The organism is Sphingobacterium sp. WOUb80, from assembly GCF_050058145.1.
GTDB lineage: Bacteria > Bacteroidota > Bacteroidia > Sphingobacteriales > Sphingobacteriaceae > Sphingobacterium.
This window is the reverse complement of sequence record NZ_CP165617.1, coordinates 5,709,474-5,767,144: the sequence shown is the minus strand read 5'-3', so window position 1 is coordinate 5,767,144 and position 57,671 is coordinate 5,709,474. Positions and strand designations below refer to the sequence as shown.

General features: G+C 39.9%; 57 protein-coding genes (1 of these 57 only partly in view). 32 read left to right on the top strand and 25 right to left on the bottom strand.

Features of this window, described 5'->3' with window-relative positions; all coding sequences use genetic code 11:
* Positions 1-333: 333 nt before the first annotated feature.
* Positions 334-1,506, bottom strand: coding sequence for an acyl-CoA dehydrogenase family protein (locus tag AB1Z56_RS23895; protein ID WP_313266088.1), 1,173 nt, complete (start codon positions 1,504-1,506; stop codon positions 334-336).
* Between the two features lie 125 nt (positions 1,507-1,631).
* Between AB1Z56_RS23895 and amaB the strand changes: the two genes are divergently transcribed.
* Complete coding sequence (gene amaB, locus AB1Z56_RS23890; RefSeq protein ID WP_313266091.1) at positions 1,632-3,161, top strand: L-piperidine-6-carboxylate dehydrogenase; 1,530 nt, start codon at positions 1,632-1,634, stop codon at positions 3,159-3,161.
* Positions 3,162-3,180: 19 nt separating this feature from the next.
* On the top strand, positions 3,181-4,467 hold the full coding sequence (lat, locus tag AB1Z56_RS23885; RefSeq protein WP_309364152.1) for an L-lysine 6-transaminase: 1,287 nt from the start codon (positions 3,181-3,183) through the stop codon (positions 4,465-4,467).
* Positions 4,468-4,609: 142 nt separating this feature from the next.
* Here the strand turns inward: lat and AB1Z56_RS23880 are convergent, their stop codons facing one another.
* The 3 genes from AB1Z56_RS23880 to AB1Z56_RS23870 form a co-directional block, all read right to left on the bottom strand.
* Positions 4,610-5,407 (bottom strand): suppressor of fused domain protein, encoded by a 798-nt coding sequence (locus tag AB1Z56_RS23880; protein WP_309364153.1) that lies wholly within the window; start codon positions 5,405-5,407, stop codon positions 4,610-4,612.
* Between the two features lie 48 nt (positions 5,408-5,455).
* Entirely contained in the window at positions 5,456-5,854 is a 399-nt protein-coding gene (locus tag AB1Z56_RS23875; RefSeq protein WP_313266096.1) for an energy transducer TonB, read from the bottom strand.
* A 123-nt stretch (positions 5,855-5,977) separates the two neighbouring features.
* Positions 5,978-6,961, bottom strand: a complete 984-nt coding sequence (locus AB1Z56_RS23870) for a hypothetical protein (RefSeq protein WP_309364156.1) — start codon at positions 6,959-6,961, stop codon at positions 5,978-5,980.
* A gap of 225 nt (positions 6,962-7,186) precedes the next feature.
* Between AB1Z56_RS23870 and AB1Z56_RS23865 the strand changes: the two genes are divergently transcribed.
* From AB1Z56_RS23865 to AB1Z56_RS23850, 4 genes are read left to right on the top strand one after another with little or no spacing between them, the layout of a single operon-like run.
* Positions 7,187-7,693, top strand: coding sequence for a GbsR/MarR family transcriptional regulator (locus tag AB1Z56_RS23865; RefSeq protein ID WP_309364158.1), 507 nt, complete (start codon positions 7,187-7,189; stop codon positions 7,691-7,693).
* 4 nt (positions 7,694-7,697) lie between these two features.
* On the top strand, positions 7,698-8,060 hold the full coding sequence (locus AB1Z56_RS23860; RefSeq protein WP_309364159.1) for a hypothetical protein: 363 nt from the start codon (positions 7,698-7,700) through the stop codon (positions 8,058-8,060).
* A gap of 4 nt (positions 8,061-8,064) precedes the next feature.
* Positions 8,065-8,445, top strand: coding sequence for a hypothetical protein (locus AB1Z56_RS23855; RefSeq protein WP_309364161.1), 381 nt, complete (start codon positions 8,065-8,067; stop codon positions 8,443-8,445).
* 23 nt (positions 8,446-8,468) lie between these two features.
* Positions 8,469-9,359: a TIGR01777 family oxidoreductase gene (locus AB1Z56_RS23850; RefSeq protein WP_426790353.1), complete on the top strand. Its 891-nt coding sequence runs from the start codon at positions 8,469-8,471 to the stop codon at positions 9,357-9,359.
* Positions 9,360-9,392: 33 nt separating this feature from the next.
* Here the strand turns inward: AB1Z56_RS23850 and AB1Z56_RS23845 are convergent, their stop codons facing one another.
* Entirely contained in the window at positions 9,393-11,504 is a 2,112-nt protein-coding gene (locus AB1Z56_RS23845) for a type IA DNA topoisomerase (protein ID WP_309364165.1), read from the bottom strand.
* Positions 11,505-11,561: 57 nt separating this feature from the next.
* Positions 11,562-12,920, bottom strand: a complete 1,359-nt coding sequence (locus AB1Z56_RS23840; protein WP_309364167.1) for a deoxyguanosinetriphosphate triphosphohydrolase — start codon at positions 12,918-12,920, stop codon at positions 11,562-11,564.
* A gap of 249 nt (positions 12,921-13,169) precedes the next feature.
* Here AB1Z56_RS23840 and AB1Z56_RS23835 point away from each other — a divergent pair, with 249 nt between their 5' ends.
* Complete coding sequence (locus AB1Z56_RS23835; RefSeq protein ID WP_426790352.1) at positions 13,170-14,228, top strand: aldose epimerase family protein; 1,059 nt, start codon at positions 13,170-13,172, stop codon at positions 14,226-14,228.
* Between the two features lie 87 nt (positions 14,229-14,315).
* Here the strand turns inward: AB1Z56_RS23835 and argH are convergent, their stop codons facing one another.
* Complete coding sequence (gene argH / locus AB1Z56_RS23830) at positions 14,316-15,647, bottom strand: argininosuccinate lyase (RefSeq protein WP_309364170.1); 1,332 nt, start codon at positions 15,645-15,647, stop codon at positions 14,316-14,318.
* A gap of 758 nt (positions 15,648-16,405) precedes the next feature.
* Between argH and rbfA the strand changes: the two genes are divergently transcribed.
* Genes rbfA through AB1Z56_RS23810 form a run of 4 tightly spaced genes read left to right on the top strand, consistent with a single transcriptional unit; the run spans position 16,406 to position 19,187 of the window.
* Positions 16,406-16,777: a 30S ribosome-binding factor RbfA gene (rbfA, locus tag AB1Z56_RS23825; protein WP_293907608.1), complete on the top strand. Its 372-nt coding sequence runs from the start codon at positions 16,406-16,408 to the stop codon at positions 16,775-16,777.
* A 29-nt stretch (positions 16,778-16,806) separates the two neighbouring features.
* A complete protein-coding gene (aat, locus tag AB1Z56_RS23820; RefSeq protein WP_426790351.1) occupies positions 16,807-17,463 on the top strand; it encodes a leucyl/phenylalanyl-tRNA--protein transferase in 657 nt (218 codons plus the stop codon).
* Positions 17,447-18,547 carry an aminotransferase class V-fold PLP-dependent enzyme gene (locus AB1Z56_RS23815; protein ID WP_426790350.1) on the top strand — a complete coding sequence of 367 codons (1,101 nt, stop codon included), beginning with the start codon at positions 17,447-17,449 and terminating at the stop codon, positions 18,545-18,547. The genes aat and AB1Z56_RS23815 overlap by 17 nt, the downstream gene beginning before the upstream one ends.
* Positions 18,537-19,187: a hypothetical protein gene (locus tag AB1Z56_RS23810; protein ID WP_046674933.1), complete on the top strand. Its 651-nt coding sequence runs from the start codon at positions 18,537-18,539 to the stop codon at positions 19,185-19,187. The genes AB1Z56_RS23815 and AB1Z56_RS23810 overlap by 11 nt, the downstream gene beginning before the upstream one ends.
* A 53-nt stretch (positions 19,188-19,240) precedes the next feature.
* Here the strand turns inward: AB1Z56_RS23810 and AB1Z56_RS23805 are convergent, their stop codons facing one another.
* Positions 19,241-19,639, bottom strand: a complete 399-nt coding sequence (locus tag AB1Z56_RS23805) for a hypothetical protein (RefSeq protein ID WP_309364176.1) — start codon at positions 19,637-19,639, stop codon at positions 19,241-19,243.
* 219 nt (positions 19,640-19,858) lie between these two features.
* Here AB1Z56_RS23805 and AB1Z56_RS23800 point away from each other — a divergent pair, with 219 nt between their 5' ends.
* From AB1Z56_RS23800 to hemL, 6 genes are all read left to right on the top strand, one after another.
* On the top strand, positions 19,859-20,698 hold the full coding sequence (locus AB1Z56_RS23800; protein WP_426790349.1) for a hypothetical protein: 840 nt from the start codon (positions 19,859-19,861) through the stop codon (positions 20,696-20,698).
* A gap of 219 nt (positions 20,699-20,917) precedes the next feature.
* Positions 20,918-22,159 (top strand): glutamyl-tRNA reductase, encoded by a 1,242-nt coding sequence (hemA, locus tag AB1Z56_RS23795; protein WP_309364179.1) that lies wholly within the window; start codon positions 20,918-20,920, stop codon positions 22,157-22,159.
* A gap of 216 nt (positions 22,160-22,375) precedes the next feature.
* The gene (gene hemC, locus AB1Z56_RS23790; RefSeq protein WP_426790348.1) at positions 22,376-23,962 is read left to right on the top strand and encodes a hydroxymethylbilane synthase; all 1,587 of its coding nucleotides are present in this window, start codon (positions 22,376-22,378) and stop codon (positions 23,960-23,962) included.
* A 20-nt stretch (positions 23,963-23,982) separates the two neighbouring features.
* Positions 23,983-24,951 carry a porphobilinogen synthase gene (gene hemB, locus AB1Z56_RS23785; RefSeq protein WP_293905696.1) on the top strand — a complete coding sequence of 323 codons (969 nt, stop codon included), beginning with the start codon at positions 23,983-23,985 and terminating at the stop codon, positions 24,949-24,951.
* A gap of 135 nt (positions 24,952-25,086) precedes the next feature.
* On the top strand, positions 25,087-25,479 hold the full coding sequence (locus AB1Z56_RS23780) for a hypothetical protein (protein ID WP_309364184.1): 393 nt from the start codon (positions 25,087-25,089) through the stop codon (positions 25,477-25,479).
* Between the two features lie 87 nt (positions 25,480-25,566).
* Entirely contained in the window at positions 25,567-26,877 is a 1,311-nt protein-coding gene (hemL, locus tag AB1Z56_RS23775) for a glutamate-1-semialdehyde 2,1-aminomutase (RefSeq protein WP_309364186.1), read from the top strand.
* A 100-nt stretch (positions 26,878-26,977) separates the two neighbouring features.
* Here hemL and AB1Z56_RS23770 read toward each other — a convergent pair whose 3' ends face one another.
* Genes AB1Z56_RS23770 through AB1Z56_RS23755 form a run of 4 tightly spaced genes read right to left on the bottom strand, consistent with a single transcriptional unit; the run spans position 26,978 to position 29,267 of the window.
* Positions 26,978-27,523: a DUF4252 domain-containing protein gene (locus tag AB1Z56_RS23770; protein ID WP_309364188.1), complete on the bottom strand. Its 546-nt coding sequence runs from the start codon at positions 27,521-27,523 to the stop codon at positions 26,978-26,980.
* A 6-nt stretch (positions 27,524-27,529) separates the two neighbouring features.
* Positions 27,530-28,009, bottom strand: coding sequence for a DUF4252 domain-containing protein (locus tag AB1Z56_RS23765; RefSeq protein WP_309364190.1), 480 nt, complete (start codon positions 28,007-28,009; stop codon positions 27,530-27,532).
* 48 nt (positions 28,010-28,057) lie between these two features.
* Complete coding sequence (locus AB1Z56_RS23760; protein ID WP_426790347.1) at positions 28,058-28,747, bottom strand: hypothetical protein; 690 nt, start codon at positions 28,745-28,747, stop codon at positions 28,058-28,060.
* 4 nt (positions 28,748-28,751) lie between these two features.
* Positions 28,752-29,267, bottom strand: a complete 516-nt coding sequence (locus tag AB1Z56_RS23755; protein WP_309364194.1) for an RNA polymerase sigma factor — start codon at positions 29,265-29,267, stop codon at positions 28,752-28,754.
* A 230-nt stretch (positions 29,268-29,497) separates the two neighbouring features.
* Between AB1Z56_RS23755 and AB1Z56_RS23750 the strand changes: the two genes are divergently transcribed.
* On the top strand, positions 29,498-30,334 hold the full coding sequence (locus AB1Z56_RS23750) for a hypothetical protein (protein WP_309364196.1): 837 nt from the start codon (positions 29,498-29,500) through the stop codon (positions 30,332-30,334).
* Between the two features lie 104 nt (positions 30,335-30,438).
* Here AB1Z56_RS23750 and AB1Z56_RS23745 read toward each other — a convergent pair whose 3' ends face one another.
* Complete coding sequence (locus tag AB1Z56_RS23745) at positions 30,439-31,731, bottom strand: DUF3472 domain-containing protein (protein WP_426790346.1); 1,293 nt, start codon at positions 31,729-31,731, stop codon at positions 30,439-30,441.
* A gap of 372 nt (positions 31,732-32,103) precedes the next feature.
* Between AB1Z56_RS23745 and AB1Z56_RS23740 the strand changes: the two genes are divergently transcribed.
* From AB1Z56_RS23740 to AB1Z56_RS23725, 4 genes are all read left to right on the top strand, one after another.
* Complete coding sequence (locus AB1Z56_RS23740) at positions 32,104-33,282, top strand: sensor histidine kinase (protein ID WP_426790345.1); 1,179 nt, start codon at positions 32,104-32,106, stop codon at positions 33,280-33,282.
* Positions 33,283-33,344: 62 nt separating this feature from the next.
* On the top strand, positions 33,345-34,031 hold the full coding sequence (locus AB1Z56_RS23735) for a LytR/AlgR family response regulator transcription factor (RefSeq protein WP_309364201.1): 687 nt from the start codon (positions 33,345-33,347) through the stop codon (positions 34,029-34,031).
* Between the two features lie 78 nt (positions 34,032-34,109).
* A complete protein-coding gene (locus AB1Z56_RS23730; protein WP_309364203.1) occupies positions 34,110-34,832 on the top strand; it encodes an intradiol ring-cleavage dioxygenase in 723 nt (240 codons plus the stop codon).
* Entirely contained in the window at positions 34,819-35,529 is a 711-nt protein-coding gene (locus AB1Z56_RS23725; protein ID WP_426790344.1) for a hypothetical protein, read from the top strand. The genes AB1Z56_RS23730 and AB1Z56_RS23725 overlap by 14 nt, the downstream gene beginning before the upstream one ends.
* A gap of 30 nt (positions 35,530-35,559) precedes the next feature.
* Here AB1Z56_RS23725 and AB1Z56_RS23720 read toward each other — a convergent pair whose 3' ends face one another.
* The 5 genes from AB1Z56_RS23720 to AB1Z56_RS23700 form a co-directional block, all read right to left on the bottom strand.
* A complete protein-coding gene (locus tag AB1Z56_RS23720; RefSeq protein WP_426790343.1) occupies positions 35,560-36,294 on the bottom strand; it encodes an AAA family ATPase in 735 nt (244 codons plus the stop codon).
* Positions 36,295-36,319: 25 nt separating this feature from the next.
* On the bottom strand, positions 36,320-36,817 hold the full coding sequence (locus AB1Z56_RS23715) for a DUF1648 domain-containing protein (protein WP_426790342.1): 498 nt from the start codon (positions 36,815-36,817) through the stop codon (positions 36,320-36,322).
* A gap of 275 nt (positions 36,818-37,092) precedes the next feature.
* A complete protein-coding gene (gene argC / locus AB1Z56_RS23710) occupies positions 37,093-38,106 on the bottom strand; it encodes an N-acetyl-gamma-glutamyl-phosphate reductase (protein WP_426790341.1) in 1,014 nt (337 codons plus the stop codon).
* A gap of 105 nt (positions 38,107-38,211) precedes the next feature.
* Complete coding sequence (gene argG, locus AB1Z56_RS23705) at positions 38,212-39,396, bottom strand: argininosuccinate synthase (RefSeq protein ID WP_309364212.1); 1,185 nt, start codon at positions 39,394-39,396, stop codon at positions 38,212-38,214.
* A 161-nt stretch (positions 39,397-39,557) separates the two neighbouring features.
* A complete protein-coding gene (locus AB1Z56_RS23700) occupies positions 39,558-40,274 on the bottom strand; it encodes a GNAT family N-acetyltransferase (RefSeq protein WP_046674921.1) in 717 nt (238 codons plus the stop codon).
* A gap of 575 nt (positions 40,275-40,849) precedes the next feature.
* On the opposite strand from AB1Z56_RS23700, the gene AB1Z56_RS23695 reads away from it, so the two are divergent.
* Positions 40,850-41,113: a hypothetical protein gene (locus AB1Z56_RS23695; protein WP_046674987.1), complete on the top strand. Its 264-nt coding sequence runs from the start codon at positions 40,850-40,852 to the stop codon at positions 41,111-41,113.
* A gap of 22 nt (positions 41,114-41,135) precedes the next feature.
* On the opposite strand, the gene AB1Z56_RS23690 is transcribed toward AB1Z56_RS23695, so the two are convergent.
* Positions 41,136-43,244: a S9 family peptidase gene (locus AB1Z56_RS23690; RefSeq protein ID WP_426790340.1), complete on the bottom strand. Its 2,109-nt coding sequence runs from the start codon at positions 43,242-43,244 to the stop codon at positions 41,136-41,138.
* A gap of 275 nt (positions 43,245-43,519) precedes the next feature.
* Between AB1Z56_RS23690 and AB1Z56_RS23685 the strand changes: the two genes are divergently transcribed.
* From AB1Z56_RS23685 to AB1Z56_RS23660, 6 genes are all read left to right on the top strand, one after another.
* Positions 43,520-45,145: a S8 family serine peptidase gene (locus AB1Z56_RS23685; RefSeq protein ID WP_309364217.1), complete on the top strand. Its 1,626-nt coding sequence runs from the start codon at positions 43,520-43,522 to the stop codon at positions 45,143-45,145.
* 79 nt (positions 45,146-45,224) lie between these two features.
* The gene (locus tag AB1Z56_RS23680) at positions 45,225-45,416 is read left to right on the top strand and encodes a hypothetical protein (protein ID WP_293905661.1); all 192 of its coding nucleotides are present in this window, start codon (positions 45,225-45,227) and stop codon (positions 45,414-45,416) included.
* Positions 45,417-45,647: 231 nt separating this feature from the next.
* The gene (nth, locus tag AB1Z56_RS23675; protein WP_309364219.1) at positions 45,648-46,313 is read left to right on the top strand and encodes an endonuclease III; all 666 of its coding nucleotides are present in this window, start codon (positions 45,648-45,650) and stop codon (positions 46,311-46,313) included.
* A gap of 81 nt (positions 46,314-46,394) precedes the next feature.
* Positions 46,395-47,420, top strand: coding sequence for a recombinase RecA (recA, locus tag AB1Z56_RS23670; protein ID WP_309364220.1), 1,026 nt, complete (start codon positions 46,395-46,397; stop codon positions 47,418-47,420).
* 203 nt (positions 47,421-47,623) lie between these two features.
* A complete protein-coding gene (locus AB1Z56_RS23665) occupies positions 47,624-48,391 on the top strand; it encodes an endonuclease/exonuclease/phosphatase family protein (RefSeq protein ID WP_426790339.1) in 768 nt (255 codons plus the stop codon).
* Positions 48,392-48,409: 18 nt separating this feature from the next.
* A complete protein-coding gene (locus AB1Z56_RS23660) occupies positions 48,410-49,591 on the top strand; it encodes a metallophosphoesterase family protein (protein ID WP_426790338.1) in 1,182 nt (393 codons plus the stop codon).
* A 59-nt stretch (positions 49,592-49,650) separates the two neighbouring features.
* On the opposite strand, the gene pruA is transcribed toward AB1Z56_RS23660, so the two are convergent.
* From pruA to AB1Z56_RS23630, 6 genes are all read right to left on the bottom strand, one after another.
* Positions 49,651-51,288, bottom strand: a complete 1,638-nt coding sequence (gene pruA / locus AB1Z56_RS23655; RefSeq protein WP_309364226.1) for an L-glutamate gamma-semialdehyde dehydrogenase — start codon at positions 51,286-51,288, stop codon at positions 49,651-49,653.
* Between the two features lie 168 nt (positions 51,289-51,456).
* Positions 51,457-52,110, bottom strand: coding sequence for a peptide-methionine (S)-S-oxide reductase MsrA (gene msrA, locus AB1Z56_RS23650; protein WP_426790337.1), 654 nt, complete (start codon positions 52,108-52,110; stop codon positions 51,457-51,459).
* A gap of 247 nt (positions 52,111-52,357) precedes the next feature.
* Positions 52,358-52,966: a superoxide dismutase gene (locus AB1Z56_RS23645; protein ID WP_293905644.1), complete on the bottom strand. Its 609-nt coding sequence runs from the start codon at positions 52,964-52,966 to the stop codon at positions 52,358-52,360.
* Positions 52,967-53,067: 101 nt separating this feature from the next.
* Positions 53,068-53,535 carry a nucleoside deaminase gene (locus AB1Z56_RS23640; RefSeq protein ID WP_309364230.1) on the bottom strand — a complete coding sequence of 156 codons (468 nt, stop codon included), beginning with the start codon at positions 53,533-53,535 and terminating at the stop codon, positions 53,068-53,070.
* A 9-nt stretch (positions 53,536-53,544) separates the two neighbouring features.
* Positions 53,545-53,886, bottom strand: coding sequence for a tRNA-binding protein (locus tag AB1Z56_RS23635; RefSeq protein WP_309364232.1), 342 nt, complete (start codon positions 53,884-53,886; stop codon positions 53,545-53,547).
* Complete coding sequence (locus AB1Z56_RS23630) at positions 53,883-54,092, bottom strand: hypothetical protein (RefSeq protein WP_309364234.1); 210 nt, start codon at positions 54,090-54,092, stop codon at positions 53,883-53,885. The genes AB1Z56_RS23635 and AB1Z56_RS23630 overlap by 4 nt, the downstream gene beginning before the upstream one ends.
* Positions 54,093-54,179: 87 nt before the next feature.
* On the opposite strand from AB1Z56_RS23630, the gene AB1Z56_RS23625 reads away from it, so the two are divergent.
* The 3 genes from AB1Z56_RS23625 to AB1Z56_RS23615 form a co-directional block, all read left to right on the top strand.
* Complete coding sequence (locus AB1Z56_RS23625; protein ID WP_333865965.1) at positions 54,180-54,776, top strand: porin family protein; 597 nt, start codon at positions 54,180-54,182, stop codon at positions 54,774-54,776.
* 171 nt (positions 54,777-54,947) lie between these two features.
* Positions 54,948-55,718, top strand: a complete 771-nt coding sequence (locus AB1Z56_RS23620; protein WP_309364238.1) for a succinate dehydrogenase cytochrome b subunit — start codon at positions 54,948-54,950, stop codon at positions 55,716-55,718.
* 57 nt (positions 55,719-55,775) lie between these two features.
* Positions 55,776-57,671: the 5' portion of a fumarate reductase/succinate dehydrogenase flavoprotein subunit gene (locus AB1Z56_RS23615; RefSeq protein WP_309364239.1), read on the top strand. 39 nt of this gene lie beyond the right edge of the window; only the first 1,896 of its 1,935 coding nucleotides appear in the window; it begins with the start codon at positions 55,776-55,778; the stop codon falls past the right edge of the window.

The following is a 57,671-nucleotide window of genomic DNA, read 5'->3' as shown; positions in this document are numbered from 1 at the left end:
AGCGCAAGACTGCCAGTCGAAAAATCAACAATTGAAGGAATACAAAAAAACAAGGGGTATCGTATTCTTTCCGTGTTGAGTCCGTTTTGACTCCGAGTCTAGCATGGAATCAGGATACTTTCAAGATAGACACATCCTGCTCGCAGGACGAAGCTAAATCCTAGTTAGGCCCTAGCTAACCCCATTCAAAACCGAATCAAGGCCGGATACAAGCTCAACCGCAGCCAGACCTCTCTCCTAGAAATACCAGAAAACAGCCGAAAAATACCAAAAATGCGGGCTCGCACAGGATAAATATGCCGAAAAGTCGCTTTTTCACAACGAAAGTTTACATTATGAAAAAGCATTCAGCCCGGTAATATCCTGCCCTGTGATCAACAAATGAATATCGTGAGTTCCTTCATAGGTAATCACAGATTCGAGATTCATCATATGCCGCATAATAGGAAAATCTCCCACTATCCCCATCCCACCAAGAATCTGTCTTGATTCACGGGCAATCTGTAAGGCCATATTCACATTATTCCGTTTTGCCATTGAGATTTGCTGAGGCGTAGCTTTCCCTTCATTCTTAAGCATTCCTAAACGCCAAGACAACAGTTGCGCCTTGGTTATTTCTGTTAAAAATTCTGCGAGCTTCTTTTGTTGCAACTGGAAACCAGCAATCGGTTTATCAAATTGATGTCGCTCCAATGCATATTGCACGGCAGTTTCATAACAGTCTATCGCTGCGCCAATCACCCCCCATGAAATTCCATACCTTGCTGAATTCAAACAGGAAAGCGGTCCACGCATAGAATTTACATCGGGGAGTATATTTTCCGCTGGAATATATACATCATGAAAAACCAATTCGCCTGTTTTAGACGCCCGCAGGGACCATTTATGCAAGGTCTCTGGCGTTTCAAAACCTGCCATTCCGCGTTCTACAATCACCCCCCTCACTTTTCCAGCCTCATCTCGTGCCCAAACGACAGCAATATCGCAGATCGGTGAATTTGTGATCCACATTTTGGCTCCATTTAATAAAAAACCGTCCCCCTTAGCTGTCAATTTCGTTTCCATTCCACCTGGATCAGATCCGTGGTTGGGCTCGGTCAAACCAAAAGATCCGATCAGCTCCCCGGATGCCAGTCGGGGCAGATATTTAAGACGCTGCTCTTCGCTGCCATAAGTATAAATAGGAAACATCACTAAAGAGGATTGCACAGATGCAGCCGAACGAATCGCCGAATCGCCCGCCTCCAATTCCTGCATAATTAAACCATAGGAAATCTGATCTAAGCCTGCTCCACCATACTCAGCGGGAATATAGGGGCCCAATGCTCCAATGGCACCCAACTTAGGCATCAAGCCTTCCATAGCCCGATGTTCCTGCGCCGCATCTTCAATAAAAGGCTTTATCTCTGTTTTCACAAAATCGCGCACAGCCTGCCGTATCAGTTTATGTTCTTCGGACAGTAAATCGTCCATTTGATAATAATCGATATTAATCTGTTTTATCATGATATAGTCTACATTAGCTTATCTAAGATAACGATTATTTTTAACTGAACAATATTCACAACAAACTTGATAATAAAAAATTTATTTCATACATTTAAACTATTCCACGAATAAAATAAACCATTATGATAAATGCAGCGCTTAAAACACTTGGAATATCTTCCCAGAATTTAGGATCATCAACAGGACAGCAATGGTTTTCCGAAGGCAAAGAATTTGAATCCTTTTCACCTGTAGATGGAAAACTTATCGCAAAAATAAAAGGCAGCACTAGTAAAGACTATGAGACCGTTGTTAGACAGGCAGAAAATACGTTCTTACAATGGCGTTTAATCCCTGCCCCAAAAAGAGGAGATATCATTCGCCAATTAGGGGACAAACTACGGGAACTCAAACCCGTTCTCGGAAAATTGGTATCGTACGAAATGGGCAAATCTTACCAAGAAGGCATGGGTGAAGTGCAGGAGATGATTGATATCTGTGACTTCGCTGTAGGTTTATCCCGTCAACTATATGGCAATACCATCCATTCGGAACGCCCCGGTCACCGTATGTACGACCAATATCATCCCCTGGGTGTGGTGGGTATTATTACAGCCTTCAACTTTCCCGTTGCTGTATGGGCCTGGAACATTGCGCTAGCGTTGGTCTGTGGAAATACGGTTGTCTGGAAACCGAGTGAAAAGACACCGCTGTGCGCCATTGCATGTCAAAAACTACTTGCCGAAATTCTACAAAGCAATGGACTGCCCGAAGGGATATCCAGCCTGATTATCGGCGACAAAGAAGCTGGCGAATGGCTTGCTGCGGATAACCGCATCGCATTGATTTCTGCAACAGGATCTACCCGCATGGGAAAAGAAGTCGCTGTTACGGTAGCACAGCGTCTAGGTAAAACACTACTGGAACTCGGCGGAAACAATGCCATCATCGTTACTCCAGACGCAGACTTAAAAATGACCATTATCGGCGCTGTATTCGGTGCGGTAGGTACTGCCGGACAGCGCTGCACCAGCACCCGAAGACTTATTATCCATGAGAGCATCTATGACAAAGTCAAAAAACAGCTGACTAAAGCTTATGGACAATTAAAAATTGGTGACCCTTTGGACACGAAAAATCATGTAGGACCATTGATCGACAAAGCCGCCGTAAAATCATACTTAAACGCACTGGACAAAATTAAAACACAAGGGGGAAAAATGCTGATCAAGGGCAAAGTCCTGGAAGGCAAAGGTTATGAAAGCGGCTGTTATGTACAGCCTGTTATTGCCGAAGTCGAAAATCATTATGAAATCGTCCAGCACGAGACTTTCGCACCGATCCTATATTTAATCAAATATAAGGGGGATATTGGCGAAGCCATAACGTTGCAGAATAGCGTCTCTCAAGGATTATCTTCTGCGGTCATGACAAACAACCTCCGGGAAGCAGAGCTATTTCTGAGTGCTGCCGGATCCGACTGTGGCATCGCCAATGTCAATATTGGTACCTCTGGAGCAGAAATCGGTGGTGCATTCGGAGGTGAAAAAGAAACCGGCGGCGGTAGGGAATCTGGATCAGATGCGTGGAAAGCTTACATGCGACGCCAGACGAACACCATCAATTATACGACTGACTTACCTTTGGCACAAGGCATTAAATTTGATTTATAAACCATTTACACACAAAATTATGAGCAACGTACATGAAAGATTGAGCAAACATATATTAGCCGATGGATTTCCTTTGGTAATGGATATGGAAAAATCCCATGGTTCTTATGTAGTGGATGAAAATGGAAATGAATACCTCGATATGTTCAGCATGTTTGCCTCCATGGCAGTGGGTTATAATCACCCGCATCTGGTCAAACAACGCGAATTTTTAGGTAAAATGGCCGTCAATAAGCCTGCTATATCAGATATTTACCCCAAAGAATTTGCTGATTTTGTCGACACCTTTGACCGGGTGGCCATACCGAAAGAACTTCCTTATGCATTCTTTATATCAGGCGGAACCCTTGCAGTAGAAAATGCGCTAAAGGCGGCCTTCGACTGGAAAACAAGGCTTAATTTTGCACAGGGTATACAAAAGGAGGCCAGTCAGGTTATCCATTTTAAACAGGCCTTTCATGGCAGGTCCGGTTATACACTATCGTTAACAAATACACAGGATCCAAGAAAATACCTCTATTTTCCAAAATTCAACTGGCCACGCATCAGCAATCCGAAGCTGCGCTATCCCCTAACGGACGAGATTATCGATCAGACCATCGCACTGGAAGAGAAGGCTATTTCAGAAATACGCCAAGCCATTCAGGAAAACCCCAATGATATTGCTTGCCTAATTATTGAACCAATTCAGGGTGAAGGGGGCGACAATCACTTTCGAAAGGAATTTTTTGTACAACTTCGTCAAATATGTGATGAAAATCAGATATTATTAATTTTTGACGAAGTGCAGACCGGTCTGGGAATAACAGGAAAAATGTGGGCCTACCAACATTATGACGTTATTCCCGATGTGCTTGCCTTTGGCAAAAAAGCACAGGTATGCGGCATATTGGCCAATAAGGAAAAATTCGATCAGGTAGAACATCACGTCTTCAAAGAATCTAGTCGCATCAATTCAACTTTTGGTGGCGATTTTATGGATATGCTACGTTTTAAATTGATCTTAGAAGTCATAGAGCAAGAAAATCTTGTTCAAAATGCGGCTGAAAAAGGACGCTATCTGCAAGATAAGCTCCAAGAGATGATGAAAGACAAACCACAACTCTCCAACTTAAGAGGCGAAGGATTATTCGTTGCATTAGATTTTGAATCCGAACTCGCACGCAATGAATTTATCAAGAAAGCCTACGCAAATAAACTGATTATGCTAGGCTGTGGCGAAAAAAGTATTCGTTTCAGGCCTCATCTCAATGTAAGTCATGAAGATATCGACAAAACAATTGCAGTAATAAAGAAGAGTATCTAAAGAAAACTTTCATGATTCCTTTGGCTCAACAACAGGCATGAAAGTTCTTGATGGCCTTTGAAAACAGACACTTTCAGAAAAAAAGCGAGTCAATACGAACGACTTCAATAGACGATGCACATTGACTCGCCTTTATTATAAACTACCGATCCCTGCAGACATTTGGACGATCAATATCGACCAGTTCTGAAATCCCGTATTCATCAAAAAGATCCAAGAGTGCGTCCGTACCCTCTTCCAGTTTATAATCCATTTCCTCTTTATAAACTGGAATCATCGCATAAAAATTGATGATATTGCCATCTTTTGTCTTTAATTCCAAAAACTCTTCATCAAAGCTTAGCATAGGCGGAAGCAGCAACATACAACCAAATCCGGTATTTGCAATATCTTCGGCTTCCATCCCATTCGGAATTGTATGTCCATAACCCAGCCAGGTTTTGTACTCATGTGGGAACCGCGCTAACCGCTTTAAGAAGTAAACCGGCCAATAATTATTATCGTCCTGAAACTCTTCCTCTCCTATTTTCCAATCTGCTGGCAACACGACCATTAACTCAGCACGCTCATAGACTTCTTTATTTTCCACCTCGTCCGGAACATGCATAGGCAGATCGCTCATCCCCGAAGTAACCAAGATATGATAGGGATAGTTAGCGCTCGGTTTGATCCAATGGACATCGATATGCACAAGTTCTGAAATAATCTCATGGAACACCATATCAGGTGTTGCAATGTGCTTCGTCAGGTGCTCTTCTATTTCATCAAGATAAACACATTGCACCTCGGGGAATAGGTTTTTTGGATCCTTTTCCTCGGGTTGATCTTCATAGCGATATACTGTAGATCCGCCGGCAGTAATCTCTGTATCTTTTTTTTCAGGCGAAGATTCTTCAGCTCCGCTACTCATAATCTTTTTGACTTTATCCCAAAATGACATATTATCTTTTAAATGGTGAAAATTTTAGATCTATTTTGCTATTCAAATTTATTCAATCACTGCAACTACTGGTTGCCTGAATCTTGTTTTAACTGGTTTTCCTTTGACTTGTGCAGGCATCCACTGTGGCGACTTTCGCATGGCCGACAATACTGCCTTCGCAAACTCGGGACTCACTTTGTCAGGATTCTCTATTTCAATGTTACAGATTGATCCATCTTCGCAAACAATAAATTTCAGCATCGCTGTCTGCCGTGATCCGTAGCGGGCGTAAGCTAGGCTATCCATTGCACCTACTGTCCGCGACAAATCCAGATTATTTTGCAAGAATCTGGACCAGGCAACCACACCGCCTTTAAAATAAGGAAAATCGTCGACATTTTGAACTAAACTATCTGCGGGAATATCGCGCTTAGCAATGACCTGTGCTCTTAGAGAAGAGCACATTACCATTAAAAGTAAAATTGAAAAAATAGTCTTTAAACCTGTTAACTGCATAACCTACCCTATCCATAATCGTACCATTTAACGATAGAATAAGATACTTTATTACTTTACGGTTTTTCTATACTAATTTAAGGGCATATCAACCTTCGAAACGAAGTTACCAGCTGCGTCTAAAAGAAAACTGACCGGATGCTCTGGGTCTTTGATAATTTCAAATAAGGTCAAGCCCCAAGGTTTCCAAAAGTTTTCCAGCACTTGTCCATAGGTCTTATTCTGCCAATGATCAAATATTGGTTTCATCGACATATCAGCTAAAGGCATAGGTTCGACATAAACCTTTTGTGGGGTATTTAAATAAGTATAATCGGGCAAACGATTAAATAAATATGCTGAATAAAAATAACGTGCACATAATTCTTCAAACTGAATAGGGTGCAAGGTTTTTCCCTCAATTGCTTTCAACACATCTTCGTGGTAAATATTATTGGTGGCATTATCCTGAAGACAGGCAACTACCGCGAAATCCTTCATCCGGATAGAGAAGATCAATGTATTGATTTCATCGCGATACATAAATGTATCCGGCGCATTCTCTACAGGTACAACGACCAACGAAAAGGGAAAGGTATTCTCAAATTCCATCGGCACAACCAGCGATTGCAACATCGCGTGAAGGTTTGTAAAACGCTGCGCAAGTGCCTGCGAAAAGTTCATGTCTTCACCAGAAGCTTTTTGCTGACGAATTCCTGCAAGAATCTCATTAAAAACCACCCCATAGATGATTTTTGTCATCCATTGGAACAAGAGCAAAGGGTCCAATTGTTTCACAGCGTCATACCCCTGTTCAAATGATTGTTCAACAGCTCGCTCCATCTGTTCAATCGCCTCAGCAGCTACCATAGAACAAGGTAGTTTTAACGATTTGTAGGTGACCAGATTCTCATCCAGCATTTTAAAAGGTTTATCTTCCAATTGAAAAGATTTCATCATCCACACAGGAAAAACCTGAATGGACTCTTCTTCCGACTGAAGCTTATTTCCCGTTAAAAAACAAATATCTGAATCAAACTGAAATTGTTTGAAAGGATTATACAAAGTTGTCGCCATAATGCAGGCAAAGTTAAAACAAATCGAAAAGTCCACAAGAAAAGCGAACTCTTATTACGATAAGGTGACTTGCTTTCCCAAACTTATTTTATTTTCAGAAATTTTTGAAAATTCAAAAACTATTAATACTTTTGATATGTTATTGGATAGAAGATGATCTAAACAGGTCAGAAAGCTTGAATAGCATAAGAAGAAAAAATAAACAAAGGTCAAATAGAAAGCACAATGGAGTTACAAGAAGCAAAACAACAGTTCATAGACACATGGGGAGCCTTAGGTTCCGAATGGGGCATCAACAAGTCCGTTGCTCAGGTTCATGCACTGCTCCTCTCTGCGAGCAATCCGATGTCTACAGACGAGATTATGGAAAAGCTGGTTATTTCCAGAGGGAACGCCAATATGAGCATCCGCCAGTTGATCGATTATGGCATCGTTTATAAAAAGCATATCGCTGGCGACAGAAAGGAATATTTTGTCGCTGAAAAGGAGGTCTTAAAATGGGCCATGAAAATCGCGGTCATGCGCAAACAAAAAGAACTTGATCCAGTAATGGATATTCTGAAGGAAATAAGCCGAAATACTGAAAAAGATAAGACAGCAGAAGGCAAAGAGTTTCACAAAACCGTAAAGGATATCCAGAATCTGACGGATCAGCTTGAAACAATAGCCAATAAGATTTTCAATACAAGTGGAGGAGATTTACTCATTAAATTGATCAAACTAATGATGTAGTATCATGAACTTTAATATCCTGGCATATACCATCTACGGCCTGTTGACCTGTTATATCATCCTTTGGGTCGGTCGACAGTTTCATCGAAATGGCCGGACTTTTATCGTATCTCTTTTTGGACAGGACACCAGCCTGGCTGATACGACAAATAATCTATTGCTTATGGGATATTATCTGTTCAACATCGGCTATGCCATTATACAATTTAGCTATTGGAACCAAATTCAATCCGTTGATGAACTGATCAGCAGTATTGCGCTAAAAACAGGCCGGTTGCTTTTTGTACTTGTTGGCTTACATTACTTGAATATGCTCGGTATTTACCTCTTCGCAAAAAGGAAAAACTCATTAACCATTAAACATTAATATCATGGGAAATTTAACAGTTATCGGGTACTTTATTTATCTACCCATTGCAATCGGATTAACCTATTATGTTGCGTATGTGCTATTCAAAAATAGCATCGTTTACATGAATGATATCTTTGCCGGAAGACCAGAGGTCGCCAAAGCGACAAATAATCTCTTTCGTATCGGATTTTATCTGATGAATCTTGGATTTGCACTCTACATTCTCGAAATCAGTCTTTACAAGCCTAGCATCCAGGAACTCATCGAACGCCTGAGTTATAAAATCGGTGGATTCAGTATCTATTTAGGTCTGATGCTTTTTCTCAATATGTTTCTCTTTTTTAGAGGTAAACGCATTGCAAAACAAAGAAGAACGCTAAGTTCAACTGTCAATCCTTAAATAAATAACAAAATAAACTCGCCATGAATAAAATAGTCATTGCAGGGGGAACAGGTTTTGTTGGTCAATATCTTTTCCAAAAATTCCGGGCATTGGGACACCAGGTTATTATCATAGGCCGACAACGGGCTGATGTCCTTTGGTCAGATCGTCGCGGTATTGCCGAAGCACTGGAAAACGCGGACTTACTCATTAATCTAGCTGGCAAGTCTGTCAATTGCCGCTATAACGAAAAAAACAAGGCCGAAATATTCTCTTCGAGAACAGCAACGACAAAAATACTCGGCGAACTCATATCAGCAGCTAACAATCCACCAAAGCTGTGGCTGAATTCAAGCACAGCGACTATTTACCGTCACGCTGAGGACCGTCCGATGACTGAAAGTTCGGGTGATATCGGAACAGGATTTTCCGTTGATGTTGCCACGTTATGGGAAAAAACCTTTTTCGATTTTAAATTACCGCAGACTCGACAGGTAGCACTCCGTATGGCCATTGTACTGGGACCGGATCGTGGCGTTATACATCCTTTTAAGAACCTGGTCCGTTTTGGACTCGGTGGCATACAGGGTAATGGCAAGCAATATTTTAGCTGGATCCATATTGAAGATCTTTTCCAGATCATCCTGTTCTTACAAAGCCATGGCGATATGAGTGGTGTTATCAATTGCGCAGCCCCCCATCCGATTATGAATAAGACTTTTATGGCGACTTTTCGACAAGTAATGCACCGTAAAATTGGTCTACCTTCTCCCAAATGGCTGCTGGAAATAGGTGCTGCTTTGATCGGTACGGAGACAGAACTCCTTTTGAAAAGTCGTTGGGTATTGCCGGAAAGGCTGGAAAATAATGGATATACATTTAAATATCCGACGATTTCTGCTGCTTTGCAGGATATTCTACAGCGTGGTTAAAGTTTTATAAGTTCAAAACGTGGGGTACACAACTTATCCCACGTTAACTTTAAAATTCTCGAATACAAGCGCTGCAGTAACAATAGCGCCTTCGTTATTTTTCACGCCTTTAAACTCGGAAGTCTTTCCTTTTTCCAGCAGGTTCTTCATTTCCTTTTCATCCAGAAAGATCCCATTTAAGGTTCGCCAGATTTTAAAATCGCATCCACGGGCATAGTGATCACATTGTGCTACCTTATCATACAGCAGAATCAATCCTTTCTCACATTTCGGACATTTTATCTTTCCTTTCTGCTGGGGTTTCACTTCTTCCTGTGCCAAAGAAATCCGCAATGTCAGCAGCTCTTTGGTGATTTTGGCTGTATAGTCCTTAATATGTTTCATAAAAACATCGTAAGAAACCTTATTAGCACGCATTTCTTCCAGCTTTTGTTCCCATTTACCGGTTAGTGTTACCTTTGCAATGGAACGATCTTTTACGAGATGGTATACCGCCAGCCCTTTTTCGGTCGGAATAAGCTTTTTCTTATCACGCTTAATATAATCGCGTTGGAAAAGCGTTTCAATAGTTGCAGCGCGTGTAGCCGGAGTACCAAGTCCACAGTCTTTCATGGCCTGACGCATCTCATCATCTTCGATTTCCTTTCCAGAAGTTTCCATTGCCTTTAGCAATGATGCTTCGGTATGTATGGGTCTAGCTTTGGTAAAACGTTCAGCAAGCTCCAAGGTCAGGATCTGCAAGATTTCTTCGGCCAGCAGCTTCGGTAATTGCGCATTTTCGTTATCCTGATCATCATTGTTCTTATCTTCATCCGGGGCTTCGATCTGTTCAGCAGAAAGACGCCAGCCATATTGCTTGATCACCGTACCTTTGGCGATCAATTCAACCCCCTGTGCATCGATTGTCACGGTAGTAATATCTTTTATACAGACTTCCGAGAAACTTTCGACCATACGTTTGGCGATCATATTGTAGATATTCTGCTGTTCTTTCAGCATCGGTCCCGGCTTTTCATCCGTCACCAGCAAGGCGTGGTGATCGGTGACTTTTTTATCATCCACAGAGCGTTTATTCAACTTTGCACCGATCAGATTTTTGGCTATTGACGCGATAGATTCTTCTGCGGTATCAGATAGATGCTGAAAAAGCTCTTCAATTTTCTCGAAGACATCCTCACCAATGTAACGCGAACCGGTACGTGGATAGGTGATGACTTTTTTCTCATAAAGTGTTTGCGCAATACTTAATGTCTGATCTGCCGAATAACCGTATTTTTTGTTTGCATCCTGTTGAAGGGATGTTAAATCAAATAGTAGCGGTGGCTGTTCCTTTGTCTCTTTGGCTTCCACTTTTGCAACACGTGCATTAGAACCGACAGTCAGTCTAGCAATGGTTTGTTCAGCAACGTCTTTCTTATCAATTTTATTTGAAGTTGCCTTAAAACTGATATTATCTTTTTCAAATCCCGCCTGAATTTTATAAAATGCCTGCGGTTTAAAGTCTTTATTTTCCAGATACCGCGAACAGATCATCGCCAGAGTGGGTGTCTGCACACGTCCCAAAGAAAGCAGTCCTTTATTCCCCGCCGCCAACGTGATCGCCTGTGTTGCATTGATGCCGATCAGCCAGTCCGACTCTGAGCGCGAACGGGCAGACATATAAAGACTATCGTACTCCGTGCCTGCTTTTAAATTGGCAAATCCTTCCTTAATAGCTTTATCTGTTTGGCTGGAGATCCACAGACGTTTAAATGGCACTTTAGAACCTAAAAAATAGTATATATTGCGAAAGATCAATTCACCTTCCCGTCCAGCATCCGTAGCCACGATGATTTCTTCGGCTTGTTCTAAAAGTGATTTGATGGTATTGAGCTGTTTCACAGCCCCTGTATCGTCCATTTGCTTGCCATCCCGCTTCACCTTCTTCGACTCCAACTTAAATGTTGGCGGAATGATCGGCAAATTTGAAATTGTCCACGAATTGTATCCGTAAGCCTGTGGTGTACAGAGTTGCACCAAATGACCAAAAGCATACGTAAAAGCATAGCCATTACCGGCGATATAACCGTCTTTGACTTCTTTCGCCCCCATCACTCGAGCCAGATCACGTGCCACAGAGGGCTTTTCAGCTATTACAACTTTCATTTTTAACGTATTGAGATATGCGTATTGAGATTTTAGAACAAAGAGTAAAGAACAAAGTTATTCAATACTTGGTATTGTTATCCCCTGGATCTTACGATAAAGTTCAATGGCATAGACATCGGTCATTCCCGAAACAAAGTCTAAAACACAGCGAATTTTCGAATACGAATCTTGTTTGTCTGTATAAAATTGCGCTGGAATTAAAGCGACCAATTTTTTATCGTAATTATTTTTGTTCTTCTTCAGATAGGCTGGCACGAACTCTTTTAACAATGCATCCATCACGCGGTAGCCGGCAATCTCAATCTGCACAACCGTTGGGGCATTATAAATTTTGGCGATGGAAATTTTTGAAATTTTGTTCATCTGCTTGACAATATCCTCATCCAATGCGTCCATCAAAGCCGATGCAAATGTTCCTGCCAAAAATTTCTCCTGTTCACGGACAAAGACATCTACACAACCTTTTATGAGCGTATTGATTGCTTTTGCCCGCAACAAAGCCACCCGGCTTGGGGTATCCAGCAAACCATCGAGCCGGTCGCGCAGATTCTCCTTACCACACAATGGCAGTAAGAGTTCTTCTACTTCCTGATAAGATAGTATTTTAAGATGATGAGCATCTTCCAAATCGATAATATTGTAGCAAATATCATCTGCCGCTTCCACCAGATAAACCAATGGATGTCTCAGATAGCCTTTGGGGTTAGAAGGATCTTTTAACAACCCTAGCTCATCGGCAATCTTCTCAAATGCTTTTTGCTCTTCTGTAAAAAAGCCATATTTCTTGCGATGATGATTTTTCTTGAGATGGCCATCAATTGCCAAACAGGGGTATTTTACAATGGAAGCTAAAGATGTATAGGTCAATGCAAATCCTTTGGGATCTTTTCCCTGAAAAGCATGCGTTAAAATACGCAAAGCATTGGCATTTCCTTCAAAATGGGTCAGATCGGCCCATTCTTCTGCAGTAACCTGTTCTTGATATTTACGTCCGTCGCCGTCTGTGAAATAGGTAGAGATCGCAGATTCTCCAGAGTGCCCAAATGCTGGATTGCCCAGATCATGGGAAAGACATGCTGCAGAGATAATATTCCCAACTTCCTGTAAAAAGGGGTACTCCACGTCTAGATTAGGATTTTCTTCTTTTAACTGCGCATAAAACATCCGGCCCAAAGAGCGCCCCACACTCGCCACTTCTAAACTGTGCGTCAATCTATTGTGAACGAACACAGCGCCAGGAAGTGGAAAAACCTGCGTTTTATTCTGTAATCTACGAAATGGGGAAGAAAAGATCAGACGATCATAATCCCGTTGAAATTCCGACCGGGCTACCAGGTAACTATCTACGCTCCGATCTTCGTAACCCCAGCGCTTTGCAGAGAGCAAATCTTTCCAATTCATTTTTTCAGACATAGCGCAAACTTAGATAAATTTGCTTTTAAATACAATTATAATCACAGCAGATATATTCCAAAAACGGTACAATATACGTTCGTGCATATATATAGTTTACGACGGCGATATGCCGGTAAAGGAATCATTTTTTCAGCAGTATCTCTGATTACATTTCAAAATGACAAATTTTACAAACAGCTGTTATCAAAGTCATTTTTATACTGGTTATATTCTGTATCTTTAACCTAAATACCAATAGGGATCATCATGACGAAATATCAAACACTTATTCCAAAACATTTTGAAGGTACAATCGATGGCAAAAACACGCATTTGCTCTTGTTAAAAAATGAAGGGGGCATGCAAGTACTCTTAACAGATTATGGTGCACGTATTGTCAGTATTCTGGTACCTGATAACAAAGGAAATTTGGTGGATGTAGCTTTGGGCTTCGATTCCATTCAAGCTTATTTGGACTCTGATGAAAAATACCATGGCTGTACTGCCGGACGTTTCGCAAATCGCATTGCTGAAGGCAAATTTGAGATCAACGGAAAATACTATACACTCCCTCAGAACAATGGAAACAATTGCCTTCATGGCGGTATCTCAGGTTTTCATGACAAGGTTTGGGACAGAAGGGTAACTTACCAGTCGCATGTCGAATTTTATTATGTTTCCCCGGATGGTGAAGAAGGTTTTCCGGGAAATCTAAAAGTAATGGTTTCCTATACCCTGACCAGAAATAACGAGATCATTATTAAATATCATGCACAATCGGATGCCGATACCCATGTAAACTTGACCAACCATACGTATTTCAATCTGGATGGAGAAGGCAGTGGAGATGTATTGCAGCAGGTTCTTCAGATCAATTCGGATGAGGTCCTCTTTGTAGACGAAAATCAGATACCAAATGCGATCGTACCAGTTGAAGGCACAGCCTTCGACTTCCGCATCCCTAAACCAATTGTTCAAGATATTACGGCGAATAATGAACAACTCATTGCGGCCAAGGGATATGATCATTGCTATGTAAACAACCAGCCTATTTCACAACCCTGCGCAACAGTGTATTCAAAAAACACAGGAATTCAGCTGGATGTATTTACAACCGAACCGGGTGTACAGCTTTACACAGCCAACTGGATGACGGGGAATGATTTTGGCAAAAGAGGTTATAAGTACCTCCCCTATGCTGGATTTTGTCTGGAAACACAGCACTTTCCGGATACACCCAATCAAGCAGAATTCCCTTCAACCTTGTTAAAAGCAGGCGAATCATTTGACTCCGAGACACACTTTAAGTTCTCCATAAAAAAATAATAAAAAGACAACGGCCGATAAGCAAATACTTATCGGCCGTTGTCTTTTTATTTCGATTGTTCATCCGATGATGACAGATCTTATTTTTTATGCCAAAAGATCATCTAATGCTGTTTGGACCTTCTCAAAACCAAAAGTTCCTTTCACCTGTTCAAACATACGTTGAATCTGATCATTGCACAGATTTCCAATGCTGCCTTCGTGTGTATGGTTTACCTCTTTCGATGGCTTGAATCGTCCCTCGTCGATATCGATACCGATGGTCCGATAGGCTTCACGGAAGGGCACCCCTTTTAGTACCTCATTATTCACCACTTCTACGGAGAACAAATAATCATATTTTGGATCGTCCAGGATATTCTCTTTAACGGAAATATTTTCCAACATGAAAGTTGCTATTTCAAGACATTCATTAAGCGATTTAAAAGCAGGGAATAGATTCTCCTTTAACAATTGAAGATCTCTATGGTAACCAGACGGCAGGTTGGTTGTCATTAACGCAATTTCATTAGGAAGTGCCTGGATTTTATTGCAGCGCGAACGGATCAACTCAAAGACATCGGGATTCTTCTTATGCGGCATGATACTCGATCCAGTCGTCAAATGTGCCGGAAATGAGATGAAGCCAAAATTTTGGTTAATATACAGACATACGTCCATTGCAAACTTTGCCAATGTCGCTGCGATGGAGCTCATCCCCTGTGCTAAGATACGTTCGGTCTTACCTCTGCCCATCTGTGCGTAAACCACATTGTAATTTAAGTCTTCGAATCCCAGAAGTTGCGTCGTCATCGTTCTATTTAACGGGAAAGATGACCCATAGCCCGCAGCAGATCCTAGGGGATTCTTATTACAAACCTTCCAGGCAGCACGCATCATCTCCAGATCATCAACAAGGCTCTCGGCATAAGCACCAAACCATAATCCAAACGACGAAGGCATCGCAATCTGCAAATGGGTATAACCTGGGATCAGAATATGCTTGTATCGTTCGCTGAGTTGTATCAGTTGGTTAAAAAGCGCTTCTGTATTTTCGATGATATGCTGAATTTCGGAGCGGAAGTATAATTTTAAATCAACTAATACCTGATCATTACGGGATCTGCCGGAATGGATTTTTTTCCCGGCTTCACCGATACGCTGTGTTAGCAGCATTTCAACCTGCGAATGCACGTCTTCGACCGAGTCTTCAATGCGAAAATCACCAGCAAGGATTTCTTTATAGATATTTTTCAGTTCTTTTTGCACAAGTGCAAGATCCGCATCGGTCATCAGGTCTATACTGTTCAACATGCGCGTATGGGCCAATGAGCCCAAAACATCTGCAGCCGCAAGCTGCAGGTCCATGACCCGGTCATTGCCTACGGTAAACGATTCCACAAAAGAATCGACATCTATATTTTTTTGCCAGATTTTCATTCGTATAATTTCCTTTCTGATACTGCCCTTATCAAAAGCCTGAGGTCGGTTTAGCGTTGATCGAAGCTCCTGATAATTCTATTAAATACAATTTTTTACAAAAATACCAATTGCAAATGGTTATATCAATGCAAAGATTGCAGACATTTCAGGAAGGTAATGCCGGTTCAAAAAGAAAAATTCAGGCAAAAAAAAGGACTGTTACAAAAAAAATAAAATGTTAAAAGTTTGTTAAATCGCGATAAACACATTTTATAAGTAACCACTCACTTTATTTTTAAAAGTTATTTTGTCAGTTTTTTAAGTATTCCTATGTTTGTAGTGTAAGGGAGATGAAAAAATAGAAGATGGTAGGGTTAGTAAATACTTACCGCTTTAAATACACCGAAATTTCAAACCAAATATGATAGACCCCAAAGTCTTAAAACTTGAAAGAAATTACCTAACCAATTGTGAATCGAAATTTAAAGGCACGTCAAACCAAGATGTGCCTTTTTTCTTTTCTAGTATGTCTCCACCCTCATTAAGCCTTTAATCCGTTTTTTCCCAACAGATGGCTGTTGTTCATTTTTTTTGAAAGCGCTGATCTTATTGGTCAGAAAGAACCTTCTTTCGCTTTCATTGCTGTTGGTACCTGCGAAGTCATGAAGGTTTTATTGTGAACAGCGCGTGCGGCCGCGTCAAAATTTCGCTTTTAATTGAAATTTTGGCTATTTTTGTTTAACATAATTGAGAATATTCAACATAAAACGTATACGATGGGAACAGAAAGCAAGAGACAGCAACGTTTTGCTGGAGTCATTCAACAGGATTTAGCAGCATTATTTCAACGCGAAGGTAATTCATGGGCTCCTGGAGCGTTCATCACGGTGACACGCGTTCGGGTTACACCAGATTTAGCAATCGCCCGCACCTATTTGAGTTTTTTGAACACAAAAACTGCACAGGAAGATATTAAAGCTATTCGTTCCAAAACATCTGAAATACGCTACAAATTAGGAGCAAAAATCAAGAATCAGGTAAAAATAGTTCCTCAGCTCGAGTTCTTCCTGGATGACACCAACGAATATGTCGAACACATGGACAAACTATTTGAAGAGATCAGCAAAGAGCCACGCCAACCCGAATAGTGCCATCTACCGCAGCCTGCTAAATAACGATGGTATTTGAACTGAACAGTAAAAAACTTGAGTTTCCGCACCCAAGTTATGCGGAAGAAGATGGCTTACTTGCTGTAGGGGGAGATCTTTCAGCTGATCGTTTGCTACTCGCCTATTGTAACGGGATTTTTCCCTGGTTCAGCGATGACAGTCCTATACTCTGGTATGCACCCGACCCTAGATTTGTTATCTATCCTTCCAAGATCAAGATCAGCAAAAGCATGGCCGGAATCCTCCGGAAAAAAATATTTTCCTTCTCGATAGACCGCAACTTTAAAGAAGTCATTCAACATTGCGCGGCGATCAATAGAAAAGATCAGGCGGGAACCTGGATAACACAGGACATGATCAATGCATACAGTAAACTTGCCACATTGGGTTATGCCCACTCAGTGGAAGTATGGCAAGACAACTTGCTGGTTGGGGGGCTGTATGGCGTACTAATCAATGGTGTATTTTGTGGCGAAAGTATGTTTTCAAAAGTCCCCAATGCTTCGAAAGCGGCCCTTATTTTTCTTGCACAAGAAATTGACCTCCGTTTAATCGATTGCCAGTTTCACACCGCTCATTTGGAAAGCATGGGCGGAGAATACCTTTCCTTGACAGATTATTTAGCAATACTAACAAAAGACCAAAGACATGAGCAGTCCGTATAGCAACCATTTTGATATCGCCTCGGAGGTAACTTACCTCACCACACCGGGATCCGGCTTACTTTCACGTGAAACAAAGGCCTGGCGCATGAAAAGGGATCAGGATTTCTTCGACTCCAACTCCACCCTACGCGAACAGCAGGGGGCAACCTTGGATGCCTGCCGGGAAACGCTTGGTAAATTTTTCAATTGCCCTTCCCAAAATGTCTTCCTATCCAGTTGTTTTTCCTTTGCTTTCAACACCCTGCTAGCAGGTTTACCGAAACAATCGAAAGTGCTCTTATTGGACAATGATTACCCTTCGGTTAATTTCCCTACAATTATAGGCGGTTTTGAACATCAATTTGTCACGATGGACGAACAGCTAGAAGCTAATCTATTAGACGCTATCGCCACCTTTAAACCAGACGTGCTTATTCTGTCCATTGTGCAATATATTTCCGGATTAAAAATAGATCTTTCCTTTATACAGGAATTAAAACATCAGCATCCCGAATTATTGATCGTAGGTGATGGTACCCAGTTTTTGGGAACAGATCTTTTTGATTTTGCAGATGCAGGCTTTGACGCTGTACTATCCAGTGGATACAAATGGCTTATGGCAGGTTTTGGAAATGGTTTTATTCTTTTAAGTGACAGACTCAAAGCAATTCTATATGCTGATATCCAAAAAAAATACAGCTTTCTCAACAATCAATGGATGAATAAATCTGTGGTACAACTCTGTTTCGAGCCGGGTCATCTGGACACACTGTCGCACGGAACTTTACAACAGTCTCTACTTCAATTGGAACAATGGGGATTTTCCGATACAGTGAGTTATACCCAAAACCTACTTGCGGATGCCCGAGCTGAACTCTCCGACAGAAAACTGTTATTGGATAGCATTGTCAACCGACGTCCGCAGAGCAATATCTTCAATATACAGATCAACCCCGACTATTATCAAACCCTCCTGGATGAGGGAATAAAATGCTTTCCCCGAGGTTCGGGAATCCGCGTAGGGTTTCATTTATACAATGATCGCTCGGATCTTGAAAAGCTATTATATATTATTGACACAAAAGTAATTAACCATGAAATTTAGAATAGGCGACTTAGTCCGCTTTGTCGATGAACCCATAGAGGGACATATTACATCCATGCAACCCAACGATATTGTCGGTGTTACAGACGACACTGGTTTTGAGATTCCCGTGCCAATGGACAAAATCACGCTTGTTTTCGGCAATATGCGCCGTGCAGATGATGAGCTTGATCAGCATGCGACTCCACTGACACCGCATCGATTTATCGAAAAAGGGATACTTTTGGCGATCTCGGGAGATCACAAAGATGGACTCGCCAAATTACATATCATCAATGAAACGAGCTTTGAGCTCCTGGTATCTGTAGCTGAAGCTACAGCAAATAAAGTGAAAGGTATTTTTAGCAATAAGATACCGCCGCACGATTCTATGCAGTTCTATACAGGCAACTTTGCAAATGTTGGAAAATGGCCCACTTTCCGTTTCCAGATCATCAGACATAGCGGCAGTTTACAGGAACTGACCTCCCCAATCAATAGGGAACAGCGTGTACGTCCTGTAGACCTCACCAATCCAAAAGTTCTTAACGAAATTTTGGATGAAAAAATATGGTCCTACGAACTGGATAAGATCGAAGAGGATTTAGGACTGGATAAACTGAAAAATCATTTTATACCGCATCGCCCAAATAAAAAATAAGCTAGATGAAATTCATCTAGCTTATTTTTTATGCCTATCCTGTATGCTGTACTTTATTCAGCTTTTGATACCACTTTCTTTGTACTCAGCAGCAACAATAAGATCCCAATCAAATAGACAATCCAGCCCCAGCGCATATGCAGGGATTTAGAAAGCAATTTATCGGCAAATCCCCAACCAAAATAATTATTGATCTTAAACCAGACTGCGGTTATACTCAACAGGTACCAACAGGCAGCTAATCGGGTCATCCATTGATAGGCTCTTACTGCACGCACAAAAAACAACAGAGCAGTCACACCCAAAATCAGCAGTGTAATAAAAAATAAATAGGCGTCCACCTGATATAGATTCCAGTTTCCTTTAATAGGAACTTTTAAGAACGGTGTCATGCTGGACAAAAAACATACGATCAGTCCAACGATAGCAAAGTATTTCTTGATAATAATCATGATTCAAATTACGCTAAAATTCGTACGAATATAAGTTGAATATTGACACATATATAACTTGTCTTTCGCTTTTTGAAAAATTATTCTATTTTTAAACACAATTCCCACTCAGAATTAGCAAAAAACGAGACTAATTCAGGTATACACAGGCGTTGACAAACAATGCTGATTAGACAAAGGGGAAGCGTATAAGTTTTAACATTAAGCCGAATCATAAACATGAAAAGAGAAGTTGAAGAAGTAGCCGCAGAACAACCTGCACAGCCAAATAAAAAGAAAAAGATCTATGTCATTATCGGTATTATCCTATTGGTGATCTTAGCAGGTGGCGGATATTACAACTATACACAGCGACAGGCATTAGACGGGTTGCAGGTAGATAGCGCCGCAACAGCCGTCATCGGATTTGACAATGCAGATCCCAAAGACTTAGAAGATGCCGATGGCTGGAGTTCACTTGATGATTATCAACATTGGAACAATGCCATTTTTACGCTTCCTGAGTATGACAATATCCCATTGCGTTATCGCCGCGGGATTACCAAAATATTTATGGGCAACAATTACCTGGAGCCAGTCGATGATAAACCTATCTACAAATTTACACGGATAAAAGATCGTGCAAAATCTGTTTTCTGTTATGGCAATTTTACCGATCGTAACGATTCAGATCGCTGGAATAAGGAAATGGCATTTTTGGTTGAGAAAAATGATTACCAAAGCAGTGCAATCTGGATCATTTCAGCAAAGGGCGACATTCTATTCTGGAAGGAATATTCAAGTGAATTGCCACTGATCAACAGCTTCAAAAAGGGACAAAAGATTTTTATGGATGAAATGAAATTGGTCCCTGCTCCTGCTGATGGAATTATTGTCAAGAATAAAAATTCCAAATATGCATTGATTTACAATAAAAGCAGTAAAACCTTTGACAGCTATTACCAATACAGCGATAGCGAAATTCAAGAAGCTACTGCTTCCGAAGAGGAACCTTATGTAGAAGAATTGGACGATGTCACTATAGATTCGGCAAAGACAAATACAGGTGTGAAAGAGTGATTTAGGGTGTCTTATAGCTGAAAATTTTCGTCACGACGAAGCGTGACGAAAATCACTTCGTTGCAAATAAGAAAGCAACAAATTGAAAAACAAATAGTTACATCACAAAAACATCTATTTAAAATCTTTCTAAATTAATCCCTTTGACAGATTTTTGACACAAGCACAAAGCTTTTAAGCTACATTTGTACCGTTAAATATAAGCGAGGGATTAGAGCTTTGAAAAATCTTAAAGTATTAGCGTTTACTCATAAACATGTCGAACTAAAAGATCTAGGTAATCTAGTGATCTGCAATGAGGATTTAGAAAGTCGCCTCATCAATCTAAAGCATAGCCTAGATATTCCAGAGATTTTTTATATAGGTACTTGTAACCGGGTAGAGTTTGTATTTTATGGTGCTCATGAATTGACGCATGAATTCATTGCTGACTTTATGGGAAAACTGAACTTCTGTGTACCCCAGGAAAGACTTCAATGTTATTTAGGACAGGTTAACAAATACGAGGGTATGGATGCCTTAAATCACCTGCTTCGGATGTCCTGTTCACTTGAAAGTCTTGTTGTCGGTGAAAAAGAAATTTTGGCTCAAGTACGCCGGGCTTATGATCGTTGTAGGGAAGCTGGTTTTACCGGAGATTTTCTACGCCTGATGATGGATCGACTTGTAAAAACAGCCAAGGAGGTATATACCTATACTAAAATTTCCCGAAACCCAATTTCAGTTGTATCCCTTGCCTACCGCAAATTGCGCGAATTAAAACTGGTTGAAAATCCTAGAATCTTAATCATTGGTTCTGGAGAAACCAATCAAAATTTAGCGAAATATTTCCAAAAGAACCAAAAAGCCAAGTTTGTTATTTTTAACCGCACACTGGAGAATGCAAAGGCCCTAGCCGAAGAATTAAACGCTGAGGCTTACCCCTTGGCTGAGATCGATCAGTACAAAGAAGGTTTTGATATTCTAATTACGTGTACGGGTGCTCCAACCTCAATTATTGATAATGCACTTTATCAATCTTTGCTAAATGGAGAGACCGACAAGAAAATTATCATTGACCTGGCTGTTCCCAATGATATTGACGCTGAAGTTCTCAAAAATAATCCGATTCATTATATCGAGGTAAGTAGCTTGCAGGCTATTGCGGAGAAAAACATCCAAGAGCGTTATAATGAATTAGAGAGTGCTGAAAAGATCATTCAGGACAATATTCAAGAATTTTTACCTTTAATCAAACAAAGACGTGTAGAGGTTGCTATGCGCGAGGTTCCCGAAAAGATTAAAGAAATTAAATCCTTCGCCTTAAACGAGGTTTTTGCCCAAGAGGTTCAAGCCCTGACCCCTGAAGCGAGAGAGGTATTGGAAAAAGTCATCAACTATATGGAAAAGAAATACATCAAAGTTCCTATGGTTATGGCAAAAGAAATTCTAGTCAAAACTCCAGAAACGGAGAAAAACTAAATCAATTATTTCCTGACATATAATGACAGTAACGTGTCAACATATTCCTTCGATTTATTTATTTTTGTTTCGATAAATGGTGTTAAACACATTTTTCCAAAATTGTTCATTTTCCGATAGCTAGGCTGTATCAAAAACACGTTCTGTGTGCGTTGAATTGCTGGCTACCGGTGGAATAAATTTGTGATTGTTTTAAGTAGGTAAAGTAAAATTAACGTGAATAGAAAACTAATTATTGGTACCCGGGGAAGCGTTCTTGCCATGTGGCAGGCAAATTTTGTAAAAGATCGATTGGCAGAAATCGGAATTGAAGCAGAATTAAAAGTCATTAAAACGCAGGGTGACATCATTCAGCACCTCCGTTTGGATAAATTGGAAGGCAAAGGATTTTTCACCAAAGAACTTGAAGAAGAACTTCTGAACGGAACCATCGATTTAGCCGTACACTCACATAAAGATTTACCTACGGTCAATCCTCCCGGATTGATCATTGCTGCTGTTTCAGAGCGCGAAGATCCAGCTGAATTATTAATTATCCACAAAGATTGTGTGGACATCAAAAAGCGTTTATCGTTAAAGCATAATGCAACTGTTGGAACATCTTCCAACCGTAGAAAAGCACAGATATCAGCGCTGCGTCCGGATCTGGAGTTTGATGATCTCCGTGGTAATCTGCAGACAAGAATGCAAAAATTACGCGATGAGCAATATGATGCAATTGTGCTAGCGAAGGCAGGCATTGCCCGTATTGAGATGGATATTACGGATTTTCATGTTGAAGAAATTCCTCCTGTTGAAATTATCCCTGCTCCGGCACAAGGTGTATTGGCCATTCAGATCCGTGAACTTGACAAGGAACTTTTTGATGCATTACAACCGCTGAATAATGAAGAAGTAGCAAAAACAATTGCTGTCGAACGTCTGGTATTAAACAAATTTGACGCGGGCTGTCATGCCCCACTTGGTTGTTATTGCCGCAAAAGTGGTGATGAATATGAAGCTTGGGCTTCTATTGCAGAAACAAGTGAGGATTTCCCGGACCGTGTATATCTCAGAGACACAGATACGGCACGTTTAGCAGAGCGTATTTTCAGTAAGTATGCAAAAGATAGAAAACTGCCACAATCTGTATTTATCTCAAGAGAGGTAGATGAAAATTCCTATTTCGCAAGAGCGATGGCCAAACATAACATTGGTATTGAAGGCCGCTCTTTGATTAAAATATTCCCTATCATCAATAAATTGGATCCTTTCATTCTGAAACATGTGGATTGGATTATATTTTCAAGCAAAAATGGCATTGAACACTTTTTCAATTTAGAACCTCGTTTAAGCAAAAAAACCAAAATAGGTGTTATTGGACGTGGCTCAGAAGAAATTTTGCGTAAATATGATCGCGTTGCTGATTTTTCTGGCGACAGTGAGGGCATTAACATGGAGGAGATTGCGAAGAAATTTGCGGAACTGGCCAATGGTGGAACCGTGCTTATTCCACGTGCAAAAGAATCCTTGGAAACCATCCAAAAAGCGTTGAGTCCGGACACGAAAATCATTAATATACCGGTCTATGAAACGGTCTTAGAAGAAAATGTAGATCCATCCAATGCGGAGGTTTTGGTCTTTACCAGTCCAAGTAATGTGGAAGCTTATTTTGCGGACAATCTACTGGAACCGGGCCAGAAAGTAATCTGTATCGGCCGTTCTACCGGTGCAAAATTTGATGAGATGAATGTGCCTTATACACTTCCTTATTCTCCAGATGAGATCGGTCTTTCCGAAGCCGTTTTTGGATTGGAGTATTAGTTATTAAATAATTAAAAAAAATGTTACAACGTCCGAGAAGAAATCGTAAATCTGCCGTGATTCGCGACATGATTCAAGAGACACGTTTAGACGCGTCAAATTTGATTTTCCCACTTTTTATCGTCGATGGGCAGAATCAAAAAACTGAGGTTAAATCGATGCCTGGCATCTATCGCTATTCGATAGACAATCTATTGAAAGAAGTGGAAAGCTGTCTCAAACTGGGCTTACGCTCATTTGATCTTTTCCCTAATATTGAAGAGTCACTAAAAGACAAATACGCCACAGAAAGCTACCGTGATGGAAGCTTATACTTACGTGCTATTGCAGCTGTCAAGAAACATTTTCCTGAGGCTTGTATCGTAACCGATGTTGCCATGGACCCTTACAGCAGTGACGGACACGATGGAATCGTCGAAAATGGTGAGATCCTAAACGATGAGACATTAGAGGTGTTGGGCAAAATGGCCTTAGCACATGCACAATCAGGTGCAGATATCATAGCCCCATCTGATATGATGGACGGCCGCATCGGTTACATCCGTGAACTATTGGACCATAATGGTTTCACAAACGTTTCTTTGATGTCCTATACGGCAAAATATGCTTCGGCCTATTATGGTCCTTTTAGAGATGCTTTGGGCTCGGCGCCCAAGCATGGCGATAAAAAGACCTACCAGATGAATCCTGCCAATGCAAAAGAGGCGCTTATCGAAGCACAGCTTGACGCCCAGGAAGGAGCAGATTTTCTGATGGTAAAACCAGGACTTCCCTACTTGGATATCGTCAAACTTCTTGCAGACAACTTCGATCTACCAATTGCGGTATATAATGTCAGCGGTGAGTATGCGATGTTAAAGGCGGCTATTCAAAACGGCTGGTTAGACGAACGTGTTATTCTAGAAACACTTCTAAGCTTCAGACGTGCCGGTGCTACAGCAATCTTATCCTATCACTCCAAAGAAGTATTGGAAAAAGGTTTTATTTAACAAATGCCAAATTATCTTCGATAATCGGAATATAGCTAACAAAAGCTCGGGAATTCATTTCCGAGCTTTTGTTTTTTATTATTTAAACCTTTTTACGACATCACTGTCAAACAGAAAATTATAATCCGCCTTATTATGTTAAAAAGTATTATAATCAGCAGTTTCCTGTTATCGACACCTTCCGTACATGAACACACCTTTTACTCCTTTTTGGAAGGCAATTGGACTGCAACCGACGCTAAACTGAAGTCAATCACATTTAATAAGAATGGTGACGCCTTTTTCACCTTTTCAAATTCAAACCCTCAAAGTCCCCAGACCTCAATTCATCAGAAAGTAGATAGCATAGCTATATTAAATCGCAAAAAATTTAGTGGCTACTTTTTCAGTCCAAACCTCTTTGGGAAATATAATGATAACAAGACAGCTTTTGAGATTGAAATTAAGTCAGCGAATGAAATTATCCTGTTTGTCAATAAACAGGAAATACAATTAATAAAAAATAAACCCGTTACACAATTTAAATAGCCAATAACAGGCAATTATAGATTCCTTACGTTTCTATGAGACTTATCTTCCGAAAAAAAGATAACTTCGCATACAAATACATAGACTATGCAAGCACCTGATATTTCAAGAGCAAAATCTGCCGAGTTATTTGAAAAAGCAAAACAATATTTCCCTGGAGGCGTCAATTCCCCAGTTAGGGCTTTCAAATCCGTATATGGCACACCTTTATTTATTGAACGTGGCGATAAAGCACATCTTTGGGATGCTGACGGGAATGAATTTATCGATTTTTGTTGTTCATGGGGTCCATTAATTTTAGGGCACAACAATGATCAGGTTCGCGAGGCTGTCGCCGCGCAATTGGGCAAAGGCTTAAGCTTTGGCGCTCCGACGGCATTGGAGAACCAATTGGCTGAATTGATTATTGAAAACAATAGATTTATTGAGAAAATCCGTTTTGTCAGTTCCGGAACTGAGGCGGTCATGTCTGCGATCCGCTTGGCCAGAGGCTATACAAAGCGTGATAAGATAATCAAATTTGACGGCTGTTATCATGGACACTCAGATTCTCTTTTAGTGAAAGCAGGCTCTGGATTGGTCACCTTTGGTGAGACATCCTCAGCTGGTGTACCTAAAGCCTTTGCAGACGAAACAATTGTTATCGAATTGAACGATAAGGAAGCTTTAGAAGCTGCTTTTGCTGAATTTAAAGATCAAATTGCTGCTGTCATCATTGAGGGCATTCCCGCAAACAACGGTTTATTATTACAGTCGAAGGACTATGTTCACTTCTTACGCAATATCACGCGCGAACACGGAGCAATGTTGATTATGGATGAAGTAATCACAGGATTTCGTATTGGCTTTGAAGGAGCTTCAGCATACTATGATGTACAACCGGATATTATCACCTACGGCAAAATTATTGGCGGCGGAATGCCTGTCGGCGCATATGGTGCATCAAAAGAATTGATGGCTTGTATATCTCCTGATGGTGCAGTTTACCAAGCAGGAACTTTATCCGGAAATCCAGTTGCTATGGCTGCCGGTATTGCGGCATTAGGAATCCTTTCTCAACGGGATTTCTATACAAATCTAAATGCCAAAACCGAAGCTTTCGTGAATGATATGCGTACTTATATTGCCGAGAAAGGATATCAAGTTCAGCTTTTCCATGTTGCTTCTATTTTTTGGTTTGCATTCACCGAACAGAAAGAAATTAAAAAGGCGAGTGAAATCGACCCTAAATCAATGGAATCCTATAAAATTATGCACCGCGAGTTGTTGAACCGGGGCGTTTACTTTGGGCCATCCGGCTATGAAGTCGGTTTTGTTTCTGACGCACATACAGCTGCGGATCTTGAACAGGCAAAAAAACATATTTTCGATGCTTTAGACATCGTATTCAACGCATAAAAAACACACTATCTATAAAAATGCCCTCAGTATATTACTGGAGGGCATTTTTGTTTGTATATATTTAAAAGTGTCTATTTTAAGTAGGCTTACTTGTCAACTAAAGTTTGCTGGCCAGTTTCTTATCCTTCGATTTCATCTTATTTAGTCCGGCAATAAGTTCATCCAATGAAAACTTACCTTTGATATCCATAAATACACTTTCATCTTCATTATCATGAACCAGTAAAGAAACCCGCTGGATGACATTGTTCTTATCAATACGGGCGTTGAGCGAAATTTCCTGCCCATCGGTGTTGATCACCAAAAGCTCCTCAAATTTGTTTTTCTTTAAAAACTTATGGTAATCATCCAAGATCCGCGCATTTTTCGTTTTATCATTATTTGAAAGTGTCAGCATTCTGAACTTCTTTAACTTCTTAACAATTTCAGCCATTGCACGGGCATCTTCATCGTTCTCATCCTTTAATGCTTTCTTCATAAAGGGTTTTGTCAGCCACATCGGCAAATTGATAGCAACTATCTCCGCGTCATCAGATACATTTGATCTGCTCACGAAGTCCATATTGGAAGCTTTTTTTACGATGCATGACTGCATAGAGAAAAGGAATCCAATTAGGCACAACAAGGTTAGTAATCTTTTCATAATTTTCTATTTTTTGTTGTTCTCCGTTTTGTTCTTATTCACTTTGTTGTTGCCTTCATTGACCAAGCTGGTCACGTCTTTCAAAGGGATGGCCCCATCAAGGATCATAAATAAATTTTGTCCATCTCCATTTATTGTCAGCAACAGATTATTCAGGATATCGGCATTTGCAGACATATTTTCAACCATGAATCGAATGTCTTGACCTTCACTATTGAGCGACATGAGTTCTTCATATTTTAAATTGGAGACTGCACCTCGAATGATATCTGTTAATGCTTTATCCTCACCATCCTCAACAATTAGCATACGTAAAGATTTAACGTTCTTTAGCAGCGGTGTAATGGTCTGCATATCATCATCATCTATTTTTAGATTACCCAATAATTTAAACATAGGTGCTCCTATTTTAAGTGTTGTCACTCCCTTCTTTCCTTGGTACTGTTCAAACAGTTTATCCAGTTTAGAAATTTGTGCGTTTGCCATACTTGCTACAAGTAAAAGGCAAGCTATTAAAAAACCTTTCATGCTATTTTAGTTAATCGTTATCGACATTTGTTTTATATTCATTGCTTTATCTACGCCATTTTCCAGATTATTTGCCAGCAAGCCCAATGACTTTAATGTCAATTCAACAGCTTCCTCTTCGTTGGCTACTGGTTTTCCATTCAGAACGACATAGTCTGCCCGGTAGGACTCTCCTGTTGTCGATTCTAAACTTTCGGACACGACTTCTTTCTTCACTGTCCAATCTTTGGTTTGTTTTTTTACTTTTGGACGTTTGAAAGTTTCTGCTGTTCGCATCGCCTTCCGGCTGTCCTCCATACTTACCCCATCATTATTATTGGGGACTGCTATTTCTATATTTTGATCACCAAGAGGCTTCTTGTTGGCAGGCTTGAGCTCTTTCGTTTCTTTTTTGGCGAGCACAGGCCCTTGAATTATTGATCCCTGATTTAGGAATAATGATAGTCCAATAGTCATCAAAAGCACTGCCGCTGCCGCATATTTCACCCAGCTACGATTCCACCATACAATATATTTTTTCTCGTCATTGATCTGACTTTCGAAATCGGCAAAGGACCAGTCCATTTTGACATCCTTTTCCCGATTCAATGATTGAAAAAAAACACTATCCGAGTTTTTCAGCTCTTTTTCTTCCTCTAATGACGACTGACCATTAAAGTACTTGTCTTCCAATTCTTTTCGTTTTTTATCTTTCATCACTCTACTTCTTATTTGTATAAATCCGTGCCGCTTCATAATCGAATAACTTTGTCAGTTGTTCTTTTACCTTTTGCCTTGCACGCATTAGATTAACTCTAACTGCAGATTCTCCCATATCTAAGACTTCACCTATTTCATCAATATCATAATCCTCGACATCACGCAAATGCATCACCAAGCGTTGCTTCTCGGGAAGGGAGTTAATCATCTCCAGAATAACTTCCTTGGTATTCTCTACAGAATACTCTGCTGTCGAAACGGCCTGATACTGGTCGACATAATCCGACCTTACTTTATCTTTCTTAATCCGGTTCAACGCTTCATTTTTTACGCTCTGCATACAGAATGCCTCCATATTTTTGTATTGATGGAGTTGATCTTTCAATTTCCACAACCGCATCATAACATTCTGTACAGCATCAAAGGCTTCGTCATCATCAACCAAGATCCGTTTCGCAAAGCGAAATAGCTTATCCTTATGGATGAAAACGGTATTCTTAAATTGTTCTTGGTTCATGTGCTGTTCAGTATGAAGACCTATTTATTTGCCTTTTATATCATCAAGACATTTCAGCAAATCTATTTATTACATCTAATATGAATATTTTTTTAAACATATCTATTTCGCGGTATATTTAAACTTAACACCTGGTGCAAAGGCCTTATTTTTAACCTTATTACAAACAAAATACGTGTATAAGCTGTTACTTAAGATGCTGAATGATTAAAAAATTAAACAAAAAAATTATGAAGTATTACAGAATTACAGGTATTACTGCTGCATTAGCACTTATGGTAGGCGCTATTGGATGTAACAACTCATCTACGAAAGGCACAGATGGGGCTGACTCAAGCAGCAGTATCGACACAAATACTGCACAAAAGATGGACTCCATCACGGTTAGTCCTATTGCAGACTCTAAAGAATTTCCTGGAGCCGACTTACAGATCGCCTCGATCACTGCAGAGAAGGCAGGAGCAGACTCTGCAAAAGTCACTGTAAAGTATGCGGTCAAAAATTTCAAGTTGACCGAAATGACCGACGATGCACATGCTGCGCATATGGCCAACTCACATGATGGACAACATATTCATTTCATCCTAGATAATAAGCCCTATACCGCTCTCTACAAACCCGAGAACTCGGTTACAGTCCCCCTAAATTCGGAACATTATCTACTCTCATTTTTATCAAGGTCTTATCATGAATCCATAAAGACTACCGAAGCCTCAAAATTGGTGAAATTTAAAATTGATGCTATGGGGAAATTGACAACAGATGCTACACCAAAAGAACCTTCGCTTTTCTATTCTAGACCAAAAGGAGAATATAAAGGTGAAGAAACAAAAAATCTTCTTTTGGATTTTTATCTAGTTAATACAAATCTTGCTCCGGATGGCAATAAAGTAATCGCTGATATCAACGGTCAGACATTTACATTGGATAAATGGGGGCCTTATGAAATAAAAGGTTTGCCATTGGGCAACAATAAGGTCAAATTGACTTTGGTGGACAAGGACGGCAACGCTGTTACCGGAGATAACGTATCCGTAGAGCGTGACATCAAACTATCCGAAAAATAGAAATAGGTTTATAAAAAGCAAAAGAGCCGCACGTAGATGCGGCTCTTTTGCTATCACTATATCAAACAAACTGTACATTCCGTACGTGTCTTTGGTATTTTCTATTACGGCAATTTTTCAAAATCAATTTTCGGAGCTGTATTTTTATTAACGTATTCGAATTTACTTCCTGGCTTAACAATTTCGTTAAAGAAGCCGCCATTTCTAAGAAAATACCCATTTTCCGTTTTGCCACCCATCGCATCAATACGCTGATTGGCACGATACGTATTGTCGACACTGAATGAAGCCTCTTGCACAGCCTTCCACTGTCCATCATAAACCCATTGATTGCCAAATTCAACCTTTCTGCCCAAGTAGCCTTGATTAGGGCTAAAGTTCTCCAAGAAACTGTGGAAGCGTTTTAGGTAGGTATTTGTCTGTGGACGTTTGAAGCTTGCAATCACATTCCAGGCATTCTCTTCTGGAATAAAAAACCAAGCTGTATAATCCGTATTTCCTTTCCCATCGGGTTCACCTTTCAGCAGAAACTTATAAGTTACTCCTGCTTTCCAAAAATACTTGCGGTAACTTTGTCCGCCAGAGCCCTCGTTGCCAAATTCTCCTGAATGCACATCTTTTCCTTTTTTCAGCAGATGGATTTTTTGTTCGTCCGGAATACTTTTCGGATCATCGGTATGGAATGGACTCCATACTGAAAATAAGATACGTCGCTCGGTTTCAGAATTTACCTGTATGCCAAAGTATCCTTCTCCAAAACCATTTGCCATAAAATATGACCCAACTTTATCTTCTCCTTGAGGAACTGTCACCTCGTTATAATAGTAACTGACATTGCCATCGGTAGGTATTGTGTAATTTAAATGGCAGGAAGGGCCTCTTCTGGACCAATAGTAATATTCGGGATCATTGGAAAATAGAAGTCCTCCTGAAGCAGCTTCGCCGCTCACAAGCAATTCGGTTACATTGGCAAAATTGCTCCCCGATTTACTTATGCCTTTTAAATTAACCTGGACGTAACCGGGCGTCTTTACATCAATGGACAGAGGTGCTGTTTCCGACAGTTCACTACTTTCCACATTCACGATCGCCTTTTTCCCCAAAGCGTCTATTGCTATTTTGGATTTGCCCCCATCATTTTTTGCCTTCAGTTTTAAGGTCAATTTCCCCGCTTTTTGAGCCCTAAAATAAACCGATGCCACTTCCTTATCACTGGACCATTTTACCAAGCCATTGCGACCGGAAATTTCCGCATTACCGGTTTGTCCTGCGGTAATGAAAGCATTCCCTGCGAGCGGAACTATAAAAGTCTGTTGCGCTGTCTGCGCGATACTCCCCATCGAAAGACAAGATAAAGCCCCCATAAAGAGGCCCTGGATAAAGTGTTTTCTTTTCATATTTTAATTTTTTATCAATTTATCTATCACCTTTAGCTAACCCAAAGGACCTATCAGCACGATCATTGAAGATTTAAGTTCTTACCGCTCTTTCTATTTTATTGCTCATTGATCGTAGAATAAGGTTTACATCAGCATGGTAAAGCTGGATTATTTAATGAAGATAAGGGTTAGATTTACAGAAAAAGAAAGGAAATGTATATCAATCGATTGTGTAAAAAAATAGCAATAATTGGTCATTATCACATTTCGTGAAATAGTCAATTACAAAATAACAGCGCGTATTTTAGTGTTTTGAAAAGGTGATCTGATCTTTTTGTGTATTTTTAATGTTATAAAATAGCATTACACATTGCTAACACAGCACGCCGCATGGAAAAATCCACCAACAGCTTGTCAAGACGTATCATAGGACAAAAACAAATCTCCATATTGATCCATGGGTTGGCCTGGCTAATTTTTTTATCCTTTCCTGTGTTATTTTTTAACAATGGCCAATTGGGTATCAAAGAAATGCTCGGTGCTCCAGCATTCTGGATTTTCACGGGCTGCTTTTTAATCCTATTTTACACCAATGCCTACCTGCTAATTCCCTATGCCATAAAATATCGCAAGTTTGTCAGCTATGGGATCTCCGTTATTTTGACGGGTCTATTGTTAGCGTGTTATCTTCAGCCATTTGATCGTCTGATGCGCATCGGAAACCAAACACCACAACATCACAGTGAACCGCATTTTCCGCCGATAAACAGGCCAGACTTTCCGCCCCCACATCCAGGCAGATATCTTCCAAACCCCGATCATGAGTGGGTCCCTAATCAAAACACGAACCGAGCACCGCGTAGAGCGGGACAACCAGTCGATATTGCTTCCGTTTACATTTTCCTGTTGACCATTAGCCTTGCCGCCCTTTATAGAATAGTCACCTACTGGATGGAAACCCAGCAAAAGATTCGATCGGTGGAGCAAGATCGGATGAACGCCGAGCTTTCCTTTTTAAAAGCACAGGTTCACCCCCACTTTTTGTTCAACACGTTAAATAATATTTACGCACTCGCGTTGACCAATGATGATGCCGTGGCAAGCAGCATCCATCGGTTATCACAATTGATGCGTTATTATATGGATGAGCGTCAAAGTGATACCATCGATATCAAGATTGAAATCCAGGCGATACAAGATTTTATCAATCTCCAAAAGCTACGAATAGGTCAAAATTGTTCTATCCGCGAACACTATACTGGGCTCGAATATCCCAAAACAATACACGCATTTGTCCTGCTTCCTTTTGTTGAAAATGCATTCAAATATGGACTGAGTACGATTGAACCTTGTCAGTTCAGTTTTGAAGTCATCCTAACTCCGACATCCTGTGCATTAAATGTCAAGAACAGCATAAACAGACAGGCGACAGAACAGCACCGCACTGGAACAGGTATCAAAAATGTCAAACGCCTACTGGATCATTTCTATGCCAATAGACATCGCCTGACGATCAAGCAGGATGATCATTCCTTTTTTGTTCAGCTTATCCTGTACATTTCTCCATAAATTGTTTCTATATTAGGCTATACGATTTATATATATACAAAATCAGTTTATCTAAAAAATCGATGTTGACTTGCATTGCTCTTGATGACGAGCCGTTGGCTCTACGTATTATTTCGACCTTCACAACGAAACACCCTTCGTTACAGCTTGTCGCAAGCTTCAATAATCCTCGTGATGCTGCGCTTTTTCTAGCTAATAACAGTGTTGATTTGATTTTTTTAGATATAGATATGCTCGAAATCAATGGTGTTGATTTTGCAAAGAAACTCAACCCCAGGCCGCTGTTGATTTTCACCACCGCCCATAAAGAGTACGCAATCGATGGATTTGAGCTCGATTCTGTCGATTATCTCCTGAAGCCATTTGACTTTCTACGATTTGAACGCGCTATTGACAAGGCGATGACAAGATCACTTCCACAGAACCATCGTCCTTTTTTAATGGTCAACGTCGAGTATCAACGGATCAAAGTCTATCTCGATGAAATCGAATGTTTGGAAAGCATGCAGGATTATATCAAGATTCATCTTATACAAGGCAAAACAATATTGACTTTATCAACAATGAAAGCCATGCTTGACCGCCTTCCGCTAGATCAGTTTATCCGCATCCACCGCAGTTTCGTTGTTGCTATCAAGCATATAATCACTTTCTCTCAGCGTAAGATACAATTACCGCACTTCACATTAAAAGTGGGCGACGGGTATTACAGCGAAGTCGTTAAATGTCTACGTGATTCGTCGACATAATAAGTCTCTTTATCGATACTTAACATTATTTTACATCTCCGTCCACTACCTTGCTTCCATCAATAAAAAAGAAGAGTTATGGAACGCAAACATTTTATAAGAACTTTATCGCTATTGGCATTTTCTGGACCAATGGTATGGGCTGCCTGCAAGAAAGACGACGCTTCAACAACGACCGATGAGGGTACGGATGTCAATGTGGATTCGAGCTGCAGTGTCACTCCTACGGAAACCGAGGGCCCTTTTCCAACAAAAACCCCTTCAAGTTATGTCCGTTCAGATATACGCAAAGGCGATGGTATCGGTGCAAATATGCTCGGTTTAATTACCATTGTGAATACCAATAATAACTGTACGGCTTTAGAAGGCGCCTTAGTCGATATATGGCACTGTGATGTGGAGGGCAATTACTCACAATATGGTGGTACACAAATGCAATCCAGCAATTATCAGTCGGTCAATTGGTACCGTGGCCGACAAGTCACCAACGCCAATGGGCTTGTTTCCTTTCAGACGATCTTTCCAGGATGGTATCAGGGGCGAGCAACCCATATTCACGTTCACGTATATGATGCGACAGGCAAATCACTACTGGTTACCCAAATTGCTTTCCAAGATAGTCTCTGCCTTGAAGTCAATAATACTGGTTCGGCCTACGGTTATAAAAAAGGTGTGTCGGGATACACGTATAATGCCAACGATAATGTATTCAGCGATGGCGTTACCAAAGAAATGTCTACCGTCACCGGATCCCTATCGGAAGGTTTCCAAATGAAAATGACGATTCATGTCAGTGCCTAAAAATCCAGTCATGCAGGATATTCGAATATATATAGCCGAACAGCGGGGGGAAACATCCATGGGAACAACTATTGTCCGTAGCACGCTCAATTATGGCTCCTTTGTTTCTCCCCATCGTGCGGCAATCGGCCAGCTCCAACAGGTCAATACTTGGGAAGTAACGCCAAATGGAGACCTGGATCTTCCGTTAATTAAATCTACTTCGTCGTTGTTAATCCCCTTAGTTGGCGACCTTTCAATCACCGTTGATGGCGAAGCTTATTCAGTACCTGTAGGAACCGCTTTTATAAAGCATTCAGAGAAAAATAAAATTTTAAATATTAAAGCATTAAACGAGTCCAACACCGCAATCACATTTCAGGAATTTACTTTTTCTACCTCAACTTACAGCCCTACACTACCTCATATTGTGGATCTACCACTTGCTGCTTCATTTGAAAAAAATAAAATGCATCCTGTATGCACCGAATTAGCTGCTGACTTTCAGCTCTATTTCGGTGCTTTTATCGGGAAACATGATTTTGAGTTGCAGATTGAAAGTATTCACAAAAGAGCTTTTGCTTTTGTGCTAGATGGTAACATTGAGGTGGAAGAACGTATTCTTTATCCATTTGATAGTCTTTATTTACCAGACTCAAAAAGCTTAGATATCGAATGCTTATCGGCAACTGGCCTTTTGGTGGTTTTGTGTTTTTAAGGCCTTAATTCTGATCGGATAATCTGATGATCAGTCATCATTTAACCCAAGTTCAGCAATCATCCCTTTATAATTATTCAAAAAATATTTGTAGAGCCGAAATTGTTCAGTCTCTTCATAATTTACCAGTCTTAAACCAAAAGCAGATACCGTATAAATCTCTGCTGCGGGATAAGCCAGTAAAATTGGCGAGTGGGTTGCAATAATAAACTGTGATTTCTTATCGATCAAATGTTTCATTCGAGTGAGCAGCAGTAATTGACTATTGATTGACAGTGCAGATTCGGGTTCATCAAGCAAGTATAAACCCCTTCCTGAAAAGCGCATATTCATCAGATTTAGAAAACTCTCGCCGTGAGAACATTCATGAAGAGAGCCGCCATAATTATTCCGTAATCTTTCAGGCTCATCTAAAAATACTTGGTCCACTTCCGTTGCAACATTATAAAAACTTTCGGCCCTCAAGAAAAAACCATCTGTCTCACGGTAGGCTGTACGGACAACTTGCAGATCGTTGAAAAGTTCAGAATGGGAATCTCTGGTACGAAAATTAAAATTTCGTGTCCCTCCCTCTGGATTAAATCCAGCATTGATGGCAATTGCTTCCACCAACGTTGATTTACCAGAGCCATTTTCACCCGTAATAAATGTAATTGGAGTCCGAAATCTCAACTCATGCAGATTCAATATTGAGTTAATATTAAAAGGATATGCTGTACGTTGCTCCAGCGGCTTTCTATTTCTTATGGAATGAATATAATGCATAGAAAATGTAAATAAATAAAGAGTTTTAAACAGCTTTGATCGATTTTATAATATAGTAGATGACGGGCACAAAAACCAATAACAGTACAAAGGGCAAAAACCAAGATCCCAATCCTTCCGAAGTTGCTGAGGTATTGGGAATAGATTTAAAGGCGATGATCCCAAAAATAACGACCACGATAAACTTTAAATATCGTATTAAGCGGCTCGCAACAGTATACTGTTGTGAAGCATTTTCTTCCGTAATCTTTACTGGATAATTGAATAGATGCGGAAATCTATTGATGATGGTCATTGCTACGTATAAAACAGTAGCAATGAGAGGAAGCATCAATAGGATTGACTTTGGACCGAATTTGTCAACCTTTCCTTCTACATTATAATGTACTGGAACAATTTCAGGCAATTTATTGTAGTTAATAGTAATCATATACCACAATAAAAACAAGGAGAACCAGCCTAGGAGTTCCAATATGCTATCGCCTACTGTAAGTTTGAGTTTTATTCTTGGTCGACCATTCATAATTAAATTGACTATTTTTTTCTTGGCTTCATAAATGGGCTATCCTGTTTTTAACCTGCTTCTCACGAAGTTAAGAAAGATCGACGTACAATACAATATGAGCCTTTGCCCAGAATCTTGAATTATAGGTTACAATTAAGGTCGATAATTAAGTGCTTGGTGTAAATACCGTGCATAAAAAAAGTGAAGGGCTTGACTCTTCACTTTTCCACACGATGTTAATAACTATGTTAATAACATTATTTCGCTTATAAGGTTATCCTATAGATGATACGTTAAAAACCAACGCTCTTCAAATTCAATCCTGTGCGTTCATCTAAACCGAACATCAAGTTCATATTTTGCACCGCCTGTCCAGATGCACCTTTCAGCAGATTGTCTGTTGCATTTAAAATAAGCAGCTTATTTCCATGCTTTTCGAGGTGGATAATACTTTTATTTGTATTGACCACCTGCTTGAGGTCGATATTTTTTTTGCTGACATGCGTAAAAGGGTGAGCAGCATAATACGTATCATATAATTCGTAAGCCTGCTCTTCAGACAAGTCTGTATCAACATAAATTGCCGAGAAAATTCCTCTGGCAAAATCTCCACGTTGCGGAACAAAATTAATTTTTTCAGCAGCACGTTCAAGCAATGAATTTTCGGAAACAGGTAGAAAACCTGTTTGTAGCTGATCCAATGACTCTGAAATTTCCTGTAAATGCTGATGTTCAAATGATTTATAGGCAGAAAGATTATTGTTACGCCAAGAGAAATGGGTCGTTGCTCCGGGTTTCTGTCCCGCTCCTGTGGATCCGGTTGTTGCATTGACATGAATCTGATGCGGCAACAAACCTTTACTAGCGAGTGGCAATAGCGCCAACTGTATGTTTGTTGCAAAACATCCTGGATTAGCAATATATTGAGCCGTCTTGATTGCTTCTTTGTTTAGTTCTGGAAGCCCGTATACAAATTGTTGTCCTTGATACGCAGTATTTGAACGAAGCCGATAATCCTGCGAGAGATCAATAATTTTCACAGAAGCATCTACTGTATTCGCATCCAAAAATTTACGTGCATCACCATGGCCAACACATAAAAACAAGACATCAACATCCGAATGAAAATCAGATGAGAAGGTCAATTCAGTATCTCCAAATAAATCATTGTGCACTTCATATAACTTATTTCCTGCATTGGAAGCGCTATTGGCAAATACGATTTCCACTTCAGGATGATAAATCAATACACGTAATAACTCACCACCAGTATATCCTGCCGAACCAATTATTCCTACTCTGATCATTTTCTTGAATTTAGTATTTAGGTATGCGTTATCAAATGTTGTGCAATGCATTTTTCTCAACGGATTTTACCGCAGAAAAAAACACATTGCGTAAACACATGATCTTTATTTTTTATTCACTTTGTGCCAAATAATGGTTTGATTTCCAAAAATCTTAGAGAAACCTTTCACATCATCACCAGTGTAGCCTTTATTCATTTCACCATAGCTACCAAACTTATTGGACATCAGGTCATGTTCAGACTCCACTCCAATGACCACAAAGCGGTACGGATGAAGTTCAACAATCACTCGACCAGTAACTGTTTCTTGTGAAGATTGCAAGAATGCTTCAATATCACGCATAACGGGATCATGCATTTGACCTTCGTGCATATAATTTCCGTAGAAAGCAGCGATTTGGTCTTTCCATGACAGCTGCCATTTGGTCAAGGTATGTTTTTCCAGGGTATGGTGTGCCTTAATTAAAATGACGGACGCTGCTGCTTCAAAACCTACACGTCCTTTGATACCAATGATGGTATCACCAACGTGGATATCACGGCCAATACCGTATGGTTGAGCGATTGCCTGCAGTTCTTGAATAACTTTAACGGAAGCCATTTTCTCACCATTTAATGCAACAGGCTCTCCTTTTTCAAAATCTATTGTAATTTGTTGCGGCTCTGAAGAAGTCACTGGAGTCGGCCAAGCCGATTCAGGCAAATATTGGTTGGATGTCAATGTTTCTGCTCCACCAACAGAAGTACCCCAAAGGCCTTTGTTGATTGAGTACTTTGCTTTTTCAGCAGAGTATTCTACTCCATGTTTATTCAAATACTCGATTTCGGCTTCACGCGACAATTGTAGATCACGGATCGGTGTGATAATTTCGACTCCAGGAATCAAGGTTTGGAAAATCATATCGAAACGTACCTGGTCATTTCCTGCACCTGTAGATCCATGGGCAACACATTCAGCACCGATTTTCTTTGCGTAGTTTGCAATTGCTGTGGCTTGGCATACACGTTCAGCAGACACTGACAACGGATAAGTCGCATTTTTCAGCACATTGCCAAAAATCAAAAATTTAATAGTTTCGCGGTAATAGTCTGCCGTCTCGTCTATAGCTGTATGAGATTTCACACCTAATGCATAAGCGCGTTCTTCAATATTTTTTAATTCTTCATCCGAAAAACCACCTGTATTTACAACGACGGAATGAACTTCTAAACCTAAATCTTGTGTAAGATAGATACAACAAAATGAAGTATCCAATCCGCCACTAAATGCTAAAACTACTTTTTTCATTAGAATGTTATTTTATGAGTGTTTGTTTTCAACGGCTGATTTAAGCTCGTTTCACTCGGTTTTTATTTTTATGTCGAGCGGACCATGAACAGATCATATTGTTACGAACATATTCACTTACATGCTACGTCTATTTTTAATTTAATCTTTTAAGCCTTCGCTTAATATCCTTTTGCGACTTTATTATGTTTCGGAAAGTTGACCGCAATAAACTTATTGGCCGATTTCCAAAACTTCGCCTGTATACGCTTTAGCAGAGACTGTTTTTGCGTAATTCTTTCCAAGCGTTCTTTCGCTTCATGTTTGCGTTGAATCTTTTCTCGCAATTCACGTTCTTTCTCTTCAGGATCCCAAAGCATGGCTGTACACATACAGTTTTTACGGTCCTTACTCATCAGGATCTCATAATTCACACAGCTTTGACAACCTTTCCAAAATTCATCATCTGTCGTCAATTCGGAATATGGAACGGGTTCATAACCTAATTCTGAATTGATTTTCATCACGGCGAACCCGGTTGTCAAACCAAAGATCTTCGCTTTAGGATATTTCTCACGAGAAAGCTCAAAGACTCTTTTTTTGATTGCTTTTGCCAAACCGACTTTTCTGAATTCGGGATTGACAATCAGACCTGAGTTAGCGACATAATCACCGTGCCCCCAAGTTTCTATATAACAAAAACCTGCCCATCGGCCATCTCTATGTAAAGCAATCACTGCTTTACCTTCATTCATCTTGTTGGCAACGTATTCTGGTTTACGACGCGCAATACCAGTACCACGAGCCTTTGCAGACTCGAACATTTCGTCGCAAATAACCTCCGCATAATGTGCATGCTCAGGTTTAGCCGGGATAATTAAAAAATCTGATATAGTCATTGACTTACGACCCTAATAATAAAACAACAACTACTGTCGTGTTTTGTTACTAAATAAATTAAAATAATGGATTCAAAACCATCGGACAATCATGGTCTTGCTTGGAAAGATTCACTACCTCAAATCAAGCCCGAGGTAGTATAGGTCGTCGGAGGCGTAAAACAGGTATTTCTACAAAAATGAAAGCACAAAAGACCTTCCTCATAAACTTCTCAAAAGTTTGAGTATAAGAATAATCGTTCTTTTTGTTCTGTTTCATTTTTTAATGCGCTGTCAATTGTTTCTGACGATGCAAATGTATAAAAATATTTTTTTCTTTTCCACAATATTCTCATTGATTTTTTGCAAAAATTAAAAATTTACAATCCCCCATCAAAACCTCTCTGTAAGCTTCATTTTCAAGCAATTAATCCACAACAAGTCGGTATTAGACCACTCACATTAGCGATATTAATTTGACAATAAAACGGATAAAGGTTTAAGGCTTTATCAATTGAAATTGTTGTTTTTTTTATCGGTTCGTTATTTTTAGTCAAAAACGATACTTTTGTAGGGATCATTTAATGGAGAATAGTATGTCACCGAGTTTAATTTTCTATCTTATTTTTGCTGTCCCTTACATTATCTTTATGTATTGGCTAGTCAAACAGGACAAACATAAATATGCCTGGGGAATAGCAATCATTACTATTGTTGCCCTATTAGCGATCTACGTATCGCAGAAAGCCAGTAAAGTGGCCATGGACAATTATCAACAGCATCAGATCGATTCTAGAGAGATCGAGCGGGAAGAACGTTTACAAAAACAACAGGATAGCATTAATCATGCTCAACAATAAAAAAGCGGCTAATGCCGCTTTTTTATTGTTCGTTTGTATAATTTGGAATAATACCTTCTAATTTAAAGAGAAAAGCATATTCCAGTGCAATTTCTTTTAAGTAGTCAAATCGACCAGATGCCCCACCGTGGCCATAATCCATATCAGTTTTTAACAGTAAAACCGCGTCTCCGGTTTTAGTTGCTCTAAGTTTAGCCACCCATTTTGCTGGTTCAAAATACTGTACCTGGCTATCGTGTAGCCCTGTTGTAACCAATAAATTGGGATATTCCTTCGCCTGGATATTTTCGTAAGGAGAATATGCTTTCATATAGAAATAAGCTTCACTTTCATTCGGATTTCCCCATTCATCATACTCATTTGTGGTCAATGGTATTGTGTCATCCAACATGGTATTCACGACATCCACAAACGGCACCTGAGCGATGATACCATGATATTGCTCGGGCGCAATATTAGCAACTACTCCCATTAGCAGACCTCCAGCACTACCTCCCTGCGCATAGAGATGTTCCGATGTACAATAATGCTGTTCAATCAGATATTTACCACAATCCACAAAATCGTAAAAGGTATTCATCTTGCGCATCATTTTTCCATCTTCATACCATTGACGCCCCATTTCCTCTCCCCCTCTAATATGTGCCAGGGCATAAATAAATCCACGATCCAGCAAACTCAGCCGATTGCTTGAAAAAGTAGGATCCATCGAAGCCCCATAGGAACCATATGCATATTGCAATAACGGTGCTGTACCATCAAGTTTGGTCCCTTTCTTGTAGACAATAGATATCGGCACCTGAACACCATCTCTTGAAGTGGCAAAGATACGTTCCGTGATATAGGCCGTTTGGTCATATCCGCCCAAAACCTCCTGTTGCTTTAATAAGACTTTCTGTTGGTCGGCCATATCATACTCATAAACCGAACTCGGTGTCACTAGGGAGGTATAACCGTACCGCAACTTCTGGCTATTATATTCCACATTGATGGCCGGATATACTGTATAAGCCACTTCTCCAAAATCCAAGTAATGTTGCTGCTGACTACTTAGGTTATAAATGGCCAATTGAGTCAGTCCATTTTTCCGTTCGGCAATCGCCAGAAAATCCTTAAACTCTTCGATATCGCTGACCAGTACATCTGGACGGTGATCCATAAATATCTGCCAGCTGCTGCGCTCTGTCTGATCTAAAGGACATTGCATAATGCGGAAATTGATAGCCTCGTCATTGGTCAGAATTAAGAACTTGTCTTCCAGGGCAATGACAGAATAAAGTACATCCTGCATCCTTGGCTGAAAGACGCGAAACTCGGTCTGCGGAAAATCAGCATCCAATAACCAAATTTCGGAGGACAAGGTTCCTTCCGAATTGATGATAATATATTTTCCATTTTTCGATTTACCGACTGCGATATAATTTGTATTATCTTTTTCCTCATAGACCAACACATCTGCTGCGGGGTCACTGCCTAATACATGCCGCATAATCTTTTCGCTAAGCAAAGTCACAGGATTCTTAGCGGTATAAAAAAGTGTAAGATTGTCATTTCCCCAGATTGCTGCACCCTCGGTATTCTTTATTTGATCGGGGTAGATTTCTCCCGTCTCCAGATTCTTTATATAAATGGTATATTCCCTCCGGGATACGGTATCCACACTAAAAGCAAGCAAACGATTGTCCGGACTGACCGAAAATCCCTTTGCTGTATAATATGCATGTCCATCGGCAAGCCGGTCAATATCCAATAACAATTCTTCCTCAGCCTCAAGCGTACCCTTTTTACGACAGAACTTGAAATATTGGTTTCCCTCTTCAGTTCGGCTATAATAGTAGTAGCCATTTTTGTAATAAGGTACCGACTCGTCCTTTTCTTTAATACGAGATTTTAATTCATGAAAAAGATTTTCCTGCAAGTCGGCAGTATCTTCAAGCATCGAGTTGGTATAAGCATTCTCTTTTTCAAGATAATCGATAACCTCCTGTGATTTTTCGCCCTTCTTAAAATAATCAATCATCCAGTAATAATCGTCTTGAACAGTGTCATCGTGTATCTTTCTAATATGGGGATAAATACCCGCTTTTGGGGCCATCACATTAGGCCAATGTATTTTCTTATTTTGTTGCATTCGCTATCTTTTACGCTATTCTATTCATACTATTCTTGGCATCCTGTTATTTGGATCATCCAAATAAAACAAGATCATTTTTAGAAATGCTTTCAATTTAAGATATTTCGTCAAAAGTTTGAATAGGTATGTGCATTATAAACACTTTTAATAAAAATTAACAGTTCAGAAGAGTCATTAGCATTATCTTTGCTATTCTTTATAGCAGGGAATAACCGAGCTTGCACATGCATGACAACAATTTAAAATAAACACAGGTGAATAACTATTTACATATGAATTTAAAGAAATCACTATATCTAATCGCTTTGGGCTCATTGCCGCTTATCTCTTTCGCGCAATCCGATACCATTCCAGCAAACTGGTTTAACTTGGATTATAAAACGGATGGGGTAATGGGCATCAGTACGGAAAAAACATATAAGACTTTATTGAAAGGCAGAAAATCCACCCCTGTCATTGTGGGGGTATTGGATGGTGGCGTTGATGTTTATCACGAGGATCTCAAAGACGTCGTCTGGATCAACACAAAAGATAGTCTTGCAAATGGTATAGATAATGATGGTAATGGCTATATCAATGATAAATACGGCTGGAACTTTATTGGAAACGCTGATGGCAAGGATGTGCAGTTCGATAACCTAGAATTGACACGGCAGCTTCGGATATTGGACAAAAAGTTTGCAAATATTACCGCCGCTACTGAGCTCAATGAAAAAGCTCGAAAAGCTTTCGCTAGCTATCAAAAGATGGTCGTTGAATATAAAAACAAACTGGAAGAAGCTAAGATGGGGCAATTTTCCTATGATGCGCTCAAACGCAATATAGATGCTGTCGTTCGTGAAATCGGCAAGAAACCAGAAGACATCACGCCAGAAGATATAGACAATTTCAAAGCAACGACAAACACACAACGCATTGCACTTGGCTATGCAAAGGATGAGATCCAAAACGGTGGCTTTATTAAATTTTTCAATGATATTACCGAAGGTGCAAAATATTTCAACAACCAAGTCGACTATCATTTAAATAAAGACTACGACTCGCGTCCTATTGTTGGAGACAACTACGAGGATGCTTCAGAGCGACACTATGGCAATGCTGACGTAAAGGGGCCCGATGCTTTGCATGGCAGCCATGTAGCCGGAATCATAGGTGCAAAACGCAATAATAATATAGGTATCAATGGTGTAGCAGACAATGTTAAGATACTTACCGTTAGACTCGTCCCTGATGGTGATGAGCGCGATAAAGATGTGGCAAATGCAATTCGTTATGCCGCAGACAACGGCGCCAAAGTACTTAATATGAGCTTTGGAAAAGGTTATGCCTATAACAAACAAGCGGTAGACGATGCGATCAAATACGCGGAATCAAAAGATGTATTGATGATCCATGCCGCAGGAAATGATAGTGAAGATAACGATATAGAGCCTAATTTTCCGATGAAATATTATACGGACGCAAAGGGTGATACGACTGGGGTTGCTCAGGCCTGGATCACCGTAGGTGCAACGGGCCTTCATCTGGACAATGAGCTGCTGGCCGATTTTTCCAATTATGGCAAAAAAACGGTTGATGTTTTCGCTCCTGGCGTCCATATCAACTCCACTGTACCGGACTCCAAGTATAAAGAAGAACAAGGCACGAGTATGGCCGCACCTGTTGTTGCCGGTCTAGCTGCAATGATCCGCTCCTATTATCCAAATTTGAGTGCTGTTGAAACCAAACAGATTATTATGGAATCGGTGGAAAGGCCGGATCAGCTTGTGCAGGTGAAAGTAGGTGAAGACAGCACAAAAACCGTACGGTTAGCAGACATTTCTGTCACCGGGGGGATTGTTAATGCCTATAATGCCATCATAAAAGCAGAAGAATATACCAACAAAAAGAAAAAATAAATATTTCTCGTTTTTTATACCAAAACTATCTTTTGTCCGTTTAATTAATTAACTTACAGAGACAAAACACAGGATGCTTATGGTAGAAAACTTTACCCAATCAGAAAATGAAGTTCAAAATTTGCTAACCCAAAACGAGAAGGTAATGACAGACGAGGACATAGAAAATGAATTGAAACTTCAATTACCAAAAATGTTGCTTAATCCAAGCAAAAGAAGTATTGAGAATATCTTGGCATATTCCAAACAAATGGAAAAAAGAAAGGCCTAGTCTAGCGATTAGGCCTTATTTTTTTAACCCAATTTACCCCCTACTTAGCTGGAACCTAAAATGGTTACCATATGCCACACGCTTTGCGAACTAAAATCCCGTTATTCACGATGTACTGGCTATTGACATCCTTCATCGCTCCATTTAAATTGTCGCGCTTACGGAAAGCAACTCCTTTCACTGCACTTTAAAATTTCTTTTTTGATGGAAATTTTGGCTAGTTTTGAACTAATGTTAAAACAAGAACGATATAAGGCTTTTGTAGACTACTTCTCCAAAAATAGTCCTGACGCACAGACAGAACTCAACTATAGTAATCCGTTTGAATTACTGGTCGCTGTTATTTTATCCGCCCAATGCACCGATAAAAGGATCAACCAGGTCACGCCCAAATTGTTTGCACGCTACCCGGATGCACATAGTTTAGCTGCTTCCAGCGTGGACGAGGTTTTTAGCTATATACGATCCGTAAGCTATCCGAACAATAAAGCCAAACACCTTGTTGGAATGGCCCAGATGCTGATAGAAAAATTCGATAACATTGTACCCGAAAAAATTGAGGAACTTGTGAAACTCCCTGGGGTAGGTCGAAAAACTGCTAACGTGATCTCTTCTGTAGTTTATCATAATCCTGCAATGGCTGTAGATACACATGTTTTTCGTGTTGCAAACCGTCTTGGACTAACCTATCGGGCAACGACACCATTGGCTGTGGAAAAACAGCTGGTAAAAAATCTGCCCAAAGATACCATTGCCATTGCCCATCACTGGCTTATCTTACATGGGCGTTATATATGCCTGGCCCGAAAACCGCTTTGTGAGAAATGCCCTATCACCTATATGTGCAAATACTTTGAGAAAAATCACCATATAAAAAGTGTTTCAGAGATCCTGTAAACAGGAAAAACTAATTTTTTTAGTGAAAATATTTGGTTTATGATTTTTAATTTTTAATTTTGAGAAATATATACTAAAAATATGAGCAACACAGATAAACTAAAAGCTTTACAGCTGACGTTAGATAAATTGGAAAAGAACTTTGGAAAAGGTTCAATTATGAAGTTAGGAGATACTGCTGTTGAGCCAATCGAGGCGATTTCTACAGGATCTTTAGGTTTGGATATTGCTTTAGGAATTGGCGGTGTGCCAAAAGGCCGTATCATTGAAATCTATGGACCTGAATCTTCAGGTAAAACTACTTTAGCAACACACATTGTTGCCGAAGCACAGAAAAAAGGTGGTATTGCAGCGATCATTGATGCTGAGCATGCTTTTGATAAATATTACGCTCAAAAGTTAGGTGTGGATGTAGAAAACTTATTGATTTCTCAACCAGATAATGGCGAGCAGGGCCTAGAAATTGCAGATAACTTAATCCGTTCAGGTGCAATCGACGTCATCGTTATTGACTCTGTTGCAGCTTTAGTCCCAAAAGGTGAAATCGAAGGCGAAATGGGTGATTCTAAAATGGGTCTTCAGGCTCGTTTGATGTCTCAGGCATTGCGTAAGTTAACAGGTACAATTGCAAAAACAAACTGCTGTTGTATTTTCATCAACCAATTGCGTGAAAAAATTGGTGTGATGTTCGGTAACCCAGAAACAACAACAGGTGGTAATGCATTAAAATTCTATGCTTCCGTACGTTTAGATATCCGCCGTACATCACAAATCAAAGACTCTGACGAAGTATCGGGTAACCGCGTCAAAGTGAAAATTGTAAAAAATAAAGTAGCACCTCCATTCCGTATCGCAGAATTTGATATTATCTTCGGTGAAGGTATTTCTAAAGTAGGCGAAATCATCGATTTAGGTGTTGAATATGGTATCATCAAAAAAGCAGGTTCTTGGTTTAGCTATGGCGAAACGAAATTAGGACAAGGTAGAGATGCCGTTAAAGCCTTATTATTCGACAATCCAGATTTAATGGATGAACTTGAGGCTAAAATCCGCGCAGAAGTAACAGGAGAAGATCCAATGCTTCAAATCGAGGAGAACGAAGACTAGTTGCTGTAAAAATTAGTATAATGTAGGTAGCCATCTTGTATAAGATGGCTACTTTTTTTTGCGACAAAGTTCAAACCATGCTAAGCTTAAATGATTATTTTGTTACATGTCCAAAGTTTTCAATTTGTACTAATAGATTTTGTTATTTTTAGCACGGCGAACTAAAACCGCCTGACATCCAAATGCTAAACTTAATATAAACAATGAATCGTAAACTCATTCCATTCCTTTTGATACTGCTAGGATCAGTATTTCATCTCCATGCACAAACGATACGAGTACTCTCCTTTAATATTCATCATGGGAATCCACCTGCTGAAAAAGAATCTATTATCAATCTTGACACTATTGCCACCATTATTAAAAATTCAAAGGCGGACCTCGTTGGGCTTCAAGAAATTGATGTCAATCTTGGTCGTTCATATTTTGAAAACCAAGCTAAAAAACTTGCTGAACTAACAGGTATGTACTATATATTTTCCAAAGGAATAGACCTTGAGAAAGGGGAATATGGCACTGCAATTTTATCTAAGCAGCCAATTGAACGCGTAGAAAAACATTTTCTGCCGTCCCCAGTGGAGAGTGAAAGACGTAGTTTAGCTGTAATCGAAGTGACTATTCATAAAAAGAAACTTCTATTTGCCAATACACACCTTGATCTCAGAGACAAAAACAAAATTGAACAGGCAAAATTTATCACCCATCGTTTCAAGAATGAAAAATTGCCCGTCATCCTTGTTGGCGATTTAAACTCTGAGCCCAAAGATCCCGCCATTACAGAACTCGGCAAAGTATTCATAAAAAGCAATATCGCCAATGGATTTACTTTTCCCCAAGACAAACCCAATACCGAAATCGATTATATTATGATCAATAAAACGGCTAATGCAAAATTCGCTAACCATCGGATTCTGGACGAAAAATACGCTAGTGATCATAGACCCTTATATGTAGAAGTCAATATCAAATAATTTATTGAACCAATTATTATGAATTTTAATAGAAGAAGATTTTTGGAAGCCCTGGCACTGGCAGGGATCACACTGCCCAATATAAGCACCGCAAAAGAGAAAACTGCAGACAATACGGAGGGCGAGTTCAGTTTTGTCGTACCTGCTTATTTGCAAAATCAAACGGAAACAGGCGTCAGTATTTTTACAATTTTGAGCAAAGAGGCTTTTGCTTGGCTCGAAATTCTCGATAACACGGGAAATGTCCAGAAAAAAATCTACCAATCCGAAGATGGGATGATCAATGCAAATACCGACTTTTTTCACTTTGCTATTGAGGACGCTCCCCGATCCTTTCGTTACCGCATCAAGGCGAAAGAAATTCAAAAGTTCGATCCTTATAAAATTGTGTACGGTCAGGAAATAGAAACTCCCATTTTCGAGGCTAAATTAGCCAAAAACAATCAGGAGCAGATTCGTTGTCTCGTATACAACGATGTCCATGAAGAAAAAAGCAGCTACCGCGACCTTATCCCAAATCAGGATATTTCGCCTTACGATTTCTTTGTGATGAATGGAGACTCCTTTCATTATGTTACCAATCAGCAAGATATTACAGAGAAGCTACTAAAGCCAATTGAGTTTTTTGCGACTAGTAAACCATTCATTATGAACCGAGGGAATCACGAAACAAGGGGATCTTTCGCTCGCAATTTCAAACGATATTTTGGTTATCCGGACAATAAATATTATCAAGCTTTTAAAAGAGGGCCTATTTTTTGGATCATGCTGGATAGTGGCGAAGACAAGCCTGACAGCCATGAGGTATATGCCGGAACAGTCGATTACGATAACTATCGAAAAGAACAGGCCAAATGGCTGGAGAAAGTCCTGCAGTCTAAAGAAAGAAAGGCAGCCCAACATACTGTTGTGATTAGCCATATACCAATTTTCCATTCGGATGACTGGCACGGCACCTTGGATAACAGAGCGTGTTTTCATCCCTTATTTCAAAAATATAAAATTGATGTCATGATTTCTGGTCACACACACCAATACGGATACTACCCCGCAGATAAAGACCACACTTACCCTGTATTTATAGGTGGCGGTCCAAAAGCCGGCAAAAGAACGATCATTGATGTAACTGGTACCAATAAATCATTGGCCATACGGATGACCAGAGACGATGGAACAGAATTGGGGCTATTTAAAAAATAGAAAAGGGCGCTTGTAAAGCGCCCTTTCATATATTTCACAAGGTAGCTACATACGCTCCCTTATTCTCCTTTTTCCAAGAAAGGATATCTATAATCTGTATCTGGATTAAATGTCTCTTTGATTGTACGTGGAGACACCCAACGAAGCAAGTTGATCATTGAGCCTGCTTTGTCATTGGTACCAGAACCTCTAGCACCACCAAATGGCTGCTGACCTACAACAGCACCGGTACACTTATCGTTCACATAGAAGTTACCCGCAGCATGTCTCAGTTTATCTGTCGCTAAATTAATAGCATAACGGTCTTGTGCAATAATTGAACCTGTCAGCGCATAAATCGAAGTCCTGTCAACGATATCTAATGTTTCTTCAAACTTAGCATCCTCGTAAACATATATGGTCAATACTGGTCCGAACAACTCTTCAACCATTGTTTCGTAATCAGGTTTTGACGCTTCAATGATTGTTGGATGAATGAAATAGCCCTTAGATTTATCGTAAGTACCACCGACTACAATTTCCGCATCACTAGATTCTTTGGCTCTATCGATGTATTTTGCCAACTTATCAAATGATTTCTCATCAATAACAGCATTGATAAAGTTTGTAAAATCTTCTGTTCCACCGATCGTAAATGACTTCACATCGTTGGTCATAGATTCTTTCAATGCTGGCCACAATGATTTAGGAATATAAGCGCGCGATGCTGCAGAACATTTTTGACCTTGGTATTCAAAGGCACCACGTACCAATGCAGTATTAGCCGCTTTCAAATCTGCGGAAGGATGAACAACGATGAAATCCTTACCACCGGTTTCACCAACGATACGTGGGTAGGTTTTATAACGGTGAATATTGTTACCGATCGTTTTCCAGATGTCCTGGAATACGCCAGTTGAACCTGTGAAGTGGATACCAGCAAAATCAGGATGTTGGAAAATCACATCACCTGCATCAGGACCAGAAACATAGACCAAGTTGATTACACCATCCGGAAGTCCAGCTTCACGGAAGATTTTCATCAATACATTCGCTGAATAGATTTGTGTGTTGGATGGTTTCCATACCACAACATTACCCATCATGGCAACACATGAAGGTAAATTACCTGCAATAGCTGTAAAATTGAATGGAGTCAATGCGAATACGAAACCCTCCAGAGGGCGTTGCTCCACACGGTTCCAAACACCTTTTCCAGAAATAGGAGGTTGTTGCTTATAGATTTCAGTCATGTACTGCACATTAAAGCGCAAAAAGTCTGTAATCTCACATGCTGAGTCAATTTCTGCCTGATATGGGTTTTTAGATTGACCCAACATAGTCGCAGCATTCAGCTCATAACGGTATTTTCCTGAAATCAATTCAGCAGCTTTTAAGAATATCGCCGCACGATCTTCCCATGTAAGATTTTCCCAATCTTTTTTTGCAGCTAAAGCGGCATTGATTGCATCTGTTACGTGAGATTTATCACCTTGGTTGTATTGACCTAAAATATGTTGATGGTCATGTGGAGGAGCTATTGTTACTTTGTGAGAAGTAGTGATTTCTTTACCGCCAATATACATTGGGATATCGATCTGTTTTGAACGTGCCTCATCAATTGCTGCTTTTAACAATTTGCGTTCTTTCGTTCCGACAGCGTAAGTGTACACCGGTTCATTGGTAGGAACAGGAACTGTAAAAAATCCTTTAGACATATTACAATTATTTATTATTCATCCAAAAATGCTATTTATGAATCATGAAGCTATCAAGTTTATTCATCCCATTATCAGGCATGAGAAACCATGGTTTCAACTTATTAGCAGGATACTAAATAGCGCTAATTGAAGTAAAATTACCTCAAATTTTATGAATACCCAAAGTTACTGTCCCTCTTTGAGCACCTTGGAAAAGATACGTTTAAATTTTTCCAATTTCGGTTTAATCACCAATTGGCAGTATGGTTCTTTTCCATTTAACCGATAATAATCTTGATGATAGTCTTCTGCTGGATAAAATACCGTTGCCGGAACTACTTCGGTTACAATAGGTTTATTGTAAACCTTCTCTTTTTCTAAAGCTGAAAGATAATACCGCGTCTTGTCAAGCTGTTCTTTATTGTGCACAAAAATAGCTGAACGATATTGCGTGCCAACGTCATTGCCTTGTCGATTGAGTTCGGTAGGATCATGTGCTACGAAAAACGCTTCCAATAGCTGATCGTAACTGATCACATTGGGATCAAAAATAATATTAGTCGCTTCGGCATGTCCTGTACTTCCGGTACACACATGGGCATAGGTCGGTTTTTTGACCCATCCTCCAGTATAACCAGAGACAACATTTACAACACCTTTCAATTCTTTAAACTGTGCTTCGGTACACCAAAAACAGCCTGCGGCAAATGTTGCCGTATCCAGCTTCGCCGTATTTTTTGTAGGCAATTTTGAGAAGTCTGTTTTCTCTGCTTGCTGTTCCTGCCCCTGACAGGAAGTAAAGACAAAAAGAGCCACCAAAATTATATAAAGATTTTTCATGTATTTAATTGTCAATTTGCTTGTCCGGGCTACAAACCATTCTTGCTTTCAACTAGACGCCCTGCTAATGCAAACAATACAAAAAATGGACTCAGTGCACGGAAACAAAACCTTCATGATTTTGCAGATACCAACAGCTAGCAAATCGAACTGAATGTTCTTTCTAGCCAATAACATCAGACACTTTCAAAAAAAAAGCGACAATAAATTAAATTGTCGCTTTTCTGATTTACTATCAAATGATCAATTATTTTGCAGCAGCATAGTTTTGTGCTACGGCATCCCAATTGATAACATTAAAGATTTCTTCTAAATATGCTGGACGCTTATTTTGGAACTTCAAATAATATGCATGCTCCCACACGTCGATCCCTAAGATAGGAGTCCCTTTTACCTCAGCAACATCCATCAAGGGATTGTCTTGGTTTGGTGTAGAAGTTACGGCTAATTTACCGTCAGCACCAACGATTAACCAAGCCCATCCTGATCCAAAGCGAGTTGCACCTGCTGCTTGAAGTTGTTTTTTCAACTCATCAAATGAACCAAAAGTAGCATTAATTGCATCCGCTAATTCACCTGTTGGTGCGCCACCAGCATTTGGACCCAAAACTTTCCAAAACAAAGAGTGGTTATAGTGACCACCACCATTGTTACGTACTGCTGCTGAATATTTACTTACGTTTTTGATGATATCCAATAAAGATAGATTCTCTGCGTCTGTTCCTGCGATTGCTTTATTTAAATTATCCACATATGCCTGATGGTGTCTGTCATGGTGGATTTCCATTGTAGTTTTGTCAATATGTGGTTCCAATGCGTCGGCTGCGTATGGTAACGCTTCTAATTCAAATGCCATATCTATTTTAATTTAAATGTTTATTACTTCGTTTATACATACAAATATAACACAATATACACGGTTATGTTTTTATGTGTTACAATAAATTCGTTATTTCTTTACCGTTTTTGACGAAAAAATGATTTTACCAAATCTGCACACTCTTCCTGCAAAACACCATGGGTAATAACGGTTTTTGGGTGCAATATTTTATCATGAAAATGAGAATAGCCCCGCTTTTCATCTTTTGCCCCATACACTATTTTCCCAATATGTGTCCAATAAGCTGCTCCGGCACACATGATACAAGGTTCTATAGTGACATATAATGTACATTCATCAAGGTATTTACCGCCGAGATAATTTGCAGCTGCTGTAAAAGCCTGCATTTCGGCATGCGCGGTCACATCATTTAATCGTTGTGTTAGATTATGCCCCTTCCCTATGACCCTTCCGCGATGTACAATAACAGCCCCAATCGGCACCTCTCCTTCCGCATAAGCAATTTTCGCTTCATTCAATGCCATCCGCATGAATGACTCGTCACTATCGATCAGTTGTGTTCCTTCAAAATCTATAAATGTCATGACACAAACTTAGCTAAGTTTAGATCCATTTGGTAATTTTTTATCAACAGACGTCAAAACAATATCCCCATTTTCATCTGGAAAACCTGTCACCAGACATTCAGAAAAAAAATTGGCGATCTGTTTTTTAGGGAAATTCACGACTGCGACCACTTGTTTTCCGATCAGTTCTTCTTTGCTGTAGTGTACTGTAATTTGGGCACTGCTTTGCAATATCCCTATTTCATCGCCAAAATCGAGTTTCAACTGATAGGCCGGTTTTTTAGCTTTTGGAAAATCCTGTGCATCCAGAACTGTTGCTACCCGTAAATCTACTTTCTCAAAATCGTCCCAGCTAATGGTGTTACTCATAATCTGTTGCTGCTGATATCCTGAATCTCTTTACCTATTGTAAATAAAACATAGGAAGGCTTCCGTCCCAGGCGTAATGATAATCTACCGATCAATTTATCTTCTTCTCCTGCTTGAAAAGCTAAATCTTCGTCACTTAAATGGTTGTACTTGCGACGGAGTTTTTCTTTGGCTACTTGCCACTGTTCTTCGTTAATTTTCAGCATAACTAAGATTTAGGTATAAAATTTGTATATCTTTACTGAACTGTAAAAGTTTGTTTAAAGATACAATATATACATAAATAAAAGATTATGAAAAAGATTTTACCAGCATTACTTTTAATTTGTGGTAGCGTAGCAACTGCACAGGCGCAGCTTCTGCCTGGATTTGAGGTGGGTGTAAAAGGAGGGTTAAACTTCTCTAAGCTTAAAAGCGATGGCAAATATTTCAATTCAGACACGAAAGCTGGCTACCAAGCAGGTCTTTATGGTCGTGTTGGTGTATTGGGATTCCATATTCAGCCTGAGGTTTATTTAACAGGTAAAAACACTAAAGTAACCAATCCAGATGGTCAATCGACAGATGTTAAATTTACAACAGTCGATGTCCCTGTATTATTGGGTAAACGCTTTGGTTTAGGTCCTATTGGAGCAAGGATTCAAACTGGTCCAATATTTTCATTTAAAGTCGATGACAAGCAAGATAAAGTCATCGATCAATTGAACCCAAATAACTACAAAAAAAGTGGTACAGCTTGGGCATTTGGTGTAGGTGCTGACATTTCAAGCTTACGTGTCGATGTAAGATACGAAATGGGCCTAAACAAAGTCAACAACGAGAGCCAGGCAAATCCAAAAATCAACATGTGGAGTATCGGTTTAGGCTATAGATTATTCAGTATTCTATAGTGCTTTAACCACTGTTCATATACCGTTAGAAAGTCCGTTTTTATTCAAAACGGACTTTTTATTTCAATAAACTTTAGAACCGTTCTAAATTGTTGCTTTTTCTTGTCAAAATGGTATCATATTTAATAGCAAATAGTAGATTTGCCTAATTAAAATTAAATTACAAGGATAATGAGTAAATCAAAGCCAGTTTTCAGTTCTTCGATTGGGAAGAAGCTAATCATGAGCTTAACAGGAATCTTCCTATGTTTATTCCTAGTTGTTCACTTGGTTGGTAACTTGCAATTATTTAAAGATGATGCGGGTCTAGCGTTCAACAAGTACGCCTATTTTATGACTCACTTTACACCAATCAAAGTTGTTTCTTACTTATTGTATGCTTCGGTAATTGTTCACGTCATCTACGCTATTACATTGTCGATGAAAAACAAGTCCGCTCGTCCTATTGGTTATGCCAAATATGATGGTCAAGCAAACAGCAAGTGGAATTCACGCAACATGGGTATCTTAGGTACTGTCATTTTAGTATTCTTAGCTACGCACATGTCTAATTTTTGGTGGAAGTTTCACAATGATGAAGTGCCGTACATCGAATACCGTACTGATTTGGCAACTGGACAAACCACAGCGAGAGAACTTCAAGCTTCTGAATTCCACGACTACCAAGAAACGGTAGAAAACAATGTTCAAATCTTAAAAGCGAGAGATTTGTACAAGCAAGTTGACTTTGCATTCAAAAATGTTGCATTGGTAGCTTTGTATGTGATTGCGATGGCAGCTTTGGCATTCCACTTAATTCATGGTTTCCAATCGGCATTCCAAACTTTAGGTTTTAACCACAGAAGATACATTGGAATCATCAGAGCAATCGGTGTTTGGGTATTTGGGGTATTAATTCCAATTGGCTTTGCAATAATGCCGTTGTTTTTCTTCTTTAAATAATTCAGAATCTTTTAAGATAAAGCTTCGGTTTTATCGATCAATATAAAATTAAGAGATATGTTAGATTCAAAAGTACCAGCGGGCCCATTAGCCCAAAAGTGGTCAAATCATAAATTTAATCTTAAGTTGGTTAACCCTGCCAACAAACGTAAATTTACCGTTATTGTTGTTGGTACAGGTCTTGCTGGTGCATCTGCAGCAGCATCTTTAGCTGAATTAGGATATAATGTAATTACATTCTGTTATCAAGATTCACCTCGCCGTGCACACTCTATTGCAGCGCAAGGTGGTATCAATGCAGCGAAGAGCTACCAAAATGACGGTGACTCTGTTTTCCGTTTATTCTACGACACCATCAAAGGTGGTGACTACCGTTCACGCGAAGCAAACGTTTACCGATTGGCAGAAGTATCTGTCAACATCATCGACCAATGTGTTGCTCAAGGTGTTCCATTTGCACGTGAATACGGAGGTTTATTAGACAACCGTTCTTTCGGTGGTGCACAGGTAAGCCGTACGTTCTATGCACGTGGTCAAACTGGACAACAATTGTTGTTGGGTGCTTATTCAGCATTAAACCGCCAGATTAAAAAAGGAAAAGTAAAATCTTATACTCGTCATGAGATGTTAGACTTAGTTATGATCGATGGTCATGCTAAAGGTATCGTAACACGTGACTTGGTTTCAGGTAAAGTCGAAACGCATGCTGCACACGCAGTATTGATGTGTACTGGTGGTTACGGTAACGTATTCTTCTTGTCTACAAATGCAATGGGATGTAACGTTACAGCAGCTTGGAGAGCACACAAACGTGGTGCTTACTTTGCGAATCCTTGTTATACGCAAATTCACCCAACTTGTATCCCGGTAACAGGAGATCACCAATCGAAATTGACCTTGATGTCAGAGTCTTTACGTAATGACGGTCGTGTATGGGTTCCTAAAACTCAAGAAATGGCTGAAAGATTGCGTAAAGGTGAGATCAAGGCCAACGACATCAAAGAAGACGACAGAGATTACTTCTTGGAACGTAAATATCCTTCATTCGGTAACTTGGTACCACGTGACGTAGCATCCCGTAATGCAAAAGAAGCTGTTGATGATGGTCGTGGTGTTGGTAAGACTGGTTTCGCTGTATTCTTGGATTTCAAAGAAGCTATTGGCCGTTTAGGCGAAGATGCTGTACGTGCTAAATATGGTAACTTATTTGACATGTACTACCAAATCACTGACGAGAACCCTTACAAACAGCCAATGCGTATCTACCCAGCTGTTCACTATACAATGGGTGGTGTTTGGGTTGATTATAACTTGATGACGACAATCCCTGGTTTGTATGCATTAGGTGAGTGTAACTTCTCTGACCACGGTGCAAACCGTTTAGGTGCTTCGGCGTTGATGCAAGGTCTTGCTGATGGATATTTCGTAATCCCTTACACTGTGGGTGATTACTTAGCTAAATTAGGCTCATTCGCACCAGTAGATCACAGCCATCCTGCTTTCGAATCTACACGTAAGGAAGTTGAAGAGAAAATCAACAAATTATTGTCTTTAAACGGTACACAAACTGTTGATGATATCCACAAAAAATTAGGTCTCATTATGTGGGAATATTGTGGTATGGCTCGTACAGCTGAAGGACTACAAAAAGCACAAGGTTTGATCCAAGAATTGAAAAAAGAATTCTGGACCAATGTTAGAGTTCTTGGAGAGAACGAAGAATTAAATCTTTCTTTAGAAAAAGCTGGCCGCGTAGCTGACTTCTTAGAATTGGGTGAGTTAATGGTTGTTGATGCATTGCAACGCGCTGAGTCTTGTGGTGGTCACTTCCGTTTGGAAAGCCAAACTGAAGAAGGTGAAGCAAAACGTAACGATGATGAATTCGCCTATGTATCTGCTTGGGAATACAAAGGAGACAATGTACCTGAGGAATTACACAAGGAAGACTTGGTA

Excerpts from the sequence above, each read along its gene's own strand:
- AB1Z56_RS23860 (WP_309364159.1), top strand. The coding sequence starts at position 7,698 with ATGAACTTTAATATCCTGGCATATACCATCTACGGCCTGTTGACCTGT.
- AB1Z56_RS23690 (WP_426790340.1), bottom strand. The coding sequence starts at position 43,244 with ATGCAACAAAATAAGAAAATACATTGGCCTAATGTGATGGCCCCAAAA.
- AB1Z56_RS23780 (WP_309364184.1), top strand. The coding sequence starts at position 25,087 with ATGTTAAAAAGTATTATAATCAGCAGTTTCCTGTTATCGACACCTTCC.
- AB1Z56_RS23870 (WP_309364156.1), bottom strand. The coding sequence starts at position 6,961 with ATGGCGACAACTTTGTATAATCCTTTCAAACAATTTCAGTTTGATTCA.
- argG (WP_309364212.1), bottom strand. The coding sequence starts at position 39,396 with ATGAAAAAAGTAGTTTTAGCATTTAGTGGCGGATTGGATACTTCATTT.
- AB1Z56_RS23815 (WP_426790350.1), top strand. The coding sequence starts at position 17,447 with ATGAGCAGTCCGTATAGCAACCATTTTGATATCGCCTCGGAGGTAACT.
- AB1Z56_RS23715 (WP_426790342.1), bottom strand. The coding sequence starts at position 36,817 with ATGAATGGTCGACCAAGAATAAAACTCAAACTTACAGTAGGCGATAGC.
- AB1Z56_RS23630 (WP_309364234.1), bottom strand. The coding sequence starts at position 54,092 with ATGCTGAAAATTAACGAAGAACAGTGGCAAGTAGCCAAAGAAAAACTC.
- AB1Z56_RS23760 (WP_426790347.1), bottom strand. The coding sequence starts at position 28,747 with ATGAAAGATAAAAAACGAAAAGAATTGGAAGACAAGTACTTTAATGGT.
- AB1Z56_RS23660 (WP_426790338.1), top strand. The coding sequence starts at position 48,410 with ATGAATTTTAATAGAAGAAGATTTTTGGAAGCCCTGGCACTGGCAGGG.
- AB1Z56_RS23810 (WP_046674933.1), top strand. The coding sequence starts at position 18,537 with ATGAAATTTAGAATAGGCGACTTAGTCCGCTTTGTCGATGAACCCATA.
- AB1Z56_RS23800 (WP_426790349.1), top strand. The coding sequence starts at position 19,859 with ATGAAAAGAGAAGTTGAAGAAGTAGCCGCAGAACAACCTGCACAGCCA.
- AB1Z56_RS23770 (WP_309364188.1), bottom strand. The coding sequence starts at position 27,523 with ATGAAAAGATTACTAACCTTGTTGTGCCTAATTGGATTCCTTTTCTCT.
- AB1Z56_RS23665 (WP_426790339.1), top strand. The coding sequence starts at position 47,624 with ATGAATCGTAAACTCATTCCATTCCTTTTGATACTGCTAGGATCAGTA.
- AB1Z56_RS23640 (WP_309364230.1), bottom strand. The coding sequence starts at position 53,535 with ATGACATTTATAGATTTTGAAGGAACACAACTGATCGATAGTGACGAG.
- AB1Z56_RS23895 (WP_313266088.1), bottom strand. The coding sequence starts at position 1,506 with ATGATAAAACAGATTAATATCGATTATTATCAAATGGACGATTTACTG.
- AB1Z56_RS23645 (WP_293905644.1), bottom strand. The coding sequence starts at position 52,966 with ATGGCATTTGAATTAGAAGCGTTACCATACGCAGCCGACGCATTGGAA.
- AB1Z56_RS23740 (WP_426790345.1), top strand. The coding sequence starts at position 32,104 with ATGGAAAAATCCACCAACAGCTTGTCAAGACGTATCATAGGACAAAAA.
- AB1Z56_RS23730 (WP_309364203.1), top strand. The coding sequence starts at position 34,110 with ATGGAACGCAAACATTTTATAAGAACTTTATCGCTATTGGCATTTTCT.
- AB1Z56_RS23735 (WP_309364201.1), top strand. The coding sequence starts at position 33,345 with ATGTTGACTTGCATTGCTCTTGATGACGAGCCGTTGGCTCTACGTATT.
- AB1Z56_RS23680 (WP_293905661.1), top strand. The coding sequence starts at position 45,225 with ATGGTAGAAAACTTTACCCAATCAGAAAATGAAGTTCAAAATTTGCTA.
- AB1Z56_RS23625 (WP_333865965.1), top strand. The coding sequence starts at position 54,180 with ATGAAAAAGATTTTACCAGCATTACTTTTAATTTGTGGTAGCGTAGCA.
- AB1Z56_RS23845 (WP_309364165.1), bottom strand. The coding sequence starts at position 11,504 with ATGAAAGTTGTAATAGCTGAAAAGCCCTCTGTGGCACGTGATCTGGCT.
- AB1Z56_RS23620 (WP_309364238.1), top strand. The coding sequence starts at position 54,948 with ATGAGTAAATCAAAGCCAGTTTTCAGTTCTTCGATTGGGAAGAAGCTA.
- argC (WP_426790341.1), bottom strand. The coding sequence starts at position 38,106 with ATGATCAGAGTAGGAATAATTGGTTCGGCAGGATATACTGGTGGTGAG.
- argH (WP_309364170.1), bottom strand. The coding sequence starts at position 15,647 with ATGAAAATCTGGCAAAAAAATATAGATGTCGATTCTTTTGTGGAATCG.
- lat (WP_309364152.1), top strand. The coding sequence starts at position 3,181 with ATGAGCAACGTACATGAAAGATTGAGCAAACATATATTAGCCGATGGA.
- rbfA (WP_293907608.1), top strand. The coding sequence starts at position 16,406 with ATGGGAACAGAAAGCAAGAGACAGCAACGTTTTGCTGGAGTCATTCAA.
- recA (WP_309364220.1), top strand. The coding sequence starts at position 46,395 with ATGAGCAACACAGATAAACTAAAAGCTTTACAGCTGACGTTAGATAAA.
- AB1Z56_RS23835 (WP_426790352.1), top strand. The coding sequence starts at position 13,170 with ATGACGAAATATCAAACACTTATTCCAAAACATTTTGAAGGTACAATC.
- aat (WP_426790351.1), top strand. The coding sequence starts at position 16,807 with ATGGTATTTGAACTGAACAGTAAAAAACTTGAGTTTCCGCACCCAAGT.
- AB1Z56_RS23635 (WP_309364232.1), bottom strand. The coding sequence starts at position 53,886 with ATGAGTAACACCATTAGCTGGGACGATTTTGAGAAAGTAGATTTACGG.
- AB1Z56_RS23855 (WP_309364161.1), top strand. The coding sequence starts at position 8,065 with ATGGGAAATTTAACAGTTATCGGGTACTTTATTTATCTACCCATTGCA.
- AB1Z56_RS23875 (WP_313266096.1), bottom strand. The coding sequence starts at position 5,854 with ATGTGCTCTTCTCTAAGAGCACAGGTCATTGCTAAGCGCGATATTCCC.
- AB1Z56_RS23700 (WP_046674921.1), bottom strand. The coding sequence starts at position 40,274 with ATGACTATATCAGATTTTTTAATTATCCCGGCTAAACCTGAGCATGCA.
- nth (WP_309364219.1), top strand. The coding sequence starts at position 45,648 with ATGTTAAAACAAGAACGATATAAGGCTTTTGTAGACTACTTCTCCAAA.
- pruA (WP_309364226.1), bottom strand. The coding sequence starts at position 51,288 with ATGTCTAAAGGATTTTTTACAGTTCCTGTTCCTACCAATGAACCGGTG.
- AB1Z56_RS23750 (WP_309364196.1), top strand. The coding sequence starts at position 29,498 with ATGAAGTATTACAGAATTACAGGTATTACTGCTGCATTAGCACTTATG.
- hemB (WP_293905696.1), top strand. The coding sequence starts at position 23,983 with ATGTTACAACGTCCGAGAAGAAATCGTAAATCTGCCGTGATTCGCGAC.
- amaB (WP_313266091.1), top strand. The coding sequence starts at position 1,632 with ATGATAAATGCAGCGCTTAAAACACTTGGAATATCTTCCCAGAATTTA.
- AB1Z56_RS23805 (WP_309364176.1), bottom strand. The coding sequence starts at position 19,639 with ATGATTATTATCAAGAAATACTTTGCTATCGTTGGACTGATCGTATGT.
- AB1Z56_RS23850 (WP_426790353.1), top strand. The coding sequence starts at position 8,469 with ATGAATAAAATAGTCATTGCAGGGGGAACAGGTTTTGTTGGTCAATAT.
- AB1Z56_RS23695 (WP_046674987.1), top strand. The coding sequence starts at position 40,850 with ATGTCACCGAGTTTAATTTTCTATCTTATTTTTGCTGTCCCTTACATT.
- AB1Z56_RS23745 (WP_426790346.1), bottom strand. The coding sequence starts at position 31,731 with ATGAAAAGAAAACACTTTATCCAGGGCCTCTTTATGGGGGCTTTATCT.
- AB1Z56_RS23720 (WP_426790343.1), bottom strand. The coding sequence starts at position 36,294 with ATGCATTATATTCATTCCATAAGAAATAGAAAGCCGCTGGAGCAACGT.
- hemL (WP_309364186.1), top strand. The coding sequence starts at position 25,567 with ATGCAAGCACCTGATATTTCAAGAGCAAAATCTGCCGAGTTATTTGAA.
- AB1Z56_RS23865 (WP_309364158.1), top strand. The coding sequence starts at position 7,187 with ATGGAGTTACAAGAAGCAAAACAACAGTTCATAGACACATGGGGAGCC.
- msrA (WP_426790337.1), bottom strand. The coding sequence starts at position 52,110 with ATGAAAAATCTTTATATAATTTTGGTGGCTCTTTTTGTCTTTACTTCC.
- AB1Z56_RS23880 (WP_309364153.1), bottom strand. The coding sequence starts at position 5,407 with ATGTCATTTTGGGATAAAGTCAAAAAGATTATGAGTAGCGGAGCTGAA.
- AB1Z56_RS23755 (WP_309364194.1), bottom strand. The coding sequence starts at position 29,267 with ATGAACCAAGAACAATTTAAGAATACCGTTTTCATCCATAAGGATAAG.
- AB1Z56_RS23725 (WP_426790344.1), top strand. The coding sequence starts at position 34,819 with ATGTCAGTGCCTAAAAATCCAGTCATGCAGGATATTCGAATATATATA.
- AB1Z56_RS23765 (WP_309364190.1), bottom strand. The coding sequence starts at position 28,009 with ATGGCAAACGCACAAATTTCTAAACTGGATAAACTGTTTGAACAGTAC.
- AB1Z56_RS23840 (WP_309364167.1), bottom strand. The coding sequence starts at position 12,920 with ATGTCTGAAAAAATGAATTGGAAAGATTTGCTCTCTGCAAAGCGCTGG.
- AB1Z56_RS23685 (WP_309364217.1), top strand. The coding sequence starts at position 43,520 with ATGAATTTAAAGAAATCACTATATCTAATCGCTTTGGGCTCATTGCCG.